At 41.1% G+C, this 44,500-nt stretch carries 33 protein-coding genes and 2 pseudogenes; 20 read left to right on the forward strand and 15 right to left on the reverse strand.

Features of this window, described 5'->3' with window-relative positions; genetic code table 11:
• From RMY16_RS23560 to RMY16_RS23575, 4 genes are all read right to left on the reverse strand, one after another.
• Window positions 1-1,630: tetratricopeptide repeat protein (locus tag RMY16_RS23560; RefSeq protein ID WP_322738383.1), on the reverse strand; the 1,630-nt coding region annotated here is incomplete at its 3' end.
• Window positions 1,631-1,705: 75 nt separating this feature from the next.
• Window positions 1,706-2,080, reverse strand: a complete 375-nt coding sequence (locus tag RMY16_RS23565; protein WP_322738384.1) for a hypothetical protein — start codon at window positions 2,078-2,080, stop codon at window positions 1,706-1,708.
• Window positions 2,081-2,381: 301 nt separating this feature from the next.
• Window positions 2,382-2,771: a Tudor-knot domain-containing protein gene (locus tag RMY16_RS23570; RefSeq protein WP_322738385.1), complete on the reverse strand. Its 390-nt coding sequence runs from the start codon at window positions 2,769-2,771 to the stop codon at window positions 2,382-2,384.
• Window positions 2,772-3,329: 558 nt separating this feature from the next.
• The gene (locus tag RMY16_RS23575; protein ID WP_322738412.1) at window positions 3,330-4,262 is read right to left on the reverse strand and encodes a lysylphosphatidylglycerol synthase domain-containing protein; all 933 of its coding nucleotides are present in this window, start codon (window positions 4,260-4,262) and stop codon (window positions 3,330-3,332) included.
• A gap of 143 nt (window positions 4,263-4,405) precedes the next feature.
• Here RMY16_RS23575 and RMY16_RS23580 point away from each other — a divergent pair, with 143 nt between their 5' ends.
• The 4 genes from RMY16_RS23580 to RMY16_RS23595 all read left to right on the forward strand — a co-directional run bounded on the left by RMY16_RS23580 (window position 4,406) and on the right by RMY16_RS23595 (window position 9,899).
• Window positions 4,406-5,383 (forward strand): alpha/beta hydrolase, encoded by a 978-nt coding sequence (locus tag RMY16_RS23580; protein WP_322738386.1) that lies wholly within the window; start codon window positions 4,406-4,408, stop codon window positions 5,381-5,383.
• Between the two features lie 137 nt (window positions 5,384-5,520).
• The gene (locus RMY16_RS23585) at window positions 5,521-6,429 is read left to right on the forward strand and encodes an alpha/beta hydrolase (protein ID WP_322738387.1); all 909 of its coding nucleotides are present in this window, start codon (window positions 5,521-5,523) and stop codon (window positions 6,427-6,429) included.
• A gap of 34 nt (window positions 6,430-6,463) precedes the next feature.
• A complete protein-coding gene (locus RMY16_RS23590) occupies window positions 6,464-8,134 on the forward strand; it encodes a phosphatidylglycerol lysyltransferase domain-containing protein (RefSeq protein ID WP_322738388.1) in 1,671 nt (556 codons plus the stop codon).
• A gap of 376 nt (window positions 8,135-8,510) precedes the next feature.
• Window positions 8,511-9,899, forward strand: a complete 1,389-nt coding sequence (locus RMY16_RS23595) for a hypothetical protein (protein ID WP_322738389.1) — start codon at window positions 8,511-8,513, stop codon at window positions 9,897-9,899.
• 233 nt (window positions 9,900-10,132) lie between these two features.
• On the opposite strand, the gene RMY16_RS23600 is transcribed toward RMY16_RS23595, so the two are convergent.
• Window positions 10,133-11,290 (reverse strand): PIN domain-containing protein, encoded by a 1,158-nt coding sequence (locus RMY16_RS23600; protein WP_322738390.1) that lies wholly within the window; start codon window positions 11,288-11,290, stop codon window positions 10,133-10,135.
• 142 nt (window positions 11,291-11,432) lie between these two features.
• Window positions 11,433-12,044: a site-2 protease family protein gene (locus RMY16_RS23605; protein WP_322738391.1), complete on the reverse strand. Its 612-nt coding sequence runs from the start codon at window positions 12,042-12,044 to the stop codon at window positions 11,433-11,435.
• A 757-nt stretch (window positions 12,045-12,801) separates the two neighbouring features.
• Between RMY16_RS23605 and RMY16_RS23610 the strand changes: the two genes are divergently transcribed.
• Both RMY16_RS23610 and RMY16_RS23615 read left to right on the forward strand, forming a co-directional pair.
• Complete coding sequence (locus RMY16_RS23610) at window positions 12,802-13,083, forward strand: DUF4212 domain-containing protein (protein ID WP_322738392.1); 282 nt, start codon at window positions 12,802-12,804, stop codon at window positions 13,081-13,083.
• A gap of 9 nt (window positions 13,084-13,092) precedes the next feature.
• A complete protein-coding gene (locus RMY16_RS23615; protein ID WP_322738393.1) occupies window positions 13,093-14,763 on the forward strand; it encodes a sodium:solute symporter family protein in 1,671 nt (556 codons plus the stop codon).
• 79 nt (window positions 14,764-14,842) lie between these two features.
• On the opposite strand, the gene RMY16_RS23620 is transcribed toward RMY16_RS23615, so the two are convergent.
• The 3 genes from RMY16_RS23620 to RMY16_RS23630 form a co-directional block, all read right to left on the reverse strand.
• A complete protein-coding gene (locus tag RMY16_RS23620) occupies window positions 14,843-15,685 on the reverse strand; it encodes a tetratricopeptide repeat protein (protein WP_322738394.1) in 843 nt (280 codons plus the stop codon).
• A gap of 239 nt (window positions 15,686-15,924) precedes the next feature.
• Window positions 15,925-16,845 (reverse strand): ribonuclease D, encoded by a 921-nt coding sequence (locus tag RMY16_RS23625; RefSeq protein ID WP_322738395.1) that lies wholly within the window; start codon window positions 16,843-16,845, stop codon window positions 15,925-15,927.
• On the reverse strand, window positions 16,823-17,023 hold the full coding sequence (locus tag RMY16_RS23630; protein WP_322690040.1) for a hypothetical protein: 201 nt from the start codon (window positions 17,021-17,023) through the stop codon (window positions 16,823-16,825). The genes RMY16_RS23625 and RMY16_RS23630 overlap by 23 nt, the downstream gene beginning before the upstream one ends.
• A gap of 289 nt (window positions 17,024-17,312) precedes the next feature.
• Between RMY16_RS23630 and RMY16_RS23635 the strand changes: the two genes are divergently transcribed.
• Window positions 17,313-17,771, forward strand: coding sequence for a BON domain-containing protein (locus tag RMY16_RS23635; RefSeq protein ID WP_322738396.1), 459 nt, complete (start codon window positions 17,313-17,315; stop codon window positions 17,769-17,771).
• Window positions 17,772-18,220: 449 nt separating this feature from the next.
• On the opposite strand, the gene RMY16_RS23640 is transcribed toward RMY16_RS23635, so the two are convergent.
• Window positions 18,221-19,042: a carbonic anhydrase gene (locus RMY16_RS23640; protein WP_322669007.1), complete on the reverse strand. Its 822-nt coding sequence runs from the start codon at window positions 19,040-19,042 to the stop codon at window positions 18,221-18,223.
• 666 nt (window positions 19,043-19,708) lie between these two features.
• Here RMY16_RS23640 and smc point away from each other — a divergent pair.
• Window positions 19,709-23,458 (forward strand): chromosome segregation protein SMC, encoded by a 3,750-nt coding sequence (smc, locus tag RMY16_RS23645; protein WP_322738397.1) that lies wholly within the window; start codon window positions 19,709-19,711, stop codon window positions 23,456-23,458.
• Window positions 23,459-23,516: 58 nt separating this feature from the next.
• On the forward strand, window positions 23,517-24,515 hold the full coding sequence (locus RMY16_RS23650; RefSeq protein WP_322738398.1) for a PRC-barrel domain-containing protein: 999 nt from the start codon (window positions 23,517-23,519) through the stop codon (window positions 24,513-24,515).
• 546 nt (window positions 24,516-25,061) lie between these two features.
• On the opposite strand, the gene RMY16_RS23655 is transcribed toward RMY16_RS23650, so the two are convergent.
• Complete coding sequence (locus RMY16_RS23655; RefSeq protein ID WP_322738399.1) at window positions 25,062-27,029, reverse strand: EAL domain-containing protein; 1,968 nt, start codon at window positions 27,027-27,029, stop codon at window positions 25,062-25,064.
• 249 nt (window positions 27,030-27,278) lie between these two features.
• Between RMY16_RS23655 and RMY16_RS23660 the strand changes: the two genes are divergently transcribed.
• Entirely contained in the window at window positions 27,279-29,003 is a 1,725-nt protein-coding gene (locus RMY16_RS23660) for an ABC transporter ATP-binding protein (protein ID WP_322738400.1), read from the forward strand.
• Between the two features lie 57 nt (window positions 29,004-29,060).
• Here RMY16_RS23660 and RMY16_RS23665 read toward each other — a convergent pair whose 3' ends face one another.
• On the reverse strand, window positions 29,061-30,518 hold the full coding sequence (locus tag RMY16_RS23665; RefSeq protein ID WP_322738401.1) for a protein adenylyltransferase SelO: 1,458 nt from the start codon (window positions 30,516-30,518) through the stop codon (window positions 29,061-29,063).
• Between the two features lie 100 nt (window positions 30,519-30,618).
• Here RMY16_RS23665 and RMY16_RS23670 point away from each other — a divergent pair, with 100 nt between their 5' ends.
• The 3 genes from RMY16_RS23670 to RMY16_RS23680 all read left to right on the forward strand — a co-directional run bounded on the left by RMY16_RS23670 (window position 30,619) and on the right by RMY16_RS23680 (window position 31,708).
• Window positions 30,619-30,831, forward strand: coding sequence for a hypothetical protein (locus tag RMY16_RS23670; protein WP_322738402.1), 213 nt, complete (start codon window positions 30,619-30,621; stop codon window positions 30,829-30,831).
• 178 nt (window positions 30,832-31,009) lie between these two features.
• On the forward strand, window positions 31,010-31,222 hold the full coding sequence (locus tag RMY16_RS23675; RefSeq protein WP_322738403.1) for a hypothetical protein: 213 nt from the start codon (window positions 31,010-31,012) through the stop codon (window positions 31,220-31,222).
• Between the two features lie 102 nt (window positions 31,223-31,324).
• Window positions 31,325-31,708: a response regulator gene (locus RMY16_RS23680; protein WP_322738404.1), complete on the forward strand. Its 384-nt coding sequence runs from the start codon at window positions 31,325-31,327 to the stop codon at window positions 31,706-31,708.
• Between the two features lie 204 nt (window positions 31,709-31,912).
• On the opposite strand, the gene RMY16_RS23685 is transcribed toward RMY16_RS23680, so the two are convergent.
• Window positions 31,913-32,488 carry a GNAT family N-acetyltransferase gene (locus tag RMY16_RS23685; protein WP_322738405.1) on the reverse strand — a complete coding sequence of 192 codons (576 nt, stop codon included), beginning with the start codon at window positions 32,486-32,488 and terminating at the stop codon, window positions 31,913-31,915.
• A gap of 455 nt (window positions 32,489-32,943) precedes the next feature.
• Between RMY16_RS23685 and bioB the strand changes: the two genes are divergently transcribed.
• On the forward strand, window positions 32,944-33,951 hold the full coding sequence (gene bioB, locus RMY16_RS23690) for a biotin synthase BioB (protein WP_322738406.1): 1,008 nt from the start codon (window positions 32,944-32,946) through the stop codon (window positions 33,949-33,951).
• 70 nt (window positions 33,952-34,021) lie between these two features.
• Here the strand turns inward: bioB and RMY16_RS23695 are convergent, their stop codons facing one another.
• Window positions 34,022-35,203 carry a class I SAM-dependent methyltransferase gene (locus RMY16_RS23695; protein ID WP_322738407.1) on the reverse strand — a complete coding sequence of 394 codons (1,182 nt, stop codon included), beginning with the start codon at window positions 35,201-35,203 and terminating at the stop codon, window positions 34,022-34,024.
• A 473-nt stretch (window positions 35,204-35,676) separates the two neighbouring features.
• Here RMY16_RS23695 and RMY16_RS23700 point away from each other — a divergent pair.
• From RMY16_RS23700 to RMY16_RS23720, 5 genes and pseudogenes are all read left to right on the forward strand, one after another.
• Window positions 35,677-36,111 (forward strand): annotated as a pseudogene (locus tag RMY16_RS23700) (IS66 family transposase); the annotation flags it as partial.
• An 808-nt stretch (window positions 36,112-36,919) separates the two neighbouring features.
• Window positions 36,920-40,213 (forward strand): annotated as a pseudogene (locus RMY16_RS23705) (phycobilisome rod-core linker polypeptide); the annotation flags it as partial.
• A 398-nt stretch (window positions 40,214-40,611) separates the two neighbouring features.
• Window positions 40,612-41,100 (forward strand): allophycocyanin subunit alpha, encoded by a 489-nt coding sequence (gene apcA / locus RMY16_RS23710; protein WP_322738409.1) that lies wholly within the window; start codon window positions 40,612-40,614, stop codon window positions 41,098-41,100.
• A gap of 57 nt (window positions 41,101-41,157) precedes the next feature.
• Entirely contained in the window at window positions 41,158-41,646 is a 489-nt protein-coding gene (apcB, locus tag RMY16_RS23715; protein ID WP_100899351.1) for an allophycocyanin subunit beta, read from the forward strand.
• A gap of 222 nt (window positions 41,647-41,868) precedes the next feature.
• Window positions 41,869-42,075, forward strand: a complete 207-nt coding sequence (locus tag RMY16_RS23720; protein WP_322659343.1) for a phycobilisome linker polypeptide — start codon at window positions 41,869-41,871, stop codon at window positions 42,073-42,075.
• A gap of 117 nt (window positions 42,076-42,192) precedes the next feature.
• Here RMY16_RS23720 and RMY16_RS23725 read toward each other — a convergent pair whose 3' ends face one another.
• Window positions 42,193-42,690, reverse strand: a complete 498-nt coding sequence (locus tag RMY16_RS23725; protein ID WP_322738410.1) for a hypothetical protein — start codon at window positions 42,688-42,690, stop codon at window positions 42,193-42,195.
• A 404-nt stretch (window positions 42,691-43,094) separates the two neighbouring features.
• Between RMY16_RS23725 and RMY16_RS23730 the strand changes: the two genes are divergently transcribed.
• Complete coding sequence (locus tag RMY16_RS23730; RefSeq protein ID WP_322738411.1) at window positions 43,095-44,297, forward strand: FtsW/RodA/SpoVE family cell cycle protein; 1,203 nt, start codon at window positions 43,095-43,097, stop codon at window positions 44,295-44,297.
• The last annotated feature ends 203 nt before the right edge of the window (window positions 44,298-44,500 follow it).

The following is a 44,500-nucleotide window of genomic DNA, read 5'->3' on the forward strand; positions in this document are numbered from 1 at the left end:
GTTCTTCACCCAGCAGTTTGCGTGTGAGTGCCAAAGCTTGGATGTAAAGGGGTTCAACTTCGCTGTATCTGCCTTGGGAGTAGTAGAGTAACGCTAGGTTGTTGAGGCTAAGTGCGACATCTGGATGTTCTTCACCCAGCAGTTTGCGTGTGAGTGCCAAAGCTTGGATTAAAAGCGGTTCAACTTCGCTGTATCTGCCTTGGGAACGGTAGAGTGCCGCTAGGTTGTTGAGACTAGTGGCGAGAGATGGATGTTCTTCACCCAGCAGTTTGCGCCTGAGTGCCAAAGCTTGGATGTAAAGGGGTTCGGCTTCGCTGTATCTGCCTTGGGAGTAGTAGAGTAACGCTAGGCTGTTGAGGCTAGCGGCGAAATTTGGATGTTCTTCACCCAAGCGCTTTTTAGTGATTTCTAGACATTGTTCATACCAGGGTAAAGCTTGGTTATATAAACCTTGAGCATTATAAAATGTAGCGTTGCCGATGAAAGGCCAAAATAAATCATCATCGCTGACGTATTGAATGAGATGATTCGCTACTTCTGCTATATGAGGAATGGCGGGAGAAACGGCGGTGATTTGCTCAAGGGTGGACGAGTTAGGAATATCTTGGGCAACTGCTACCATTACCTTGCAAAAACTTCGCTTTAATTCCTCCCCCTTATCTAAACCTGTAAGCTTATATTGAAAAAACTCCCGTAGCAGTGGATGTAGTTGATAGATTCCCTCACCTTTGCGCTGGAGTAAATGCAGATTCAGCAACTTATCATCTCTAATTTCTTCTAAATCTTCTTCATCTTCTTCTGGTAAACACTGTTCCACCAAGTTCCAGGGTATGGATGCGGCGGCAAATAAACTCAATAAACATCCCAATTGCTTATCGTCGTCTTCTAATTCCTGCCAACTCAACTCAAAGGCTGCTAACACACCTCGTTGTGCTGTCATGTCGGCTTCCAACTTAGATTTAGACAAAGAACGCTCATCTAATCGCTTGTTCTGCAACCGCCGCAACATCTCAGCTAAAGATAAATCCTGTTTCCGCGCCAGATAGCGCCCGACTAATTCCACACCCAAAGGTAAATATCCCAGCCACTCACACAACTGATTTGCTAAAGCTAATTCTTTTTCAATTCGCTCTGGTGTTTCTTTGAGTAAAGACCTCAACAACTCCAGCGCCGCCTCTGGTTGCAGTACATCTAAAGATAACTGTGCGATGCGTCCCAAGTTTTGGCGCGTAGTCATCAACACTTTAAACCGAGAAGGTAGCGACTGTAAGTAAGGCTTAACTTCCTCGTAGTCGCTGACATCATCCAACACTAACAGCACATCACCCTCACGCCAACGCCGCCAACAGTATTGCACTTGGGCGAGTAAATCAAAATCTTCTGGCGGCTTTAAATCAAGCTGTGTTCTGGCAAACTGTACAACTTGAATGCCCACATCCCCAGTCTTTGCTAGCAACCAGCAAAGCCCACCGTTGTATGTTTCGCGGCGCTGGATTGCATATTGTAGGGCAAGTTCTGTTTTACCGACTCCACCCATCCCGGCAATAGCTGCGATCGCAACTTGTTTATTATCCTGCAAAAGTTGATGGAGATTTTGCAATTCTTCTTCACGCCCAACAAAATCAGCCACCCCACTCAGGGGTAAATTTTGTGGTATTCCAGTAGGGGGATTTAACTTTACCCGTTCCCGTTCGGGCGGCTGTAGTCAGAAGTTAAAGGTATTGCCAGAAACAGTATTAGTTCCGCCTTTAATGATTATCCCTTTATAATTTTCAATAGTTTGAGTCAATTGCGGTTGAGCTTCTTTAGCCAATGCTGCGACAGCTTGAGCAATTTCAGGATCTTTCTTCGCCGCTTCCTCTACTTGCTGCCCAATAAGATAAGCTTGACCGTAATCTAAAGGTTGCGTTTTAGCCTGTTCGATAACCTTCGCCGTGCTAGGTTCCTTGCGCTTCAGCAGAACTAACAACTTTTCGCCTTCGTTCCAAGCCTTTTCACCGATGATTTCCCCAGTTTTTTCAAAGGCTTTGGTGATTACCAAAGTTGCGATCGCAGCAGCTGTCAGTGATACTGGCTCCATAAGTTTGCCAAAGTATACGAGATTTCACTTATGATTCTCAGTTTAACAGAGCTAGGGCGAATGAAATGAGACTGTTGGCGAATTAATAAAAGGTCTAACCCATAATTTCTGATTACTCTGATTTCAGTCCGTTGAAACGGACTTGAGCTATTAGCCCGAAATTTATTTCAGGGCGGGAAAGCAACGCCAAACCAATCTTTTAGGGGTGAGTAGCTGCGGTTTATAATCACCCTTTTAAATTTAAAGGGACGACTTCAACAGGTGAAATCGCCCCTTTAAACTTATAAAAGTGAAATATTCTCTATCTGCTTACTCTGGCAGGTTCAACCCACTCATCCCAAGAGCTATCGTAGCCATCATAAGTAATTTTATAAAGATCGTTGCTAACTTCTAAAACCTGCCCTGGATACCATTTTCCTTTCCACAAAATTCTCACTGCATCGCCAGTTTGAAATGATGCCCGAAAGCGTGCAGTGCCAACCCATTCATCCCAGGAACTATCATAACCATCGTAGGTAATATAGCACTTCTCATCATTAACCTTAAGTACCGTTGCCGAATACCATGTTTCCTTCCAAAGAACTTCAGCTTTTTGTCCTACAGAACAGGGTGAAGCAGCAAAAGCGCTTGGTATTAATGTTCCTACCCAAGTTGCCATAAAGATGGCACCAAACAATACTTTATTTTTCATGATTATTTCTATCCTCAAACAGTAAAACCAAATTTTGATGGTGATTTCTGGAAATCTACTTCAAAATTTGCAACTAACTGTTACTATTTTTGTGGGATTTATTTAGCGATCGCCTCAGCAAAAATTATGAATTTATACCGCCGAATGTGAAGATAGCACCGCAGGATTCCGCATTTAAAAATAACAGTAGTTACTGATTTTACGAATTTGGCATCAATGTATAGTAGTGCTTATACCAAAGCTGAACTCCACACGTTATTCATTAGATATCTTGCAAAATTCCCTAATACTTCACCCCTTAATCCCCTCCCCAAAGCATCGGCTACAGTGTACGCACAAGTCGAATTACCCCCCTTAATCCCCCCTTATAAAGGGGGGAAAAAAGAAATTTAGTTCCCTCCCCTTTATAAGGGGAGGGTTAGGGTGGGGTAATTCGAGAACTGGTAGTGATTCGATAACTTGTGTGTACACCGTCACCGATACTTTGGGGAGAGGACACAAAACATAGCTTTGGCGGGGTGTCGTTCTTATCTGTGATTCATGCAAGAGTTCTATTTTTTAATTCCCCTTTCTAAATCTCATTTCATAAAGTCCGAGCAAGCTTGCTGCTACTAGCAAAGGTAAGAAATAATAAACTCCCCGATAAGCTAACATTGAACCCAAAACTGCCGCCGCCGAAACTTTTGAAGAAAGAATCAGTAAAATTATAGTTTCAAATACACCCAAACCACCGGGGACATTACTAACTACACCTGCAAACATCGCTAGTAAATAAATTCCCAAAAAGTCTAAATATGACAAAGATATATTGCTAGGAAGTAAAGCATAAAGAACTGCTGCTGCAAGAATCCAGTCAAAACTAGAAATTGCTATTTGAGCCAGAGATATTTTAAAAGAAGGAAATCGGAATTCATGTCCACGAATTATTAATGGATGCTTGATAAAAATACTTTCTAGTAAGTAAACTGCAACTAATAGCAGAAAAATTACGCCGATGGGACGCACAGTAGCAAAAGGTAAATGCAATTGAGTGGGAATCTTCAGGGGATTGATGATAAATAAGAAACCTGCAACAGCAAACATCCCCAACCAAAAAGTAAAATTTGCGAAAGCAATTACTTGAGCGATCGCAACTGCTGGCACTCCCCAACTAGCATAAAATCGATAACGGATAGCACTACCAGTTAGCAAAGCAAAACCGATAGTATTACTAAATGCAGAGCTAATAAAGTTAGTAAAAGCTATCTTATTCCAACTTAGAGAACTATTAATGTAGTTAAAACCTAAGATATCGTACCCAATCATCACTACATAGCCCAAAGCTGTCAGCCAAATTGCCCAACTTAAGCGACTTTTGGGAATAGCAGCTAGAGAGTTGAGGATATCACGATAATTATACTGATGTAATTCGCTAGCGATCGCCCACAGGGAAAGCACTAACAGCAACAAGCCAAACAAAGAACTGAAATTGAGTCCCAGCTTTTTAACCATCATGAAGAAACTTATTCTAACTCTTGACTTTTAATTTACAACCAGTCGCAAAGTTTTCATCCTGTTGACACAGCATCGACATATCATTTGCATAAGATTTTGAAGGCAAGCACCGATTACCCCATGCTCAATTTCCTTCAAAGATGAACTACAAACAATCTAAAATTCTCTTGCTATTTTCAGTATTAACGCTAGTTGGCTGTAATTTATCCCAAAGTGTCGTAGCAAAACCACTGCAACAGCAGGATTTACAAACAAAGCCTTCCGTTCTACCAACCCAGCGCAATACTAGCAACTCAGAAACTCTCCTAACCTATAAAATTGAAACTTATGATAGTCAAGTAATGAATGCAAGTCGCACTTATGGCGTTTCTTTACCTCCTGGCTATGAGCAAAACCCAAAACAAAGGTATCCTGTAATCTTTCTCCTCCACGGTGGACATGGAAGCCCCACTGATTGGTTTAATCAGAATAAGGGACAAGCTCTCAAGACTCTAGAACAACTTTATACTACAGGTAAGTTGCCACCCAGCATCATCATTACACCAAATGGCAACGACAAGCGCAGCTCTAGTCCCTATCGAGATCCCGAATATATCGATGGCCCTAACGGTAAAGTCTCTACAGCTATAGGCGATGAGTTAGTAAAAGTTGTGCAAAGCCGTTATCGTACAATAAATAATCCAAATTTTTGGGCAATAGGTGGTTTATCTTCTGGTGGTTGGGGAGCAATCAATGTGGGATTACACAACCTGGATCGTTTTTCGATTTTATTTAGTCATAGTGGTTATTTTAATGATAAAAGCGGCCCAGCAAATAGCCCAATATTTTATATCAAAACCATTCCCCTACAAGCTCAAAAAAGGTTGAAAATTTACCTAGATTCGGGTACATCAGATATTGAAGAACTCGGCGAAGCAGAACGATTTAGTAAAGTACTAAACCAACTTAAAATTTATAATTTATTTCGTCAGTTTCCTGGCAGTCACACTTGGCAATACTGGCGGAAGCATTTAGCAGATTCATTAACATTTGTTGGCGAACAATTTAGAACTTCTGAAATAGCCAACATGGCTGATATTTTAAATATTAACCAAAATAGCAATACTCAAAAAAATTAAAAACACCTAGCAGAAATAATCCTGTTTTGCCAAAACGTTAATGTTTGAAAATCAATGTAAAAAACTCTACTGCAATTTTTCAGCAGATTAATTATAGTAAGTTGTAACGAAGGTGATTTTTTTACCTTTAAAAGAGTATGAAAATTTATAAATTGTTAATTAGCTTGGTAGGAGCGATCGCACTCTTCACTGGCGTAGGTTATTATTATGTATTCATCTTAGGTGCGCCACAACTAGACCCACCCAAAAAAGAGGCAAATACTGGGCTAAAGTTTCAATTAGCAACCTTCAACTCCCAAGCGATGGGTGCAGTCCGTAACTACGGCGTGATTTTACCCCCTAGTTATAGCAAAAATCCCCAAAAGCGCTACCCTGTGATATTCTTACTACACGGTGGTCATGATGATGCTTGTGCTTATGCTGATAAATATGCACTCTTAGACGTATTGCATAAACTTTATCAAAGTGGAAAATTACCGTCATCGATTGTGATTACACCTGATGGTAATGATAATCGCGGTTCTAGTCCTTTATACGACCCCGATTACTTTGATGGCCCGAATGGCAAAATGGGGACTTTGATTGGTTCAGAATTAGTACAAGTTGTCAAGTCGCGCTACCGCACTTTGGAAGAACCCCAATTTTGGGCGCTAGGAGGTTTATCTTCTGGAGGATGGGGTGCATTTAATATTGGATTACGCTATCTCAACAACTTTCAGATTTTGTTTAGCCATAGCGGTTACTTTACTGATGACAGCGGTTCACAAAATAGTCCTCAACAAATTGTGCAACAGCTACCAGTCAAAGACAGAAAGCGATTGCGTGTTTATCTAGATGCAGGTGTGAACGATACTAATTTGCTAGCTTCTACCAAAGCCTTCAACGAAACCTTAAATAAATTAGGCATTGCTCACGTATTTTATGCATTTCCTGGAGGTCATGGTTTGTCTGGTGCAGATGTAGGCTGGAACTACTTTCACAAACATCTTAAAAATTCTCTCTCCTATGTCGGAGAACAGTTTAAACAATTAGGAGTTAAGAGTTAAGAGTTTTAACGCCAAAACAAATGACAAATGACAAATGACAAATAATTTAAAAACTCAGATTGGACTTTGGAGTGCAGCTTTACTAACAGGTTTAGTCGGAGTAGTAAATTTATTATCAGCAGTGACACCTAACCTGTATGGGCGGACTCACTGGTTAAAGGAATTTTTACCATTTGAAATTCGTGCCAGCGGTCATATATTTGCAGCGCTGACTGGGTTTGTTTTATTAACACTTGCTACTAATTTATTACGCCGTAAAAGAATAGCCTGGTTACTTACCATTGGTTTACTAATAATTTCCATTTTCAGCCATTTGCTGAAGGGACTGGACTATGAAGAGAGTCTACTCTCTGGAGTTTTGCTGCTGCAATTAATCTTGATGCGCCATTATTTCACGGCGCAATCAGACCGTCCTTCAATTGCACGGGGAGTCAGAGTGCTGATAGGCGCTTTATTATTTACTCTGGCATACGGAACTATTGGATTTTACTTGTTAGACGGCAAATTTTCAGAGAATTTTAATTGGCGAGAAGCGATAGTTCAGACTTTGGCAATGTTCTTCACCGAGGATAATTGGGGACTGCAACCAAAGAGTCGATTTGGAGAATTTTTTGCTAATTCTATCTATGTTATTACCGCAGGTACTATTACTTATGCAATGGTAATGCTCTTGCAACCTGTGTTTTGGCGAAATCTAGCAACTACAAATGAGCGAAGAAGAGTTAAAGAAATTGTCGAGCAATATGGATGTTCTTCTTTAGCAGCGCTCACTCTCTTAAATGATAAAAGTTATTATTTCAGTCCTTCGGGTAATAGTGTAATTGCTTATGTTCCCAAAGGACGGGGTGCGATCGCCTTAGGAGATCCCATCGGCCCCATTGAAGACCGCAAAGAGACAATTATTGCTTTCCAACAGTTTTGCCAGCGTAATGACTGGTATCCTGGCTTTTACCAAACTATGCCCGATGATGTTGAGCTTTACAAGTCATTGGGGTTTAAGGTACTCAAGATTGGAGAGGAAGCGATCGTTGACTTAAAAAGTTTTACCTTACAAGGTAAAGCCGGTAAAAACTTTAGACCATCAATCAGTCGTTTAACTAAGCTAGGATACCGAATCGAGTTTTACCAACCACCCATCGCCAATGATTTATTGCACCGGCTCAAATCTGTGAGTGATGAATGGTTGAAAATGGTGCAAGGTTCAGAAAAACAATTTTCTTTGGGTTGGTTTGACGAAGCTTACCTGCGAGAGTGCGAAATTGCTGTGGTGCATAATCCCGAAGGTAACATCAGCGCCTTTGCCAACATTATTCGGGAGTACCAACTTGACGAAGCGACTATTGACATGATGCGACATCGCTCATCTCTTGAAAATGGCACAATGGACTTTCTATTTATTTCCCTGCTCCAGCATTTTAAAGAGAATGGCTACGACAGCTTTAATTTTGGTCTTTCTGCGCTTGCTGGAGTTGGAGACAACCCAGAATCACGCCGCTTAGAGAGAGTATTGCACTATCTTTATGAGCATTTGAATCGCTTCTACAATTTCAAAGGATTGCACGCCTACAAAGATAAATTCCGCCCCAGTTGGGAACCACGTTATTTGGTTTACCCCAGTTTAGCTGCCTTACCAGATGTAGTTGTAGCATTAATTCGTGCAGATTCAGGCGATCGCCTCTTCGATTATTTCAAACCCGGAGCCTAAATGTGGGAAAAAATAATGTGCTGGCAGAAGTTGTCAGCAATACCATAACACCTCATTGCATAGTGATGAGGAGCTACGCCTACACAACTTGGCATTTATATGATACAATTGTACTATAAAAGTATGAATGTCCGGTAAGTATGCAACGCGAAGTACAGGTTTGTCAAGTCCGTAGCGAATAAACTCAAACAAAGTTTGCGCTACTCTGCGCTATACTTTGCGCCTCTCTGCGTTTAAACTTAAACCCTCAATTGTCCACAAATTTACTAAACCGTATACAAAGTTTGGTAATCAATTTATTGTGTGTTTGCTCTTCAATTTTGCACAGTTTAACAGGCTTTAAAAGATTCTTGACCTTTATCTGGAAGGTAGCAATATGACGAATAATAAAATTTCTCTAGTAGAGCTAATCAAAATTTTTGCACAATATCGCAACAATATTATCGTCAATATCAAGCACCTGCAAGAACATTATCAAAGAACAGGTATCAAGCGTATTAAAGGCGTGAGAAACGAAAATGGGGAACTGCTTCAGCCTTGGTTGCGAACAGAAAATATAGATAATGCTGAGTATGTTGGTATAGGCAATTTTCAGTTTAATCGCAATACTGCTACTATCAATATGCTTATCAAACGTCAAGTTAAACTTGCCAAAGTTGAAGACCAAACCCCCGCTATTGAGGTAGCAGGTTTGCTAGTAAATGACCTCAATAGCTTTAAGAATTACACGATTGTCAGTGACGGCAAAATAAACGTCAAGTCCTTACAAATCAAAATCAGCAGTAAAAAAGCCTTTGACTTGCTCAAAAAAAAAGGTGTGTTGAATGCAAAAGAATTTGACTTCCGTGCTGAACATACTATTCAATTAGATAACTTGCCGCTTGTAGCTGCAAATAGTCGTTACAGCAGCATTGATGGACTATTCAATCAACTCGCAGAAATTAAAGTACTTACTAGTATTATTTCTGCTCACTTAAGAAAGGAGTCAGTTTTATTTGTAGCAGGACAATTAGATGAATTTAAAAAGCACTATCTGTCTAAAAATGTTTACATTAACTTCCCTACAACTAATGAATACACAGACATCCATGAAGCTCTAGTTAATGGTACTCTTGACTCAAGATTGAGCTATAAAATCGACATTGGTAGTCAAGATATTCTGAACCTGAGTAAGTTTCCCTCTGCAAACAAATTTCTGAATAGAATGTATCGTCTTTATGATAAATTCACTGGAGAAATTATCATCAAGCCGAGTTTTGAGATGGCATTAAATGAAAATCTCACTTTTAGGCACAGGCTACTATCATCACGTACCAAGATTACGAAAGTTGACGAGTTGATGAAACCAATTTTTGATGATTTTCTTGGACTTGAGCCAAATGGCATAGTTGTAGATATTCTTAAGAAAGTTGGTGCTGATAGTTTGGCGCAGTTATTGCAAGAGAAACAAGCAGGTAAGCAGATTGGCAAAGACGAAATGGTTGAAGCTTTAACGATGGCAAATAACAAGCTAGAACAATATGTAGAAAATATCTACCAAAAGAAGATTTATCCTTTGGTATTTTACATTGGTTGTACTGGAGTATTGCCAGAAGAAATAAAAGCCAAACCCATGACTGCTGAAGAAGCTGCTGCTAAATACCCAAATTTGCAATTTTCTAAAAATGAGCAAGAAGGCAGTTTTTTTGCAGTTGGTGATAGTATTATCAGCATCTATGCCAAAACTGAATTCTATAGTAAAAAGGTGCCTATCCTAAATAATTAGTGAACAGCAAGATACCCGAATTCTCAAAAAATTCGGGTATCTGTCGGCTTAAATTCTCACAAATCAAATTAGATTACTACAGCAGATTGCAAGTCAACGAGGTACAAAATGCAAGACTTAAAATCAGATAGATATAAAAAGTTTCTATCTCCTGCCGGCGCTCGCAGACTCGTTCAGCAGTTAGCCCCGCTAATAACCTTAATCACATCACCCCACTTGCAATCTGATTTCATTTAGTCATCATCATTTTGATCTCTCCAATCTGGTTCAATATAATCAAAATCAATCCTTATTTTTGTGGTTATTATTTCAACTTCATCTACTTCTATATCTTCGTCAAATTTTCCAGATTCGTCTATTAGTATTATTAAGACGGTTACGTCTAAATCTTTTTGCTTTTCGATAGTGTTGGCTCCTATCCCAACATCTTCGCCATCTATAGAATCCCAAACTGTAAAGTAAAAGTTGCATTCAATACTAATATCAACGTTAAGCTCTGCCTGAACAACTAAAGTGTCATTATCAAATTTTATAGGTCTAAAAATAATGTTAGGTTTCTTGATAATCTTAAATTTATTTCCCTCATGACTTACATTCGTTATTTCATCTTCATATTGATAAAAAGAATTAGCTTCTATATGAATATCGAAATCAAAAATTTGGTTTTCTAGTGTATGAGTGATGGCCTCTTTTATAAAATCAAGCTCTCCTTGATAATATTTTTCCGATAATTGTCTACATATATTATAAGGTTTTACTTCTTGAAATAACTCAAAACATTTTGACAAGCTCTCAAGAAACACAAGATTTTGTGAATGAGTACAATATTGCTTCCAATCATTATCTATTGAAATCACTAAAACTTTTTTCATATTTTTTTTAGCCCATGACTCAAGAGACATTAAAGCCATAGCATCAGGAAACTCATTTTTCTTTTTCCCTGTACCTGCAAATGGTGATTTATTTTTAAAATATTTGTTTAACAGTTCAGAGACTTCTACGTTACCTTGAACTTGAATTATTTCTACAGATGTTGTTTCAATAAAATTCTCTAAACGATCATACGCAATTTCTTCTGGTTTCCGCCCTTGGAAAAGTGATGCTTTTATCAAATCAATGTCACCTTCAAATTGACAATATGTTTGGGCATCTTTTAAAATTCTATCAATATCTGTATACAGAGATTTCGGTATTTCTTCTAAATGATTGAGAACTTCATTTTTAACAACTTCAGAAATAAGAATTTTTATAGATGTATCACTAAATTGCCCTAGTTGCTTAAGTAACCCTGATTCTAGCTTTAAGCCTTCAGCCTTAAAAATTGATGTATCTAAACTTATGGCTTGAATTTCCTGTTTTTCAATTAGTTGTTTTATTTTATCAAATTCCATTTTTTTGCTTTTATAAAAACTATGTTAACAAGTGTGTAACTTTTCGATTGCGCTATCCTGCCTCCTGCCTCTAAACCCGTAGCTTCGTACTTTATACAAAGGAAAACTGCTGTAAATAATCTATTTTTGCTTAAGAAGCTGCTTATTTTCCCCCAAGTGCTGACTGAATAACTAAATGAGCAATGCCACTAAGTCCTATCCCAAAACCCGGAACTATAAATAGAACCATCATGGCAAAAAGTCCGAATTGGGTATATTCCAGTGGCTTTAGCTGAGGAAAAATCTCACTGAAGACATGAAAGCCGTCGAGTGGTGGAATTGGTAGTAGATTAAACAGAAATAAGGTCAAATTTATCCGAGCTGCTAAGTAAAGAAATTCGGCACTGAATAGTCCTGAAAGACTCAAATTAGCGAGAATTTTAAGCATCATAATAAATAAAATACCTAAAGCCAGATTTGATAATGGCCCAGCAGCGGATACCAAAATATTGCCTAGCTTACCTGAGCGAAACTTAGATGGGTTGACGGGCATTTGTCCCCAAGCTATACCCATGAGACAGAGAAAGATGAGCGATTCTCTGCCCATGTGAACTACAGGATTAAGCGTCAGATGACCAGTTTGTTCTGGAGTGTTATCTCCCTGACTCATCGCAGCCCAGCCGTGAGCAAGTTCATGCAAAGTGATGGAAAATATGACAATTACAACGATTCTGAAAAAATGAATCGGGTTTGTGATTAGTGTTTCGATAAACATATATTCTGGCTTGTGGTGTGGTTAAAGCTGAAATCCGCGCTTTCTGAAGACACGCAGGAAAAAGTTACCCAATTTAAAAACTGCAAACCTTGAGAATCAAGGTTGCTCACAAATAAATTAAGTAAGTTATTTTTGCGTGGCTTCCAAAACTAGTTAAAAATCTATGCAGATGTTGGTTATTGAGAATAAAGCGAATCAATTGCTTGAAATCAGCTTTTTCTCACCATAATGATATGAGTTCTCATCTATACCTGCTGCAATGCATTGGAAAGCTGAGTAACACAGTATTTGTATAATAATTTACTATATTTTAGTAATGCCCCATGTATGTAATAACAAGCTAGTTATGTCAATGTTATTAAAATTACACCGTAAAAGTCTATAGTAATTGTTCGTATATTTTTTAAATTAACTTTACTCACTTTTTGGCTCGTTAATTACTTATATATCTGCAAAAGCTCAATTTAAAGAATTTAATGGTAAAAATTCCTAGTAAAGTTACGTAATATATATTAAAAATTATGTATATAAATTATCGTATTACTAATGATTTATTGGATGTTTCAGCTTGAGCGAGCAATATTTGTTCATAACTGACCATAGGTTAATTATCAGCTAGTCATTATTTTGTTGTATTTGATACTTTCAAAGTAAATATTATTTACTAAATAATTTAAAAATTAATACAGTTATTAGAAGGATATTAATGGCTTGTTGGTATTATTTTGATGCACCAACGCAATCATGATGAACAACAATGGATGAAGATCAGCGCCGTTCTTATTGGCGTGCTAATACTACTTTAATTCGTAATCTTTTAATTGCCTGGGCATTGGTTTCCCTAGTTTTCAGTATTTTGTTGGTTCAACCTTTAAATGCGATACGGTTTTTTGGCGTACCCTTTGGCTTTTGGATGGCGCAACAAGGATCAATCCTGGTATTTGTAGCCTTGATTTTCATTTATGCCTTCCAAATGGACAAGCTAGACCGCAAATACAATCCCAGCAAGCAAGACAACAAATACAATCTCAAGAAGTGAGGAAAAACCGTGTCAGTTGAAATTTGGACTATTGTATTAGTTGGACTTTCCTTCGTCGCCTACATTTATATTGGTTGGCAATCACGAGTCGAAAATAGTAAAGATTTCTTTATAGCAGGTCAAGGGATACCTTCAATTGCTAATGGGGCGGCTACCGCCGCCGATTGGATGTCAGCAGCTTCGTTTATTTCAATGGCGGGGCTGATTTCTTTTTTGGGCTACGATGGTTCTATTTATTTAATGGGGTGGACTGGCGGCTATGTACTGCTAGCATTATTACTAGCTCCCTACTTACGGAAATTTGGTAAGTATACAGTGCCAGATTTCGTAGGCGATCGCTACTACTCTAATATCGCCCGTTTGGTGGCGGTAGTTGCAGCTATTTTCATCTCCCTAACCTACGTTGCTGGACAAATGCGGGGCGTGGGCATTGTTTTTAGCCGCTTCTTACAAGTAGATATCAATACAGGTGTAATCATCGGTATGGTGATTGTCGGCTTTTTCTCTGTGTTGGGGGGGATGAAAGGTATTACCTGGACACAAGTAGCACAATATTGTGTGTTGATTTTTGCGTACCTGATTCCAGCGATTGCGATCGCTTGGTTTCTCACTGGTAATCCTATTCCCCAACTAGCATTTAGCTTCAGTGATATTGGAGAAAAACTCAATCAAATTCAGGTTGACCTGGGTTTTAAGCAATATACTGAGCCATTTGTGAACAAGTCGATGCTAGATGTGCTGTTCACCACCATTGCTTTGATGGTAGGCACGGCTGGCTTACCCCATATCATCGTCCGTTTTTACACAGTAAAGAGTGTGCGTGCAGCCCGTTTTTCTGCTGGTTGGGCATTGCTATTTATTGCCATTCTTTATACAACCGCTCCAGCCCTGTCGATGTTTGCCCGCTACAACCTGATCGATTCCCTGCACAATAAGACAGTTGCAGAAGTGCAGCAGCTAGACTGGGCGACGAAGTGGGAAAAAACTAAACTTTTGGGTTTTGATGACATAAATAAGGATGGGCGTTTCCAGTTAACTCCAAATAAAGACACTAATGAAATAAAGATCGACCCAGATATCATCGTGCTTTCTACCCCAGAGGTAGCTAAACTGCATCCGTGGGTGATTGGCTTGGTAGCGGCTGGCGGTTTGGCAGCTGCTTTGTCTACAGCATCAGGTTTATTGCTGGTAATTTCCAGTTCCATCGCCCACGATATCTACTACCGGATCGTAGATTCATCAGCCTCAGAACAAAAACGGGTGTTTGTCGGGCGGATCATGGTAGGCTTTTCCATTGTCCTCGCCGGATATTTTGGGGTGAATCCACCAGGATTTGTGAGTCAGGTGGTGGCTTTTGCCTTTGGTTTAGCTGCTGCTAGTTTCTTTCCGGTGATTTTCTTAGGGATTTTCGACAAGCGCACTAATTCTGAAGGTGCGATCGCCGGCATGTTGACAGGTTTAATTTTTACGATAATTTACATTGTCGGCGTTAAATTTGGGGGTATGGAACCCTGGTTTTTTGGGGTTTCTCCCGAAGGAATTGGTACTTTGGGGATGCTAATTAACTTCGTTGTCACCCTAGTAGTTTCTCGCCTAACGCCACCACCGCCAGCAGACATTCAAGCGATGGTAGAAGACCTCCGCAGCCCATTAATTGAAGAATCATTGATTGAAGAATAAGGTATTAAGTAGGTATAGGGAATGGGGCATTTCTCCTTCACTCCCTTATCTCCCTCATCCCCTACTGCCCTGTGCTTGCCTACTGTCCAAGTTCTTTGATGTTTTTCATCACTTGTTGGTATAAGTCGTTGTTACCCTGACTTTGAAAAATGCTTGCTGCTTGTTGTAAGTCCTTGAGTGCCCCTTGTTTGTCTCCATTGGTGGCGCGGGCATTTCCCCGGTTATTATAGGCGGGGGCAAAGTTAGGGTTGAGGCGAATGGCTTGATTGTAATCTGCGATCGCCCCCTCTAGTTCTCCATTGTTAGCACGGGCATTTCCTCGATTATTGTAGGCGATCGCATATTTCGGGTTGAGCAGAATCGCTTGGTCAAAATCATCTAATGCCCCTTTTTTATCCCCATTGGTGGCGCGGGCATTTCCTCGGTTATTGTAAGCTTCGGCATAGTTGGGATTTAGGCGAATCGCTTCACTGTAATCTTTAACTGCTTCTCTGTTGTTTCCCAGTGAGGCGCGGGCATTTCCTAAGTTATTATGCGCTTCGGCGTCGTTAGGGTTGATGCGGAGTGCTTGATTGTAATCTGTGATCGCTTTTTCCTTGTCTCCCAAATCAAAATAGGCTAATCCCCGCGCGTTGTAAGCAGCGCCATATTGAGAGTTTTGACTAATTGCCCTACCATAAGAAGCGATCGCAGCTTGTAAATCGCCGTTTAAATGCTGATTCTTTCCCTGAAGATAGAATTCCCCACCTCTGGATGCTGTAGCTGAACGACGGCTAGGTGTACTAACTCCTATTTCTGTCACCAAAACATTGTCATTCTTGCTACAAGAAATATTGCTAATTGCTGTCAATGTAGTAAAAATAGCTATAGTAAATACTTGATTTACCTTTGCTCGCTTTTGTCTAAATAAATGCCATCTCATAATTTAATATAAACTGCCATAACACCTGAACGCAATTAGTACCAAAATCTAGATTTTAATTCTTTAACTCAACAGTTATTTTAAGTTTTGATGGACATTTCAAGTCAATTAATAAGTTTACCTGATATTCAATAGCTTTATATAGTTATTTTAAGGAAAACATCTAGTTCATAAAGTATAAAAATTGTCAATCTAGCTTTTTGTTATTGTCATCTCTGTGCTTCTTGAAACTGAACAATTTACTCATCCTCAGTTTCACTATCTTGAGTTTTGGCAGTTAGCCGCCAAGAGGTAGTTTTTTCAATATCTACAGAGAGTTGTTCTAGATTTGCCCCTAAATCTTTTTGGAGTTTCTGAGTTAGTGTGACAGGGAAATCTAAATCAATATCTTGGGTTTGGGCTAGCCTTGCCAATTCTGAAAAAGTAGCTTTGACTGTAGTGCGATCGTAACTAGTCAGCTTATGATAAGAAGTTTCAGATATATTCTGAGCTTGCATGGCTTTTTTCATGCGTTCTTGTAAATGCTCAAATTCTGAATTCAACAACTTGTATTGTTGCTCAATTTGTGAATATCTAGTACTTAGTGATATTAAATCTTCTGTGGCAGGTTCGGGGCTAGCTTGGGCTTGTAAACCTAACAAATTTAAGTGGATTTGAGCAAGATAAATACAATCTAAGTAAGCATACTCTATCTGTTCTTCAGTTAGGGGACGTTTTGCCCAATCGCTTGTTTGTTCTTGTTTGTCGATATTATTAAAGCTACAAAGTGCCGTAGCTATGGTTTTGAGTTGGTAATTAGGTAATGGCAAGAGATAGTAAGGGATTTTTTTGGCCATTTCCAAAGTACAAGTAATATTTTTTGCTTTCTTATTACCGAGAAATTTTACATCGTAACTGGCATTGTGAAAAACTTTTTCAATGGCAGAATTTATCATAATTTTTTCAATAAATTCAGCTATAATATCAGGTTGATCTAAAACATCTAAAAGGTAGACGCGATCGCCACTCATATCTTGAGGATCATCTAATACCTGAATCAGCGATAATCGGGGATTACGACTTTTATAGTCAGCAACTTCTGTATCTATCCACAATGTTTTAGCGTTTGTATATTCAGCGACAATGGCACGAATTTCGCTAGCCGAAGTAAGGTAGGGCATTGACTAATATTTCCTGATATTTAAGGCATTGTAAGTAAGCCATAGTTTTATAAAGTAACATTTTGTTGGTAAGTTTGCTGGCATAAGATTGCAAAAAGGCTGAAGTTTTAAATTCGTCATAGACATCGCCAAATTGACTCAAATCTGATAACATCGAGTCACTACTGTGGAGTGGCATAGTCTACCATCAAAAGAGCTACTGTGCATCTACATTAAATTCATCGAGAGCCACAGACTGTGTGTAAAGCCATCCTGGTTAGCAGCCGTCAGAAAAATTGAATTGAGATTTCTCAAAACCGGGTGCAAAATCTTAGCTTCAAGAAATCGCCCAAATTTCAATTTTCAGTAACCTGAGCTATTGCTTAAGTACTTTTGCTACTTCACTTTTAATTGTTTTTTTAAATTTGCTCCTCACCATGACACACATCTCAATTAACCGCTTCAATTACTCAATTCGGAGACAAATAATGAAAAAACTAATTGTATTAGTAGTTAGTAGCATTTTGGTAGTTGGTACTTTTGGCTGCCAAGAGGCTCCTAAAACTGGTTCCGAAACTCCTAGCACAACTAATCAAGCCGCTCAAGCACCAGCAAAACCAGCTTCAAACACAAATCAAACTACTAAAGTGCCAAAAACACAAACTACTCCTTTAGCAGCTAGTACAGGTACTAAAGTTAAAACCGATGCTGAAAAAATGGCAGCAACAAAAGCTAAGAGCGACTTAAAAACTGAAGTTAGCGCCAAGTTGAATCAAGGCTTACCAGGTAACAAGTTACAAGTTGAAAACAAACAGAGTGAAATTATCCTCAAAGGTACAGCTGCTTCTGTTGAAGAACTTAAGAAAGCTGAAACCTTGGCTAAAGAAGTCCAAGGTGTGAAGACGGTGAAGGTAGAAGCAAAAATTGATGCTGTAAAAAAGCCATAAAAGAATAACTGAAGCTTTCAGTTAGCATCAACATGGAAGCCAAATAGAGACTTATATCTGTATAAGTCTCTATTTTGACTTGCTTAAATAAAAGTCAGGAATAGGTAGTTAATACCCAATACGCTTCGGTTAACATAATTTGTCTCTCGAAGATCCCTCAACCCCCTTAAAAAGCGGGGCTTTTTCTCCTCTTTATCTCGTTCCCAGTCTCAGACTGGGAATGCCCCTCATTGAGGCTCCGCCTCCCAACTTGCGGCAGAGCCGCCAAGAGTAGCATTTCCAGCCAGAGGCTGAAAACGAGATTTTAAAAGGGTTTTGGCTTAAGTTTACACCACTGAGCAATGCTGTGCCCCTACCGTATGGTTTATTTACCTGAAAATAGCTGTAAGGTACAAAAACCTCACCCTCAACCCTCTAATAGAATGTTTGAAATTCTATATTTTTATCTTTCAACTTCCATTATTTGAACCTCGATAAATTCGCTCCATCTGCTCTGGAGAAAGTCGTCTCATTGGAAACCACTCAAATGGAGAAACAGACTGTTTCTCATAAGGTTGAACATCATCCTGCTGGTTTTGGGGGGAACGCACAGCTAAATTGGTATTTGTAACCTCACCTCTGAACGACTCATCTATTTCTGAATCTGCAAACTCAGTTTGAGGCAAAACATAAGCGTGCTTCTGGGGATCGTATGCGAAAACTTCTCCTGTTTCAATGTGATAAATCCAAGCATAAATGCTGAGTTCCCCCTGATAAAGCTTAGAGTGAATCACTGGATATGTCCGCAAATTCTCAATTTGAGTCAGAACATTTTCGGCTATCATAATCTCTAGCAGTTCTTCTCCGTCATAGTGACTGTAGTGGTCTATAACTAGCCTTCGAGTTGCCTCTGCATATTTAAGCCAATCATGTACAAGCGGCATTTCATCGCTGAGATTATGTAACTTCATTAATCCTTTCATGGCACCGCAATGAGAGTGACCACAAATAATAATTTGGCGAATATCTAAAGCTTGAACAGCATATTCAATTGTTGCGCCTTCACCGCCATTACTTGCGCCATACGGTGGAATAATATTACCTGCATTGCGAATGACAAATAATTCACCAACTTGGGCTTGTGTAATTAGATTTGGATCGAGACGCGAATCAGAACAGGTAATAAATAGTACTCTGGGCTTTTGACCATGTGAAAGTTGCTCAAACAATTGTTGATGCGTCGAAAAATAACTAGATTTAAATTCGCGCAGACCTTTAATTAATCTTTTCATTACTAAGTTCTATAAATATTGCAGGGGGTAAGAAACAAACCACAGACAGCAGATTAAGGTAGTAAAGAGGGTTTTCTTTCTATGTTTTTACAATTATAAAGATTATTAATATTATAAATTCATTTGGTGCTTTTAATATCCTCTACCATTTGGCTGAGATGCCTTTTTCCCTCGCTCCCCTCTGTTCCTTAGCAGTCCATATTACCGTATGCGAATGCCTTGAGTCTGTTTTCAAACTAGTTATATCCTGAGATGAAAATGCGACGCTTTGTTCTCACTATCAAGCGAGGACGACAGACACAGAACAGATGATTCAAACTATACCAACTGGTTCATATTCGCACTTAAACTCTTCCTAGTTAGATGGTGTCCAGTTGAATACTTGTAATCAGGAATGACGCAAAGACACCCAGACGCAGGGATTTTTAAATTACAAGTAATTAGTCGGACATGATATTATCTGCTCTGGGAAAATTTTGATAGTCAGTTTGCGACATCAAAATTTTCGCCGCACACTGAGCGATCGCCTGCGGTAAGCCTTCTGAGTGAAGCTTGCAGGCTCACCGCAACGCGTTTACTATAATTTCCAATTCTCCGCCTTACCCTCTTGCGAATTCTTAATTAGTTGATACACTTGTTCTTCATTAGCCCAGGGAACCAGCGCCTATGGTGCACATCAAGCGCGTGGAACTTACGAACTTCAAATCCTTCGGTGGCACTACTTCTGTCCCTTTGCTACCGGGGTGTACTGTCATATCTGGGCCAAATGGTTCGGGTAAGTCTAATATCTTAGATGCACTGCTCTTTTGCCTGGGACTTTCCAGTTCTAAGGGAATGCGAGCCGATCGCTTGCCGGATTTGGTAAATAATACTCAAACGGCTAAAGGACGTGCTTCGATTGAGGCTAGCGTCACGGTAACATTTGATTTATCGGATGAAATTTCACACAAAGACGCAAAGGCACAAAGACAGGAAGTCGAGGAAGTAGGGGAAGCAGGGGAAGAAAATCCAAAATCCAAAATCGTTCGACTGAGCGAAGCCGAAGTCCAAAATCGCTCGACTGAGCAACTTGTGCCGAGCATCTCGACTTCTCTGCGAGACGCTACGCGAACGCTTGATGGAACCGGAGCCGAAGTAAGCCGAAGCCCAAAATCGGGAGAGTGGAGTGTTACTAGAAGGCTACGAGTCACTCACCAAGGGACTTACACATCGAATTACTATATCAATGGTGTACCTTGCACGTTAACAGAGTTGCATGGGGAACTAAGTAATCTACGGGTTTATCCTGAAGGATACAATGTAGTACTGCAAGGAGATGTCACCAGTATTATCTCGATGAATGGGCGAGAACGGCGGGAAATTATTGATGAATTAGCTGGGGTGGCGGCGTTTGATCGCAAAATTGTCCAAGCCAAATCAACTTTAGATGAGGTGAAGGAAAAGGAAGATAGCTGTAGGATTATTGAAACGGAATTAACTGCACAGCGCGATCGCCTTTCCCAAGATCGGGCGAAAGCTGAGAAATATCAAAAGCTTCGCACAGAATTTCTAGCCAAACAATCCTGGGAAGCTGTTTTATCATGGCGTTCCTTGCAAGCACAACAAGAAAAGTTAGTTCACGAAATTCAAACAGGCGATCGCAATTTTACTGAACTCACCACCCAACTCACAAACCTAAATTCCGAAATCGTTCAAAAAACTGCTGAACTGGAACAACTCAATGCCCACGTGAAAGCATTGGGAGAAGAGGAACTTTTAGCAGTACAATCTACCCTCGCCACCCAAGAAGCAGAACGTAAACAACTCCAGCGTCAGCTAACAGAACTACAAACAGCTTCCCAAGAAACTGCCAAACGTCTGACTCAAACTCAGCAAGAGATTCAAAAACACCATCATTCCCTAGAAGAAATTGCCGAAACACACATTGTAGAGACGCGATTCATCGCGTCTTCCCAGCAACAAAGAAATGAAGCACAGCAATCTCTAGAAACCTCCCGCGAAGCAGCCGCAGAAATCGCCTCGGCTTCAGAAGCCTGGGTGCAGCAACAAACAGCATTCAACCGTCAAATAGAAGCTTTGCTGCACACTCTAGAACCCCAACGCACGGAACAAGCACAACTCAGAGAACGTAATAATCAGTTACAGCAGCTGATCCAAGAGCAAACCCAGTTAATTGAACGCGACGAACCTCTGTTAACCCAAAAACAAGCTGAGTGTAATCAAGTTGAAACGGAATTTAACACCTCTAGCGAACCCATCCAAAATTTAGCCCAAAATCTCTCAGCTACAGAACAAGAACTGCAAATTCAACAGGAAACTCAAAAACGGTTACTGTCTGAACAACGAGAAAAACAACGCCAGTTGGATAAAATCGAGGCGCAAGCGCAAGCACAGCAAGAAGTCCAAGGAACCCAAGCGAGTAAAGTCATTTTACAATCGGGAATGCCTGGACTTTGTGGCTTAGTTGTGCAGTTAGGAAAGGTAGAACCCCGCCATCAGCTAGCTTTGGAAATGGCTGCCGGTGGACGCTTGGGACATATTGTGGTGGAAGATGATAGTGTAGCCGCAGCGGGTATTGAATTGCTCAAACAGAAGCGTGCAGGGAGGGCGACTTTTTTACCGTTGAATAAAATTCACGCTCCCAAATTTACCCAAGATGCAACGCTACGTTTTGCTAGCGGTTTTGTTAACTATGCTGTTAACTTAGTTGATTGCGATCGCCGTTACAAAGATGTATTTAGCTATGTTTTCGGGAACACGGTGGTATTCGCCAACCTGGAAGCGGCGCGGAAAAATTTAGGATTGTATCGCATCGTCACCTTAGACGGGGAACTTCTGGAAACTAGTGGTGCAATGACTGGTGGTAGCAACACTCAGCGTTCGGCATTACGGTTTGGTACGGGGGAAGCAGCAGAATCTGATGAAGCGATCGCTTTAAAAAGTCGTTTGGTGGACATTGAGCGAATTTTAGAGCGTTGTACTGAAGCGATCGCAACTTTATCAACCAAAGCCAAAAAACTCACCCAAGAACTCACAGAAGCGCGTCAAGCACGGCGAGAACAGCAGTTGCAATTGGAACAGTTGCAGAAAGACATTAAGAATTTAACAGCGCAATTAGAGGGGACGCGATCGCAACTCGCCCAAAACAGCGAAAAATTAGCCACTGCTCAATCTCGATTAGAAATTTTAGAGCGAGAATTACCAGGACAAGAAAATGAGTTGCAACAATTGCGACACGCCCTAGCAGAGTTAGAAGCATCCCAAACCCCCAGTGAATGGCAACAAATCCAGGCAACCATTAAAATCCAAGAGCAACAATTGCAACAACGCGAAACAGCGTTACGTGAAGCTGAACAAAGATTAAAAAATTTAGAAAATCAGCAACAACGTTTACAAGAAAAAATCCAAGAAGCAGAGACACGCATCGCAGAATACGAAACCCAAAAAACCTCTTGTAGAGACGCGATGAATCGCGTCTCCACACAAATCACAACGATAGACGACCAAATCACCCAAACCCGTTTATCGTTAAATCAAATGGAACAAAATTTAGGAGAAGAAAAACAAAAACGCGACGCTACAGAACTGGAAGTGCGATCGCACCTTTTACGTCAACAACAATTGGAATGGGAAATCCAAAAACTCCAAGAAACCCAAGAGAAGCGGCGAGAAGAATTAATTGCATTGCAAACTCAATTGCGGGATGTGGGAGCAGAATTGCCAAATCCCTTGCCAGAAGTTCCAGATAAAGTAGATTTAGAAGAATTGCAGAAAGAATTGCGATCGCTTACCAAACGCTTACAGGCAATGGAACCTGTTAATATGCTGGCGTTGGAAGAATACGAACGCACTCAAAACCGTCTCCAAGAACTCACGCAAAAATTAGAGACACTAGAAGGGGAACGCACCGAACTACTTTTACGGATTGAAAACTTTACCACATTGCGGCAACTTGCCTTTAAAGAAGCTTTCGATGCTGTCAACGAAAACTTTCAATCAATTTTTGCCATTCTTTCCGACGGCGACGGCTTTTTACAACTCGAAAATCCCGAAGATCCCTTTAGCAGTGGACTAAATTTAGTCGCTCACCCCAAAGGTAAACCCGTACAACGCCTCGCTTCCATGTCTGGGGGAGAAAAATCACTTACAGCCTTGAGCTTTATTTTTGCCCTGCAACGCTACCGCCCATCGCCATTTTACGCCTTTGACGAAGTAGATATGTTCCTAGATGGGGCAAACGTAGAACGATTAGCTAGAATGATTAAGCAACAGTCACAACAAGCGCAATTTATAGTTGTGAGTTTGCGTCGTCCGATGATAGAATCAGCCGAACGCACAATCGGCGTTACTCAAGCACGAGGAGCTTACACTCAAGTTTTGGGGATTAAGTTACAATCATCCAATACATCTGCTTGAGTTTTTGTTAATAATAGTGTATAGACAAACCGGATTCGAGATCAGGACTCGGTATAGAATGACCTCCGAACAGATAATTAGACGTTCCGATATATTAAACACTCAGGTGATTACCCGCGACAACGGCAAGCGGCTAGGCATCATCAGTCAAGTCTGGGTTGATATTGATCAACGAGAGGTTGTGGCTCTTGGTTTGCGAGACAGCCTGATCTCCATTTCGGGCATACCGCGCTATATGTACCTCAACAATATCAGCCAGATCGGTGATGTCATCCTGGTTGATAACGAAGATGTCATTGAAGATATCGAAGTTGAATCTCTCAGTAATTTGATTAACTGGGAAGTAATTACAGAAACAGGTGAAGTCTTAGGTAAAGTTCGAGGCTTCAAGTTCAACGGCGAAAGCGGGAAGCTTGAATCTATAGTCATTGCTTCTTTAGGATTGCCTCAAATTCCCGATCAATTTCTGAGTACTTACGAGTTCTCAGTAGATGAAATTGTCAGCACTGGCCCTAATCGATTGATTGTGTTTGAGGGAGCCGAAGAACGGGTAAACCAGTTGACAGTTGGTTTACTAGAGCGCTTGGGTATCGGCAAAGCACCGTGGGAGCGAGATATAGAAGAAGACTATGGCGGCTATGCTCCACCGCGCCAAGTTGCACCAGGTAATCAACTGCCTAGCGGAGTGCCATTACAGCCACCCAGGCAAAAAGTTCGCGCTCCCGAACCCGTAGCGCGGGAAGAAGAATGGAATGAAGACTATGTGGAAGAGGAAAGGCCACAGCGTCAGGTAATGAAAGCGCGGCAGTATGAATCTATTCAATACGAAGAAGATGAGGAAGAAGATAACTGGAGCGAGGCAACTGGCAACGACAGATATCAACAACCGCAGCCGCTAAAATATGAAGCCAAGCCCTATAACAAGCCTTATGTTGACGAATACGATGATTATGACGACGTAGACGGCGATGCTTGGGAAGATGCGCCAAAGCCTGTGAATATTCCTAAGAAAGTCAAGGAAAGACAGCCAGAATACGAAGAAGAAAGCGGATATTAAGTAATTTGTAATTTTCGGCTTAAATTACGAATTATTTCTTAGATAAGTTTAGCCCCCTCCTCGTAAGTAAGGAGAGGGCTAATTTTTTCTCTGCCAAAATCCCATCCTGGCAGGAAACGGATTTCGCTGTTGTTCTTGGGGCATCACCGAATGGCACTAAGAAAAGGTATAGCTAAGTGCTGAGTGCTGAGTGCTGAGTAAAAATCCAGTTTTTTCAAGACTTTGAGCAATCAACACTGTCCTAATCTGTGTGACTACGGCTATAAATTGTTGAGCCAGCAAGAGAGCAGGGGCAATACTTTTGGGTTAAGGGGAAAAGGGGAAAGGGAAAAGGTTTGAATTTACCTTTACCCGCAAACCCATTAACCTTTCCCCCAGACCAAAAAAGAGATTGTTGGGTTTATCCGAAAAGTATTGAGAGCAGGGGAGCAAACAAGATGATGGAGAACTCTTGAGCAAAGTGCTTTGTTGCAAACTCTTTCCCCTCTGCCCCTCTGCAACCCTTATGCTGCCTACTATACGGCTTAAATTAGTGCCATTCAGGCATCACCACTGAGGATTTGCCATAATTAATGCCGTCGCCTGAGAGCTATCTAATGGATGGGAGAAAAAATATCCCTGCCCATATTCACAGTCCAACTTTCTCAACAGTGCTAGTTGCTCTTCTGTCTCTATCCCTTCGGCGGTTACATCCACACCTAATTTGTGTGCCAATGTAATAATTGTGTGAACAATATCTAAATTTCCATCATCAAAAATGCTTCCGCTAACAAAAGAGCGGTCTATCTTCAACTGATTAATTGGAAAGTGGTGGAGACGACCTAATGAAGAATAGCCCGTACCGAAGTCGTCAATTGCTAACTTAATTCCTAAATTTCTTAGTTGCTTTACTCTGATGATGGCTTGATTATGGTTTTCCATAATTACGCCTTCTGTAATTTCCAACGTCAAACTCGGTGCGGGGAGTCCAGTGTCTCGGAGAACTTGATTGATGTGCGGCAGCAAGTTTTCTTCACTGAACCTAGTAGTACAAAGATTGACACTAATGGTCAAGGGATACTCAGCCAGATCCCCACACTTAGAGGATAATTGCTCTTGCCACTGCCGTATCTGACGACATGCCTCATACAAGACCCACTGCTCAATAAGGATAATTAGCCCGGTTTCTTGAGCAGTTGACATGAAATACTCTGGCAAAACAATGCCGTGTTTTGGATGTAACCAACGTACAAGCGCTTCAAAACCAGTTATCTTGCCATGACTAAGTGACACTATCGGTTGATAATAAATCCGAAACTCTTGAAGTTCAATGGCTCGGCGCAGCTCGTTAACCAACTCCAAGTGTGCCATTGCTTGAATATGCATATCAGTGTTAAAAATCTCATAGCACGCCCTGCCTTGTGCTTTAGCTCCGTACATCGCAATATCGGCGTCACGCAAGTAATCTTCTGGTTGTTTATAATCTTTTATGCTTAAAGCAATGCCAATACTCGCTGTAGTAGAGACTTCGTACCCGTCTAGAACCACAGGAAGTGCCAGATTCTTTTGTATTCGCTCAACAACCCCTACCACTTCTAATACATCTCTAATTCCCACTAGCAAAATGATAAACTCGTCTCCTCCGAGCCGTGCAGCTATATCTGTGGTACGCAAGCATTCTTGAAGCCTTTGAGCAACCGTAACCAGTAATTGATCTCCAAATGTGTGCCCCAGGCTGTCATTGATCACCTTGAAGCGATCTAGGTCTAGAAACAAGACAGCAAATAGATAATCTGAATGCCGTTGGGAATAATTGACCGCATCTTCTAAGCGGTTCATAAATAAAGCGCGGTTTGGGAGTCCCGTCAGTACATCGTGAAACGCAAGATGCAGCAGTTGTGACTTGGCTCGTTTATGCTCTGTAATTTCACTCAGCAATTGCTGATTTGCTTTTGCCAGTTCCTCTGTGCGTTTCGCCACTTGTTCTTGTGCTTGTTTAGCTTCGCTGATATTACGCAGCAACCAACGCCAGCCTACCAACTTTCCTTGTGAGTCATACACTGGAGATACCTTGATACTAGCAGGAAAAGGTGTACCCAAACGTGGCTTGATGTCAATTATGCAGTCCTGTATCTGCTGCGAATTATTGATCAGGGAGCTAAATATCTGGCGGTCTTGTTGAGCAATAAACACAATTAATGGTTTACCTACCAGATATTTTTGGCGTATGGAGAGCATAGTTGCTGCTGCATAGTTAGCCTCTAGGATCTTCCCTATGGTATCAGTTACCAAGTAGCCATCCGGCGCAAAATCGAATAATTCTTGGTAACGCTGGCGTTCTCTCTCAGCTCCGGCTCTTGTTAGCTCTAACTCCTCGGAGGCAGCCAATAGTTCTTCCACTGACATTTGGAGTTCATCGAAAGCCTCTATTATTAGCTCTTGTTGTGAGTTCGGTTGAGTTGCTGTACGCTGCCATATTTTCCGTACCCGCGATCGCAATTCTTCTATCTGTTGGCCAAAGTTATCTACATCCATATTGCTTGAGCTGCAAAAGTATGAAGCGTAAGTGGAAGTAATGCTCAAATCTAAATATTAGTATTAATAAATACTAAAAACCTGTCATCTATAGCAGGGTATACTTTTAATATTTATACCAATTCTATGTATGTAGATTATTTTGACCTGAACGCTAAAACAGTTTGTAACTAATTAGTAAACTATTCAGAAACTCCCCAAAAACTGCTAGCGTCAAACAAAGTAAAATAGCGTTGTGGATCTTCAAGCTTGAAAACCCGTTCTAATTACTGGCAATTGCTGCCTTATATCCGACTCCAGTGGCAAACCATTACCAAGGGACTCATTGGTATCTTGGGATACGTGCTGGCGACTTTAGTATTAATTAATCTCGCTGGTAAATTGGCAATTCCCTTTGCTCAAGGTAATGTAGTCGCGATCGCTCAAATAACTGGCAGCTGTGCTTTAGTATTTCTTGTTCGAGGCTTGTTTCAGTCTATACAAGATATGTATATGGCGAAAGCTGCTTTGCGAGTTGCTTTTCATCTCCGCCAGCAAGTCTATGCACATCTTCAAAAGCTAAATCTCAGCTATTTTGAAACGGCAAAAGCTGGTGATTTATCTTACCGCCTCACCGAAGATGTTGACCGCGTTGGCGAAGTAGTAAATAAAGTATTTCACGACTTTATCCCCTGTATTTTGCAGTTGCTAGCAATTCCGATTTACATGATTTATCTGAATTGGCAACTGACATTAGCAACAGTGATAGTTGCGCCACTCATGGGTATTTTAGTTAGCTGGTTTGGCGAACGCTTGGGCAAGTATTCCTTAAAAAGTCAAAATCGCGTGTCGGGTTTATCAGCCATCCTTGCGGAAGTCTTCAACGGTATTCGTTTGGTACAGGCTTTTGCTGCCGAAAATTACGAAATTGCCCGCTTTGGCCATGAAGCAGAACGCAGCCTCAAAGCAAAATACTCAGCCGAACGTCTGAAAGCGATTCAGATTCCCATTGTGGGATTTTTGGAAGCCTTAAGTGCGTTAGTGTTACTGATTGTGGGAGCTTGGCAAATTTCCCAAGGTAACTTGACAGTGGCGAATTTTTTCAGTTATCTGGCGGCGGCAGCGCTGTTAATCGATCCCATTGGTCATACTACTAACAACTACAACGAATTTAAGCAGGGTGAAGCATCAGTTGATCGCGTTTTTGAATTGATGGCAATTCAGCCGACGGTAATCGAAAAGATAAATGCGATCGCTCTCCCTCCAGTCAAAGGCAAAGTAGAATATCGTCATATTTCCTTCGCCTATAAACCAGGTGAACCCGTATTAAAAGATATCAGTTTATTAGTATCGCCAGGTGAAGCGATCGCTCTTGTGGGTGCTTCTGGTGCTGGTAAAACTACATTTGTGAATCTTTTACCCCGTTTTTACGACCCCGAAGTTGGTGAAATATTAATTGACGGGGTTGATATTCGAGATGTGAAGTTGCATAGTCTGCGGCGACAAATTGGGATTGTTCCTCAAGAAACCATCATGTTTTCCGGGACGATTGCTCAAAATATCGCCTTTGGACAATATATTTTTGACATAAAAGCAGTTAAGGAGGCGGCGAAAATTGCTAATGCCGATCAATTTATTAGCCAACTACCAGAAGGTTATAAGACTTGGGTAGGCGAACGTGGGGTAAACTTATCAGGTGGACAAAGACAAAGAATTGCGATCGCTCGTGCTGTTCTGCTTAATCCCCAAATATTGATTCTTGATGAGGCGACATCAGCCTTAGATTCTGAGTCAGAAGCACTGGTGCAGGAAGCGCTGGAAAGATTGATGGAAAAACGGACGGTATTTATTATTGCTCACCGTTTATCGACAGTTAGAAGGTGCGATCGGATTTTAGTTCTCGAACAGGGACAAATTGTCGAATCGGGAACCCATGAAGAATTATTAGCGCTAGAGCGTCGCTATGCGCGGTTTTATGCTCAACAGTTTAGTTAGCAGTGGGGGAATGAGGAGGACAAGGAGAATAACCAATGCCCAATTCCCCTTTTTAATTTATCTCCTAGACTGAATTTCCTTGATTAAGTCATAAAAAGGTTGCCAATTATCTTCCTGAGCAATTGGTTCCCAAATGGATTCAATCACAGGTCTTAATAATGCCGTTTTGGGATTATGAACAGCTAGAGTTTGGGCAATTACATCGATGCGATCGCTATCAAAATCATTCAAGATTTTGTGATATGCTATGCACCAATCATCAAAAATTGCTGATGCACCCGGTACTGGTACAATATCTGAACTATTCATTACAAAACCTGGTTCATCTCGCCATTTAGATGAAAAAGTGCGAGCCATCTCATAAAAGAATTGATGATAACCAACTTGGCTGGCTTTCAAGAATTCAATCGTGAGATTTAAGAGTTCTTCAGCTTGTGGATGTTGCAACTCCACAAAACCCAACTTCTTCAACATCAAAGAACTGTATTCAGCTTGATAATATTCATCAAACCTAGCTAAACTAGTCTCCATATCGCCTTTATTAATAATTGCCTTTAAAGGTTCCTGGAGCATTTCTAAATTTAGCTTGCAAATAATTGGTTGATTACTGTAACAGTAGCGTCCAGAATAGTCAAAATATGCAGCGATAAAGTATGGGTCATAAGTAGGGATAAATGCATAAGGCCCATAATCAAAGCTTTCTCCCGTAATCGACATATTGTCAGTATTCAGGACTGCATGACAAAAGCCAGCCGCCATCCACTGTGCTACTAGTTCTGCAACCCGTTTAACTAATTCGGCGTAAAACAAGCCATATTTATCTTGTTCAGCACTTAAGTGTCGATAATACTGCTCAATTACGTGGTCTAATAACTTCTGAGTTAAATCTGGGCGCTGGAAATAGTGCAGTCGCTCAAAAGTGCCAAACCGAATATGAGAGCTGCTCATCCTAACCATCACAGATGAACGGGTAGGTGAAGGTTCATCGCCCCGCCAGAGTGGTAAACCTGTTTCAATCATGCTTAGACAGCGCGAGGTACGTACACCCAAGTAGTGCAGTGCTTCCGCAGCCAGAACTTCCCGCACGCCACCTTTGAGCGTCAGCATACCATCGCCACCACGGGAGTAGGGCGTTCTCCCAGAACCTTTAGTGCCAAAATCGTATAATTCGCCATCATTGGCGCGTACTTGCCCGTAGAGAAAGCCTCTACCATCACCCAACTGCCCGTTATATTCACCAAATTGGTAGCCGTGGTAACGCAGTGCTAACAACGGTTTGCGCCCTTGAAATTGGCCAAAGGCTGCGATGAAATCTTCGTCTTTGACTACTTGGGGGTCTAGACCAAAACGGGGCAATAGTTGATCGTTACGCCAACGCAGGAGGTGTTGGGGAAATTCAGCTGCTGCAACCTCATCGTAGTAGTCGCCTCCTAGAGATTCTAAGGCGGTTTCGTAGTTGAGGGAGAGAAAAGGATTGCTAGAATTCTTGTCGTTTGGAGTTTCAGCCAGAGTCATTACGAGCAAAGCTTAATTCATTCTTCCTTTAATACTACCTCTGGCTTCAGCATCATCAGCATAGACGCAAAAAGCGATCCATATCTAAAATCTGGCAACGTTGCTATCAAAATCGGGAGGCATTCTGACACAGAGGCGATCGCTAACCAGGCATTTTCACAGAGAGGCGATCGCTATCTTGCAGGAAATTACAAGGATCTCGGCTCGATACCAGATTGAGGCTCTCGGAGTCAAAAAGCCAGCAGCAGGATTAGTTAATAGTTCGTACACGAAGTTTTGGTCGAATCACTCTCTACCACTGACTAATTTGTAGTTGTAGCGAACTGCCTGATAAAATCATCAGCAAGAAATTTCGGTTTTGTATTTTTTATTACTAGTAAACTTTACATTAAACCATGCTTTATCTGCCTGAAATTATTCACTAGATAGAGAAAGAAGTTTAGTAATAAAGAGTATTCTTTTGAAAACAAGAATAAGCATTTTTTTTCCAAATGCCAAATAATTTTTTTACACCAGTAGAAGAAAGAGAAAAAATATTTTGCACAGAACTGGTTCAGTGCGGTGTGTTATATGAAAAAGCGGTTACTGCTGCTAAGATTTTAGCTTCTGGTCAGCCAGATGAGCTTTTGTCGTCTGAAGAGAGAAAAGTTGTTAAAGATGCCTGTGAAAAGTGGTTTGTAAATAATCAGCCCTATAAACTTTGAAGCTTATACACCCGTTTTGGGTTAGGCAACTCAGAATAACTATAACGCTGAAGCTGGCGTAAGTTCGTAAATTACAGGCTTTTTTCTAACTTAAAGTAAATAATGAGCAAGATAAATCAAGAGAATTATACTAAACATATTTTAGTTTGTGATGATATTGAACAAATGGTTCAAATGATGAAACTCGTCTTAGAATCAGAAGGTTATGAGGTGTCAACTGCAAATAGAGGTTTGGAGGCAATTGACAAAATTCAGATAAAAACACCTCATTTACTAATTACAAATTTAATGATGCCAGATATGAGTGGTTGGGAGCTAATTAATTATGTTCGGCAAAATTTAAACCTAAATACTCTCCCGATTTTGATTGTATCAGCCAATAATGAAGAAGATTTTCTCAACAATGAAGTAGCTGGATTTCTTTTCAAGCCAGTTCAACTTGATGTATTTGTCAAAAAAGTCAAATCAATTTTAGAAGTAAGTTAATTGATTTTAACCGATTGGCATCTATCCAGGGTTTTTTATGTTTATCCTATCTTAAGTTACAAATGAGTATTTGAGTGCAATTTAAAAATGACTTACTTGTATATATTGACTAAACAAAGTTAAGAACTATGAACTATAAATAAACTGATTTAAAAGCCTTTCAATAGATAGTTTAAATAAATAATATTGACAATAATTCGGTTTTTAAATTGTAGTTTGTTTCCAATAAGGATTTGTAAGACTTGTCAAAATATGATCTTCCCATTGCCCATTAATTAACAAATAGTCTCTAGCGTATCCTTCAACGACAAAACCGAGTCTTTTGAGGACATTACCACTACGCCGATTGTGAGGCATATAGTTAGCCATAACTCGGTGAAAATTTAGCTCTTGAAATAGATATTGAGTTGCAGATTTTAAACCCTCTGTCATATAGCCTTTACCTTGCTTATTTTCAGCAAGGCTATATCCCACATAGCAAAAATGAGCTACTCCTCGGACAAAATTACTAAAATTGACCGTTCCAATAACTACGGTAGGGTTTTTTTTGGTAAAAACAAATAGTTTTAACGATTGACCATTGATAAATTCCAGAAAACTATTCTCTATCTGATATTGCCAATATTCTTCAGTGAAAAAGCCATCAGCCCAAAGAGGATAGAATGGAGTGAGATAAGTTTTGTTATCAATGAAGTATTTCAGAATTTGAGGTATATCTTCATGGATCGCTGCTCGTAATAATAGGCGATCGCTTGCAATTATTGGCAGTTCTGATATCATAAATTACTTAATCGGCGGGATCTCTTCTCAGAATATTCTCTAAATGTTATAAATTCTCTCATAGTCTGCGGTTTAGCAGCAGTTAGATTAGCAGTCTTATTATCAGCACTGACGCAAGTTTTATAATTTTTTCATAAAGTTTGTCAAGAGTCAGGGGTCAATTAACTGATTTTATATAGACTTTGAACTCTTGACCAGCATGACAAAAGATATATCTATGCCCAATGCCCTTTACAAAAGATAGGGTGAGTATTTTTGCTCTTAATCTGCCATTCAACCAAAATCTTGATAAGCTGATGTCTAATATCTAGAGCGGAAGGATTGAGAGCCAATGGGTGATAAAGCACAGTCCAGGGTACAACTCGATAAAATAGCTTTGCCCAAAGGCTGTACCGCAGCAGATTTAAGCAAAAAACAGCTCAAGATTTAACCCAGTCTACAAGAAGGATAGTGATGTGGTGGGAATACGCTACGATTGGCAGGAATTAGAGATTCGGGCGATATACAACACGCCATTGCTAGAGCTTATTTATCAAGCTGCTAGCGTGCATCGCCAATATCATGACCCAACAAAAATACAAGTTTGTAAGCTCATATCTATCAAAACGGGAGGTTGTCCAGAAGATTGTAGCTACTGCGCCCAATCTTCCCGCTATAAAACAGAGGTAAAGGCGCAAGCACTCTTAGAAAAGGAAACAGTAGTTAACATCGCCCAGAAAGCTAAAGAAACTGGTGTTAGTCGCATTTGTATGGGTGCAGCTTGGCGCGAAGTCCGGGATAACTCACAATTTGAGGAAGTCCTGGAAATGGTCAAGGATGTGACTGCAATGGGTTTAGAAGTGTGCTGCACTCTGGGTATGTTGACGGCAAATCAAGCCAAGAAATTGTCAGAAGCAGGACTTTATGCTTACAACCATAACTTAGATACCTCGCAGGAATATTACAGCACAATTATTAGCACAAGGACATATAGCGATCGCTTGAATACAATTGAAAATGTCCGGCAGACGAATGTTACTGTCTGTTCCGGCGGTATCCTGGGTTTAGGCGAAACTGTCGATGACCGGATTGGGATGTTACAAACTCTGGCAAACTTACATCTGCATCCAGAGTCCGTGCCAATTAATATTCTCTCGCAAGTACCGGGCACACCTTTAGAAAATCAGCCTGATGTCCCCATTTGGGATATTGTGCGGATGATTGCCACAGCCAGAATTTTAATGCCAGCTTCCGATGTGCGTCTTAGTGCCGGGAGGGCGAGACTTTCTCAAGTTGAGCAAGCTTTCTGCTTTATGGCAGGAGCCAATTCTATCTTTTCTAGCGACGACAACAAGATGTTGACGGTGACAACTCCCTGTCCAGATTACGATACTGACCGAGAAATGCTGAATTTACTTGGTTTGGGAATGCGTCCGCCTTCCCAAAGACAGGAGAAAGTAGCAAGTTCGGCTGTTGTAGGGTAAATATCTAATTGTGGGATAACCGAAAGGCCCATCCCACAATTAATAATTGGATATTTTTTACTTGAATTCCCTAAGCAGGTGTCAATAAAATCAACTGCTGTTGCAAAAGGCTTCTTACCCCATCTAATCCCAGTTCTACATTTGTCAATATCTCTGCAACTGTGGCATTAGCATCACATCTTTGCATAAACTCAAACTCTGCTACAGATAAATTAACAATCTGGTAATCGTAATTAAAGAAACATTGACTGGGAAATCCCTCAAGACAAGGATTCAGTTCGGGAATCGCTGCTAGTAGAGCGTTATCCTCTGACCAGTCGGCTTTGATTAAGGGAGGACGACCGAGGAAAAACTCGTAATGAGTTACTTCTGGGTCTAATAATTCTATCAGGCGATAAAGCTGGCGATCGCTCAATTCTTTTGCCCGTTCCACTAACTCTGGTGCTTTGCCTAAAAGTCTCTCTAAATCCCAAAAGCTCGGATTCGAGAAACCAATAAATTCTAATCCCGAAGCATCTATTAATTCAAACAGCGTCTCAATGTTGTAGTCAATTTCTTGAGGATGAACGTACATATCAGCAAAGTATTCATCCTTGTTATTTTCTAGCGACCAACGTTGTTTATCGTATTTGACAATTCGGTTATTTTCTGGTAGAGAAGCGAATATTTGTCGCCCGACTTGGACACCATCGCGGTAGTCGCCTTTTTTGTCACCTTGAATAAGTGCGATCGCTTTTTGCATGAGTTGAATTTCCCAGCGCCCCAATTCCCCGTACACAAAAATGTGCATCAAGCCGCCTGGGGCTAACTTCTTCGCCAAAGCTTGAATACCGCGAATGGGATCGGGGGTATGATGCAAAACGCCAACACAATTAATTAAATCAAACTCACCCGGTAACTGTTCCACATCAAACAAACTGAGGTGATGAAATTCAACGCGGTTAGCACCTGAACGCTGACAACGTTCTTTGGCTACAGCTAAAGCACCAGTACTGAGGTCAATTCCCACAACAGAAGCTTGAGGATTGAGGTGAACTAGGTACTCTGTACCCACACCAGTACCGCAACCTGCATCTAAAATCCGAATATCTTGCCTTTGGGGTTTTTGACCTGTGCAGAAGTTATGAGCGGCTAGCCAATTCCAGCGCCAGTTGTAGCCTGGAGGTGGTTCATCCAACAAAGCTTCGGGCGGAAAGGGGTAGGTATTGTAGAGTTTGGCAACAGCAGCACTAACAGTTTGAGAATCGGACATGATGAGGAATAACGCAGTATTTCTGAGTTTAGCGAATGGTGGACACTTCAGATAGACAAATAATTGCGTAGGCGCAGCCCGTCGTAGACATCGCCATCAACCCATATATTTTAAGCAGGGAAGTCGTTTCAGTAAAAACACTACTGTTTAAGTATTTATTAGCTAATATCGCCCGTGGGTGTTTTTGATTACAGACGGAGAGCCAAATGACTCCTGGCAGCCAGCCGCACAAAGGTTGAGAGAAGCAGAAGCACAAAGCCAATTATCGTATCATTTTTTGCGGTTGGTGTAAAGGATGCTGATATGAATATCCTCAAACAAATTTCCCCTCCTGAACGTCCACCAGTTACGCTAAATGGCTTAGATTTTCGTGAGATGTTTAGTCTGGCTTTCTGCTTCGATGAAACGGGTTTCTAGTGGCAAAGTGGGCAAGCTGTAGCTTTACCAGCTATGGGATGGGGTCAAATTACTAGTTAGAGGAAGCTTTTATAAATTATGCTCAGTGGTTTGAGACTCTTGACTCAACCAGTTACAACGATTGGGTCAATCAATTCAAATCTAAGTTGCAATCCTCACTCAATCAGTGGATTGGCAAGGCAGGAGCTACGGCAGGAAACCTTTTACGTTCTTTACGGGATAAAGCTCATCAGTGGTGGTATTTCCTTGACTATCCTGAAGTTCCTCCTGATAACAATCAGGCTGAACGCTCGCTTCGCTTGGCTGTCACAAAACGTAAAGTCAGTGGCGGCTCCCGTTGAATGGAGCGATTTCAACACACTGCCGATTTATTGACGGTGGTGCAGACTTGTCGTCGTCAAGGCAAGTCTATTATTGATTTTTTTGTACAAGCACTACTGGCTAATTCTAATAATTATCTATCTCCCCCATCTCTACTTTCTAAATATTAGACCTGAATCCTTACACTGCCCCTTTTAAGAAGGGACATTAATATAAAAGTATAAATTTATCTTTAGTGTCGTCGTAGTAGTGGGCTTCACTGTTGTATACCAGAGTTGGTATTTGAGGTCTAGTCTTTGCTCACTTGACAACGGTGCTGATATTTTCTTTGGAAGCGCATTTGCCGAAGTGACAGCGAAAATAATTGCGATCGCAGATAAGTTAGCATTGAACAATAGTTAAATTTAAAACTTTTATTTTTGGTATTTACCCTGAATGTAACTACTGACTATTTGCAGATTAAACCACCACGAATTAAGAATTACTTCCCGTGTAGTGTCAGTTGGCAATATAAATTTCTCAGTAATAAAAATAACTTAAAATTGACTAATAACTACTAACCAACGACTAAGTATATTATTTAATTTATTCGTAGCAAATTCTCTGCGTGCCTTTGCACTTAGTCTCTGCACCCCTACCATGCTGCAAGGCGAAGCGCATCTGCGTTTAAATAAAAGAGAAATCAGTAGGCACTTCCCAACCTACTACTTAGTTACAAAACTTAGACTTAATCTCAGACAAACTGGAGTATACACTTTTAAGACTGGAGACATTTAAGATACAGGTTCTACATACTTCTTAATAAATCCGCCTTGAGAACGCAAAACGTTCTAATCTAAAAGCTAACTGGGTTAATTTACTGGCAGTTTTGCAGGCAACACTCTCAAGCTCATAAAGCATAGACACACCGATGTGTCAAGCCTCAAAACAATCCAGACTTAACATATAAACGCTTATGATGGGAGTTTTAGAAATCCGATGAGTGTTAAGGCGAGTGGTGGAAGCTCGGTTGCGCGTCCGCAACTATATCAAACCCTAACTGTATCCACAATTACCCAAGCGGAGCAGCAAGACCGCTTCTTGGCAAATGGTGAACTAAACGAACTAGCAAGCTATTTTGCATCTGGCGCAAAGCGTCTACAAATTTCTCAGACGCTGACGGACAATGCCGAGATTATTGTGTCTCGGGCTGCCAACCGGATTTTTGTTGGTGGTTCGCCAATGGCTTTTTTAGAAAAGCCCAGAGAAGTAGAAATAGTACCTGTTAGTGCTGGCGCTAACGTTCAACAAGGGATGCAACTGGGAACTGTAACCTACGTTGAAAGTCGTGGTGGGTTCCTAGAAAATTTACGCTCAATATTTAACTCATCCCCCAGTGGCCCGACACCTCCAGGTTTCAGACCAATTAACATTGCTCGATACGGCCCAAGCAACATGGCCAAGAGCTTGCGGGATTTATCCTGGTTCTTGCGCTACGCTACTTATGCGATCGTTGCTGGCGACCCCAACATCATAGCGGTGAATACACGGGGTTTACGGGAAATCATTGAAAATGCCTGTTCTGGAGAAGCCACGCTAGTAGCTTTACAGGAAATCAAAGCCGGAGCACTTTCATTTTTCCGCAACGATGCTGAGGCGACAGAAATTGTGTCTCAGTATATGGATGTTTTGTTAACAGAATTCAAAGCAGCCACACCTTCAAATAAATTGCGCCAACGCCCCTCTAGCGACCAGCAAGGGTTGCAACTGCCGCAAATCTACTTCAATGCCTCAGAACGTCGTCCCAAGTTTGTGATGAAGACTGGGTTATCAAGTAGCGAAAAAAATGAGGTAATCAAGGCCACATATCGACAAATCTTTGAGCGCGACATTAGCCGTGCTTATAGCTTGTCCATATCTGACCTAGAATCCAAGGTGAAGAATGGCGACATCTCTATGAAAGAGTTTGTCCGTCGTTTAGCTAAATCTCCCCTTTACCAAAAACAGTTTTACCAGCCTTTTATTAACAGCCGAGTCATCGAATTAGCTTTCCGTCACATTTTAGGACGGGGGCCAAGTAGCCGCGAAGAAGTACAAAAATACTTCTCGATTATTTCTAATGGTGGTCTACCAGCCTTAGTAGATGCCTTAGTAGATTCTGCTGAATACGGCGACTATTTTGGTGAAGAAACAGTACCCTACCTGCGGGGTCTGGGTCAAGAAGCACAAGAATGTCGCAATTGGGGACCGCAGCAAGACCTGTTTAACTACAGTGCGCCTTTCCGCAAGATACCTCAGTTCCTCACCACATTTGCAGCTTACGAGCAACCGCTACCAGATCAACATCCTTACGGTTCTGGTAATGACCCCTTGGAAATTCAGTTTGGGGCGATTTTCCCGAAAGAAACTCGCAACCCCAGTACCAATCCGGCTCCTTTTAGTAAGGATACCAAGCGCATCCTGATTCACCAAGGAGCAGGGATTAATAACCAAAATAGTAATCCCAGAGCGCGAGGTGCAGCTCCTGGTACCCTTGGGCCCAAGGTGTTCAAGCTAGATCAGCTACCTGCTACTATTGGTAGAAAGGCTGCCAAAGGTTCTAGTGTTAGATTCTCCGAAAGCTCCACGCAAGCAGTGATTAAAGCTGCTTACCTGCAAGTTTTCGGTCGCGATCTTTACGAAGGTCAGCGCCCGAAGGTATTGGAAATCAAGCTGGAAAACGGCGATATCTCTGTACGCGAGTTTATCCGTGCTTTAGCTAAGTCGGATGTATTCCGCAATCTGTACTGGTCATCGCTGTATGTTTGTAAAGCGATCGAGTATATTCACCGTCGCTTGTTGGGTCGTCCGACTTATGGTCGTCAAGAAATCAACAAGTACTTTGATATTGCTTCGAAACAGGGCTTTTACGCGGTGGTTGATGCCATTATTAACAGCGTAGAATACAGCGAAGCCTTTGGTGAAGATACAATTCCTTACGAACGGTATCTGACTCCTGGTGGTGTAGCTGGGCGACAATTACGTGTTGGTAGCATTCGTGATGATATTGCCGCGAAAGTCCAGAAAGAGGTAACACCAAGCTTTGTAACACTGGGTACAGTGACAGAAAAGCGGTCAGAACCAGATATTCAGTTCCGCATTAACCAAGGTGTTAGCAAGCAACGGGAACAGACCAAAATCTTCAAGCTGGTGGCCAATACCAGTGACAAAGTTGCAGTCAAAACTTTGATTAGCGCTGCCTATCGTCAGATATTTGAGCGGGATATTGCACCCTACATCGCCAAAAACGAATTTACCAAATGGGAAAGCAAGCTGGGGAATGGCGAAATTAGTGTGAAGGAATTTATTGAAGGTTTGGGTTACTCTAACCTCTACCTGAAAGAGTTCTACACACCTTACCCCAACACCAAAGTGATTGAGTTGGGAACCAAACACTTCTTGGGACGTGCGCCACTAGACCAAGCAGAAATCCGCAAGTATAACCAGATTTTGGCTACTCAAGGTATTCGTGCCTTTATTGGTGCTTTGGTAGATAGTGTGGAATATAACCAAGTATTTGGTGAAGATACGGTTCCTTACCGTCGCTTCCCGACCCTACCTGCGGCAAACTTCCCGAATACGGAGAAGCTTTACAACCAGCTTACCAAGCAAAACGATGACGTGGTTGTACCAAGCTTTAAGCCAGTACAAGCCCGTGTCGGAGTTAGTAACGATACACCGCTTGTGCTACAGGCGATCGCAGATATAGCAACGCAAACAAATGGTCAGCCATCCTTTGCTGAACTGGGCCGTTCCTACAACGATGCTAGTGGACAAACCGTGGAAATAGGTGTGCGTAAACATGCGCGCATTTACCGTCTAACAGAAAACACCAACCAAGACGAAAAACAACAGGCAATCAACGCCATTTATCGTCAAGTATTGGATGTATTTAGTGGTGAAGTGCCTGAGAATTTCCGTCGCACTGATTTAGATAGCAAACTTCAAAATGGTGAAATTACCGTCCGGGAGTTTGTGCGTGAACTAGCTAGTTCCCAAATCTATCGCCAGCGCTTCTTATCACCTTATCCTCATGCCAAGGTCATTGAGTTCCTCTTCCGTCATCTGTTGGGGCGTACACCCGCAACTCAGGAAGAAATTGACCAATATAACAAGCTGCTAGTCGATAGTGGTTTGTCAGCTGCTGTAGAAGCAATAGTCGAAAGTCCAGAATATAACCGCTACTTTGGTGAAGATGTTGTACCTTACAACCGCTTCCCATCTCTGCCAGCAGGGAACTACCTCGGCAGTGTCGCAGTTGATTAAGGAGTAGGGAGTAGGGAATTAGGGAATAGGGTACAGATTATTTACTGTTCTCTGTCCCCTGTAACCTTTCCCCTGTCCCCTTCTTAACCTTTCGTAATACTGCTCTCAGATTGCAGTTAAAACAGTAAATTCTGAAAAGCAATATTACAAAGTATTAAGAGCAGTCATAAATGCTCAACAGAATGCCGGAAAATGTTTTGCGGAAGGTAACTGAGTTTGAAAGCTTGTGTACTTATGTTGACTCAAGCAAACTCGTAATTTTTTAGCCGTAGCAGTTGTAAAATTGTTGTGTCTAAAAGAACGAAAAAACAAACTCAGTAAACCAAACTCAAAGTCGCACCAGTTTAATTAAATCCTGGTTTCATTCGTATTGGAGGAATCCATTAATGAGTATTGTCACGAAAGCTATCGTGAATGCTGATGCAGAAGCCCGCTACCTCAGCCCTGGTGAGTTAGATCGGATCAAGTCCTTTGTTGCAAGTGGTGAGCGCCGTGTGCGGATTGCTCAAGTTTTGTCAGAAAATCGCGAACGGCTCGTTAAGCAAGCTGGCGATCAACTGTTCCAAAAGCGTCCTGATGTTGTGTCTCCTGGTGGTAACGCTTACGGTCAAGAATTGACTGCTACTTGTCTGCGCGACCTAGATTATTACCTCCGCCTCGTTACCTACGGTATCGTTGCTGGTGATGTCACCCCCATCGAAGAAATTGGTGTTATTGGTGCCCGTGAACTGTACAAGTCCTTGGGAACTCCTATCGATGGTGTTGCTGAAGGTATCCGTGGGCTGAAGAATGGAGCTTCGGCATTGCTCTCTGGTGATGAGGCTAGTGAAGCTAGTGGCTACTTCGACTACTTAGTTGGCGCTCTTCTAGGATAGGGTGAAGCTGTTTACCTACTGATATTGCAATACGGTTGGAAATAAGGAATTAACAACATGGCTCAAGACGCAATTACCGCTGTCATTAACTCCGCAGACGTTCAAGGTAAATACCTAGACTCTTCTGCCTTACAAAAGCTAAAAGGCTACTTCGCCACTGGCGAACTGCGAGTACGTGCTGCTAGCACCATCAGCGCTAACGCTGCTGCGATCGTCAAAGAAGCTGTAGCAAAATCTTTGCTATACTCTGACATCACCCGTCCAGGCGGCAACATGTACACCACTCGCCGCTATGCTGCTTGCATCCGCGATTTGGACTACTACCTCCGCTATGCTACCTATGCCATGTTGGCTGGCGATCCTTCCATCCTTGACGAGCGTGTACTAAATGGCTTGAAAGAAACCTATAACTCCTTAGGTGTTCCCGTCGGTGCTACCGTACAAGCTATCCAAGCAATCAAAGAAGTAACCGCTAGTTTGGTAGGTTCTGATGCTGGTAAGGAAATGGGCGTTTACTTAGACTATATCTCCTCTGGCTTAAGCTAAGAACTAGTTTGCGCTTAAGAATTTAGGTGCGGCTTTATTAAGGTCTGGAAATCAACCGTGAGTGCTAGAACGTTATATTGCTTATCTTGGTAAATTATCAGTGATGAGTGTTGGTGGTCTAGTATTGATGTTTGATTTCCAGCCTTTGAATGATTAAAAGATTTGCACTCAAGATTTTGAAATAAAAAAGTTTTCACAAGGTATAAAGGAGATTTTCAAAATATGTCCCGTTTGTTTAAAATTACTGCTCTAGTTCCCAGCCAAACCCGAGTTCGTACCCAACGCGAACTGCAAAATACTTACTTCACTAAGCTAGTTCCTTATGAAAACTGGTTCCGCGAACAGCAACGTATTCAAAAAGCGGGTGGCACAATTATTAAGGTGGAACTGGCAACTGGTAAGCAAGGCGCTAATACTGGCTTGTCGTAATCTGTAAATAGAATATTATTTTAGGGAATTGGTAAGAGGTCGGTAAAGACCTCTTTTTTGTTGAGAATTGATAGTATAAAAAATCTGTTAATTAAGTCATATAGAAACAAGGTAATCTTAATCAAGCTTGTTAACGTTTCTAAAGTACTTCTTCCACTCAGCATCTAGGGCAACTTCGTACTGAGAGCCTAGTTCTTGGCCACTTCCGTACCTAACAAGATTGACCCCCTGCATACTTGATAATTGTAGTAGATAGCTATCTTCTAAAGGATTATCAAGACTTACAACCTCATCAAGCCTTATTGATACAGTAGGACAGTTTCCAAAGAAATGTTGAGTATAAGCATCAGAGTAATTATTATATTGAGAAAGTTTATTCAAGCGATGTTCAGCAGGTTCAGTCTTGATTACATACCCTGCCGCAATGAAACCACGTTTCCCTTTTCCAGTTTTTTTCAAGTAGGCTTTATCTCCAACCTCAATTGACTTGACCTTACCTGCACTCCAAGTAATATAGTCCTCTCCTTCTTTTTTAATGTACTCAATTGCTTCTTCAATATAGTTAGGAATATGAACATCAATATCTGGATTTGCTAAGAAAATACGTGTTGACATAATTATGCTGCACCTAGATTAGTACAAGGGTTATCAATTTCTATGAAAAGTATATAATTAGCTTTTATAATACATATATTTTTTGTATACTTCCGTACATGTACTATGTTTCAGATAAATATCCAGATTAAGTCATAACTATGTTCATTACTGAGTATCAAAATACTTTTTAATTGCGGCTTAACAATGCCTTCTCTACAAGACGCTACGAGTCGAGTAGCTTGCTGATATTGTACGGGTACGGCGGGCATAGCCAACGCAATTTGTTAGAAACATTGATCGAGCGTGTATTGAAATTGACAACTTTAAGATTTATGGTTGTAAAGCCTACTTATAAGTTATAAGTTATGATTTATGAGTTTTATTTTTAACTCCTAATTTCTAACTTTTTACCTGTACCAATCGTGAATCTACGCCGCCTGATTCCAATTTTTGATAGTTCAGTTTCCAACTGGGCATTAGAAGCGCGGTTGTTGCGCTGGTTAACGTTGATTTGGCTGTTCGTCGGCTTAGTGATGCTATTTTCAGCATCTTATCCTGTCGCTGATGGTCGTTATGATGATGGGTTGTACTACTTTAAGCGTCAACTGCTTTGGGTCTTAGTTTCCTTAATCGGATTCAATATTATTGTTAATTCGCCGTTGCAGAAAATTTTGGGATTATCCCATTGGTTTTTGTTACTGTTTTTGGGGTTAATTTTTGTCACACTGATCCCAGGATTGGGAAAAAAGGCTTTTGATGCAGCGCGTTGGATTGCGATCGGGCCAATTCCGATTCAACCTTCAGAACTAATTAAACCCTTTTTGGTGTTGCAAAGTGCGCGGCTTTTTGGTCAATGGGAACGAATTAGTTGGCGGGTTCGTTTCGCTTGGTTAGGCGTTTTTGGTCTAGTACTTTTAGGAATTCTTGCCCAGCCTAACTTGAGTACAACGGCACTTTGCGGCATGACTATCTGGCTAATTGCTTTAGCAGCAGGCTTATCTTACAAGTACCTGGGAGGAACAGCAATTGGTGGAGTAATGTTGGCATTACTCAGTATTAGTATTAAAGAGTACCAGCGTAAGCGGGTGATGTCATTCCTCAATCCTTGGGCTGATGCTACAGGAGATGGCTACCAGTTGGTGCAAAGTCTACTAGCTGTGGGTTCTGGTAAAACTTGGGGAGCTGGATATGGGCTTTCTCAACAAAAGCTATTTTATTTACCAATTCAAGATACTGATTTTATTTTTGCAGTGTTCGCTGAAGAATTTGGCTTTGTTGGCAGTATGGTGTTGTTGGTACTTTTAGCTACATTCGCTACCCTCGGATTAGTTGTGGCGCTAAAGGCTAAAAATATAGTACATAGATTAGTCGCGATCGGTGTGACGACTTTGATGGTGGGACAATCATTGCTCCACATCGGTGTTGCTACAGGTTCTCTACCGACTACTGGCTTACCTTTTCCCATGTTTAGTTATGGTGGTAATTCTATGATTGCCAGCTTAATAGCTGCTGGGTTGTTGGTTCGGGTAGCACGCGAGAGTAGTGAAGCTGAGGTAGTACCGTTGCGAAAACCTCTGCTTGAAAATGGGCGCAGACGCCGAACTTTTCATAAAACCAGGAATTGAGCTAGCAAAAGCCACAATAGACAAAGTTTTATGCTCTTTGCAGGAATTGAATAGATTATGGAAGACTTAACCCTCTTCTGTCACTCTCCGAAAACATTTGCCTTTTCTAAAATCTAAAGTTTTTGTATAGCAAGCGATCGCGCGATTCTTTTCTAATAACAAATACAAGACCTATTTTTTTCTAATAGTATAGCTTGTATTGA

Origin of the sequence: Nostoc sp. DedQUE12b (assembly GCF_034530835.1) — a bacterium.
GTDB lineage: Bacteria > Cyanobacteriota > Cyanobacteriia > Cyanobacteriales > Nostocaceae > Nostoc.

Bases quoted from the DNA above. Each gene is read 5' to 3' on its own strand.
- apcA (WP_322738409.1), top strand. From the start codon at position 40,612: ATGAGTATTGTCACGAAAGCTATCGTGAATGCTGATGCAGAAGCCCGC.
- RMY16_RS23590 (WP_322738388.1), top strand. From the start codon at position 6,464: ATGACAAATAATTTAAAAACTCAGATTGGACTTTGGAGTGCAGCTTTA.
- RMY16_RS23565 (WP_322738384.1), bottom strand. From the start codon at position 2,080: ATGGAGCCAGTATCACTGACAGCTGCTGCGATCGCAACTTTGGTAATC.
- RMY16_RS23595 (WP_322738389.1), top strand. From the start codon at position 8,511: ATGACGAATAATAAAATTTCTCTAGTAGAGCTAATCAAAATTTTTGCA.
- RMY16_RS23570 (WP_322738385.1), bottom strand. From the start codon at position 2,771: ATGAAAAATAAAGTATTGTTTGGTGCCATCTTTATGGCAACTTGGGTA.
- RMY16_RS23630 (WP_322690040.1), bottom strand. From the start codon at position 17,023: ATGCCACTCCACAGTAGTGACTCGATGTTATCAGATTTGAGTCAATTT.
- smc (WP_322738397.1), top strand. From the start codon at position 19,709: ATGGTGCACATCAAGCGCGTGGAACTTACGAACTTCAAATCCTTCGGT.
- RMY16_RS23605 (WP_322738391.1), bottom strand. From the start codon at position 12,044: ATGTTTATCGAAACACTAATCACAAACCCGATTCATTTTTTCAGAATC.
- RMY16_RS23575 (WP_322738412.1), bottom strand. From the start codon at position 4,262: ATGGTTAAAAAGCTGGGACTCAATTTCAGTTCTTTGTTTGGCTTGTTG.
- apcB (WP_100899351.1), top strand. From the start codon at position 41,158: ATGGCTCAAGACGCAATTACCGCTGTCATTAACTCCGCAGACGTTCAA.
- RMY16_RS23685 (WP_322738405.1), bottom strand. From the start codon at position 32,488: ATGATATCAGAACTGCCAATAATTGCAAGCGATCGCCTATTATTACGA.
- RMY16_RS23610 (WP_322738392.1), top strand. From the start codon at position 12,802: ATGGATGAAGATCAGCGCCGTTCTTATTGGCGTGCTAATACTACTTTA.
- RMY16_RS23640 (WP_322669007.1), bottom strand. From the start codon at position 19,042: ATGAAAAGATTAATTAAAGGTCTGCGCGAATTTAAATCTAGTTATTTT.
- RMY16_RS23600 (WP_322738390.1), bottom strand. From the start codon at position 11,290: ATGGAATTTGATAAAATAAAACAACTAATTGAAAAACAGGAAATTCAA.
- RMY16_RS23620 (WP_322738394.1), bottom strand. From the start codon at position 15,685: ATGAGATGGCATTTATTTAGACAAAAGCGAGCAAAGGTAAATCAAGTA.
- RMY16_RS23655 (WP_322738399.1), bottom strand. From the start codon at position 27,029: ATGGATGTAGATAACTTTGGCCAACAGATAGAAGAATTGCGATCGCGG.
- RMY16_RS23675 (WP_322738403.1), top strand. From the start codon at position 31,010: ATGCCAAATAATTTTTTTACACCAGTAGAAGAAAGAGAAAAAATATTT.
- RMY16_RS23580 (WP_322738386.1), top strand. From the start codon at position 4,406: ATGAACTACAAACAATCTAAAATTCTCTTGCTATTTTCAGTATTAACG.
- RMY16_RS23585 (WP_322738387.1), top strand. From the start codon at position 5,521: ATGAAAATTTATAAATTGTTAATTAGCTTGGTAGGAGCGATCGCACTC.
- RMY16_RS23665 (WP_322738401.1), bottom strand. From the start codon at position 30,518: ATGACTCTGGCTGAAACTCCAAACGACAAGAATTCTAGCAATCCTTTT.
- RMY16_RS23625 (WP_322738395.1), bottom strand. From the start codon at position 16,845: ATGCCCTACCTTACTTCGGCTAGCGAAATTCGTGCCATTGTCGCTGAA.
- RMY16_RS23695 (WP_322738407.1), bottom strand. From the start codon at position 35,203: ATGTCCGATTCTCAAACTGTTAGTGCTGCTGTTGCCAAACTCTACAAT.
- RMY16_RS23720 (WP_322659343.1), top strand. From the start codon at position 41,869: ATGTCCCGTTTGTTTAAAATTACTGCTCTAGTTCCCAGCCAAACCCGA.
- RMY16_RS23650 (WP_322738398.1), top strand. From the start codon at position 23,517: ATGACCTCCGAACAGATAATTAGACGTTCCGATATATTAAACACTCAG.
- RMY16_RS23635 (WP_322738396.1), top strand. From the start codon at position 17,313: ATGAAAAAACTAATTGTATTAGTAGTTAGTAGCATTTTGGTAGTTGGT.
- RMY16_RS23680 (WP_322738404.1), top strand. From the start codon at position 31,325: ATGAGCAAGATAAATCAAGAGAATTATACTAAACATATTTTAGTTTGT.
- RMY16_RS23725 (WP_322738410.1), bottom strand. From the start codon at position 42,690: ATGTCAACACGTATTTTCTTAGCAAATCCAGATATTGATGTTCATATT.